We start from the raw sequence: 52,086 nt of genomic DNA, 5'->3' as shown, positions 1-52,086 counted from the left end.
CACAGCCTAAGCGATGAGAGTACGGATAGAGGGGAGTTTCCGAGGTGGCGGAGCGACGGCGGATGGTGATCCGATAAGTGCCAACTGACTGAAGAAAGGCTGTGAGATTGCTGTCGGCGTCAAAGAACGTCGAGAAGCGCTTGCCTTCGCTGCTCAGAGCTTTTTCCGCAGCTTTTCGATATGCTCCTCGCAAATTGCGCTTACCAAGTGCTGGAGCGGGTCCGTGCGTTCGACAAGCCAGATGAGGGCTTCCTCTGTGATCTTGAAATGCTCGGAATAACGGGATTTCACGTAGGCTTGGTTGATGATGTTGAACCAGGCTGTATAGCGTTGGCGATCTTGTGGCCAGATTTCTGCAAGCCGCTGATCGCGACCTTCGGCAAGCGTCTTCAGGTGGTTAAGGTTGTGCGAAGCAGGGCTATAGTTCGTCAATGTCAGTAGCATAGCTGAGTAGCTATGCTCGATCGCTTGATGAAGAAGAAAGGCGGCGTGTTTAAAGTGCCCTTTCTTCACAAAGAGATTGATGCCATCCATCAACGCCGTTGCAAAAGAATATCGTTCATCAAAATGTCCTTGTGCGGCACGAAGGGCATCGGCGGGTGTGAGGGGCTTTGGCTCGGCGAGTTCCTCATCGTCGAGTTCATAAAGAACGATTCCGTCGCGACGGATCTCGCTGAAGAAATATTTGCCCAACTTCAGTGCCGTGTTGACTTCGCGGAGCGAATGCACGTTCAGGCTGACTGGCGGCTTGACGATACGGGGAAAACGGTCGGCCGCCTTGCGCCAGTATGAGCCAAAGTCGGTAAGCTTACGATTGTTAACGATTACTAGCAGATCGTAGTCAGACTTATAGCCTTTGCTAGTATGTTCTTCATCTACCCAGTCCCCACGAGCATAGGAACCGAAGAGAATTATCTTGAGGATACGGCCCTTCTTCTTGAAATCGGCCGTGCCTTCCTTCAGCGCATCCTCGAATTCCTCATGCACGATTTCTACAATTCGCGATAATTCGAGCCGTTTACGTTCCGGTAGATGATCGAGGCTGAACTTCATGAAGAGCGGACCCTTTCTTATGATTCCAGTTGTAGGTACGATCCGGTTGCAATGCCAGTCCCATATCCAATTTATGCCAGCCGTATGGCGTGGCGGAGGCCTCAGCCCTTAGATCGAGCTTGGATTCGATGGCACCCACTCGATAACTTGCTTGGCATAGATTACTATAAACTCCACGCGTTCCCTTTATGTTCTTTATTGCGACTGAGAAGTCAAGCCTGACTTTAGGGCATTAAGGTTGGTGACTCATCTCATTACATGCCACCGATGGACACAGATCCCGAACGAGAAGATTGCGGTGCGCGACAAAGGGGCAATTTCTATATCTTTGCGAGGTGTGATTGGGAAAGAGAGGCCCGCCCAGCTCCAAGCATTTATACTCGCAGGCGGACCTTCTACGGAGGTGTATTGGGGTGTGTCGGCGTCAAGCGTTCATTCAATGAACGATCGCTAAATACTCATCTTCCAAACGTCGTGGCACCGCATGATCATGCACAATGTTTTCAGGTCGTCATCCTGCCTTAGCGAACCCAGTTGTTCCAGCGCTCCAATAGCTCTGAGGCATGCTCGTTGATCCATTTGGCATCGGGGATGACGATACTGTCGCGCACGTCTTCGGCGCTCGGCATCTGGTCGCGAACTGCTTGCGGCATCATCATAATCGCTGCGCTGCTTGGTGGCGTGCAAAGCAATGCCTCGCAAACCTTGGCCTGGATCTCTGGCGAGTCCAACCAGAAGGCGATGAGCTTCAGAGCATTGTCGCGATTGGGCGCCCCTTTGATAACCGTGAGACGATCGCCTACCAGAAATGCCGCCTTGTTCGACCAGGCGATTGAACGTCCTTCTGCCTTGAGCGCGCTGGCCCTCGTTAGCCAAATCTGTCCGATGCTGTAATCCTTCTCACGGAATCCCTGGACGCTCTGATCTCCGGTTTTCCACCAAAGCGAGATGGACGGCCGCAATGCGTCAAGTTTCTTGAGCGCACGATCGAGGTCGAGCGGAAAGAGGTTCTCGCGTTTGACACCATCTGCCAAAAGGGCAGCCGCCATGACGCGCCACGGATCGTCGAAATTCGGAAACGAGCGTCCGCCCGGAAACTTCGAAGTATCCCACATATCCGCCCAGGTCACGGGCTGGTTGCCTTTGAAGGCCTGCGGATCGTAGGCCATCAATGTGGCTGTCGAAAACAGCCGCACGCCGGCTGGGATGCAGGCATCGGGAACCAGATCCTGGCGATCCTTGAACTGTGTGCAAAAACTGTCAAGCGGTTCGGAAATCGCTAGATGATCCTCTGAACTCACCTGGATTTCTCCATCGGGGTAGAGATCCCAGCTGACATTGCCGGTTTTCACCATCGCGGTCGCCTTGGCGCGCATCTCGGCGTTGGTCGCCGCCACGGAAACGACCTGGATACCGGTCTTGGCGGTGAACGGCTTGAACCACCATTTGCGTAGCGCCGCATCATAGGCGCCGCCAGTCGTGGCGATCACCACCTGCTCGCTGGCAAGTGCTGGTTTGGGCGTTTCTCCCAGAAGAATGGCTGCGCAAAGCATAGCAATGCCGCTCCGCCGGATGGCTGCTCTTATTGTCATCAATGTTTCCCTCTTATGTCCCGCCTGCGGCGGGTGTTTTTGCCGCTATTGCTGCTCCCGGCGGCTGTTCAGGAGATGTATGGAACCCATCAAAAGCAGCGAAACGGCAACCACGATGACCGAGACGGCGGCAATGACAGGCGTCAGGTTGAAATCGATATCCTCGAACATTTTCCGGCTAATCGTCTTCCCGCCGGTATCAGAGATGAAGAATGCCACGGTCGCTTCATCGAAGGAGGTCAGGAAAGCAAAGACCGCGGCGGTCGCGACGGCCGGCGCCAGATTTGGAAGTGTCACGGCAAAGAAGGCTCTGAGCCGCCCCGCTCCGCAGCTCAAGGCTGCCAGTTCCAACAGCGGGTCCATTCTTTCCAGCGCTGCGGAAACGATGATGACGACAAAAGGCACCGCCAGCACCGAATGGGCAAGGACGAATCCCGTCAGATTCCCGGTGAGTTGCAAAGGTGAGAAGACCAGATAGAGCGCCACACCGAAGACAATTGCCGGCACGATCATCGGCCCAAGGCAGAGGGCCTGCAGCAGTGCCTTACCCGGTAGTTTGCCACGTACAAGAGCAACCGCCGCCATCGTCCCGATGACCGTCGCTACCACGGTGGTTAGTGCGGCGATCTGCAAGCTGAAAATGGTCGAGCGCAGCCAGTCGACATCGGACAGATACGCCTCGAACCAGCGTAGGGTCAGTCCCTGCGGTGGGAAGGTGATATAGGAGGCGTCGTTGAGTGCCAACGGTATCACCAGCAGCGTCGGAAGGATGAGAAAGAACAGCACCGCCGCGATCATCAGATTGGATGTACGTCGTGCCATCCATGGCCAGACCGAACGATACTGGCGGACCTCAGACGATGGTGTTGCCAATCGCTGCGTAAAGGATTCAGATTCAATGGACACTGTTCAAACCTTTGCTGAAAGAAAGCGCGCGGCGAAAGAGCAGCACCAGCAGCAACGTCGCGGTGAGCAGGATGACTGACAGGGCGGCCGCAAATGGCCAATCCAGAAGGACGATCGTCTGCTGACCGATCAGGGTCGCCATCATCAGCGCGCCGGGTCCACCGACAAGGGCGGGGGTGATGTAAAATCCGATGGCAAGAATGAAACAGATCACACAGCCGGCGAAGACGCCCGAGAGGCTGAGTGGAAAGGTCACGCGCCAGAAGGCGACGATCCGGCTGGCGCCGAGATTTCGTGCCGCTTGCTCATACGCGCTCGGCACCGAACGCAAGGCCGAATGGATCGGCAGGATCATGAAGGGCATCAGCACATGCGTCATCGCGAGAATGACAGCGCCCTCCGTATAGAGCATTTTCAGCGGCGTTGAGATAATACCGAGCTGGATCAGCCCGTCGTTGATGATGCCGTTGCGACCCAGCAGTACGATCCACGCATAGGAGCGGACAAGCACCGAAGTCCATAGCGGAATGAACAAGCATGCCGTTCCGAGCTTTACCCACTTGCCGCGCATGCGCGCGATCGCATAGGCGGTCGGATATCCGATTGCAAAACAGGCAACGGTTACGATCGCTGCGATGCGGAAGGTTCTGAGCAGGACCTGAATATAAAGTGGACTGTCGAACACACGTTGGTAGGGAGCAAGCGGGGCTTCCCCGGAAAGGCTGATGCCTATAAGCCTAAGCACCGGATAGACGAAGCCTCCTGCCAAGAGGAGGAGCAGTGGCAGGATCAGCAAGATGGCCAATAGTGGTGAATAATGCTGGCTCGATCCCGTGAGGATCCAACTGCGGAAAGTGCCGGTTGATTGTCTCGCGAAGGATGATGCCACGGATTAGACCTCCGCTTTTGCAAACAGCCGCAAGGCGTTCGCTTCTGGGATGACGTCAACCAAGTCTCCCTCATGAAGGCCTGCCGCTACATTTCCGACGGGCATCTGGATCTGGAGGAGGCGGTCATCGCTGTTCTGGGTTCGTACGAAGAAGAGGAAAAACGAACCGGCGAAAACAGTTGCATCTATGGTGCCCGTCAGAATGGCGCCGCGATCGCGACCATGAGGGGCTAGCGACAACCGTTCGGGGCGAACTGCGATACTGACAGCTTGGCGAGGGGCAAAGGGACTGGCCTCGTCTTCGGCAGCCGCCGTTGCAACGACATTGCCGCCTTTTGGCCGCACCATGTACTTCCCGTTATCTTGACCAAGATATTCGCCGTCGAGAAAGTTCATGCGACCTATGAAGTCTCCGACAAAGGCTGAGGCGGGCGAACGATAAAGATCGAGCGGCGATCCCACTTGAGCCAGCCGGCCTTCTGCCACCACCGCAATGCGATCAGACATGGTGAGTGCTTCCTCCTGATCATGCGTCACATAGACGACGGTCGCACCAAGGCGTTGCTGCAAGCTCTTGATTTCCAATTGCAGCGCCTCGCGCAGTTTCTTGTCGAGGGCGCCAAGGGGTTCGTCCATCAAGAGAACAGGTGGCTCGAAGACGATTGCCCGAGCGACGGCGACGCGTTGCTGCTGACCTCCAGAGAGTTGATGGGGATATCGATCGCCATAGCCATCGAGATGTACCTGCGCTAGTACCGCCTCCACCTTGCGGCTGATGAGATCTTTGTCCATTCGGCGCATGCGCAACGGAAAAGCGATGTTGGCCGCCACCGTCAAATGCGGAAAAAGCGCATAGCGCTGGAATACCATACCGATGTTGCGCCTGTTTGGTGCCACATAGGTAACGTCGCGCCGGCCGATCATGATCTGGCCGTTGCTCGGGCTCTCGAAGCCCGCAATCATCGTTAGTAGCGTCGTCTTGCCAGAGCCCGAAGGACCAAGAATCGACAGGAATTCACCTGCCCGGATGGCAAGCGAAATGCCATCCACGGCAAGCGACGTGTCATATCGCTTTTCAAGCCCTTGCAGGGTAAGTGCTTCACCAATCAAAGTCCCTCTCCTTATTTTTGTCCTTATGAACGTTGTCGTTTGCGCCGGCGCTGCAACTCACTCACCGATCGCTTGGCTTCTGGTCCGGCCCCCGAATTGAACTTTGGGAAGACGGAAATTTGCGAACGTGGTATGACTTTTAATGTCACATAATGTTTGCAAGCACGTCGCTTTTCATTTTTGTTGCAACAAAATGAACGTTTGTCAAAGGAAATTGGAGAAATTTTCAATGGAAATCGCCTCGGAAGACGAAGGATATCACCGACATCAGCCCAATCGCTTGGGCGAAATGGCGTATGGCAACATGAAGGAGCGACTGATCCGGGGTGCTTTTTCTCCCGGAGATAAGCTCACGATCCGTGCGGTTTCGGAAATGCTGGATGTCAGCACGACGCCCGCTCGTGATGCTATTAACCGCCTGGTGATCGATGGCGCGCTCATTTATTCCGGCCCGAAAACCGTTATCGTTCCTCACTTAAGATTGTCGGATCTCGAGGAGATCACGCAGATGCGCCTAGCCCTGGAAGGGCTTGCGGCGGCGCTGTCCGTCAAGGCTGCAAGCGAGGCGACGATCGAAGAACTGGAGCTACTTCAGGCGAAAATTGACGCCGCACTAGACGAAAAGCGTTATTTTGACGCCCTCTGGCATAATAAGGAGTTCCATTTTGCGATCTACCGTTTGAGCGGTATGCCCTATCTTTTGCAGACGATCGAGACCCTGTGGCTGCGGGTTGGTGCGTCATTTAATGGCCTCTACCCAGAATTTTCCGAGACCCGCCACGGTGCTCGCAACCATCGTGCCGCAATAGAGGCGCTCGTTGACAAGGATGCCGCGGCCGCCCGAGCCGCCATCGAGAACGACATTCGTGATGGATTTCGCCAGATGAAAAAAATCACCGCTGACCACGATCAAAGGAATCTCTCTCGTCGCTGAATAATTATGTTGCACTTTCCTTCTCTCCGTGTTTTTTTGTTGCAACAAAAATGTGAACGGGGTGCGAACGCGCATCTCGACATAGAGAGGGCAAGGCATGCTTCATCAGGATTTTCCATCATTTCGGCGCGCAGCGCTCAGATCGCGCTCGCAATATTTCTTCGAGCGAGGGCAGATCGTGTTTCCCGATGGAACCACGCGCGTCACCATCGAGCGCGATCCTCTGCCGACGTATATTTCCCGTGGTGAGGGTGCCTATCTGGTTGATGTGGACGGCAATCGGCTCCTTGACCTCAATAACAATTTCACAACGCTGATCCATGGTCACGGCTATTTACCCGTCGCCGACGCGATCGCAGATCTGCTGCAGAAAGGAACCTGTTTTTCCAATCCAACGGAGCACGAGCTGGGATTGGCGGAATTGCTCGTGCAGCGCATTCCCGCGATCGAGCAGATCCGCTTCGTCAATAGCGGCACCGAGGCCGTCATGTTCGCTATCAAGGCGGCCCGCGCCTTCACCGGGCGGTCGCGCATTGCCCGCGTCGAAGGAGCCTATCACGGTGCCTATGATTGGGCCGAGGTAAGCCAAGGCGCGTCGCCCGCATCCTGGGGCCCCGCGGACGCCCCCGCATCCACGACCTCTTATATCGGTGCGCCGCAAAGTGTTGCCGAAGAGGTCGATGTGATCCGTTTCAATGATGTCGAAGGACTGGAGCGAAGGATGGCCGCGTCTGGTGGCGACCTTGCTTGCATCCTGATGGATCCCATGCCGAGCAGGGCAGGTTTGCTCGCTCCTGAGCCAGCCTTCATCGAAGCCATTTCCGATCTGGCCCGACAATATGGCGTTCTCGTCGTAGCCGATGAAGTGCTGAATCTGCGTCAGGGATATCGCGGTGCATCGGCGCGTTTCGGGCTGGTGCCGGATCTTATCGCCGCCGGGAAGATTATCGGCGGCGGCTTCCCAGTCGGCGCGGTTGGTGGTCGCAAGGAGGTGATGGCGGTGTTCGCAAGCTCAGGCGCGAGGCCAGCGGTCCCACAGGGCGGTACCTTTTCGGCCAATCCGGTGTCAATGGTCGCAGGAAGGGTGGCGATGGAGGCACTGACCTCGGCAAGCTTCAAGCGTCTTGATGAAATGGGTGCGCGTGTGCGCGACGGTCTTTCTGCCGCGATCGCGCGTCACAACGCGCCATTTATCGTTACGGGTTCGGCTTCGCTTTTTCGCATCCACCCCAAGCGGCAGGTGCCCCGTGACTATCGGCAGGCTTTTCCGACACCAGAACAGAACAGTTGGATGACCAATCTAACAAGCCATTTCCGTCAGCTCGATATCCTCCTGCCCTTTGGGGCCGCCGCCTGCCTCTCCACGGCGATGACGGATACCGATCTTGATTTGATCGTCGAAGTCTTCGGCGATTTCCTCGAAACCTACGAAGCCGATTTTGCTGGAGCAACCGTATGACCTCGATGTCTATAGAAACTGTCGCCGAATGCCTGGCTCGCTCGCTGGTGCGCCACGACGTCACCCATATATTTGCCCAGAGCCTCCCATCAGCGCTCATCCTCGCTGCTGAAGCGGCAGGCATTCGTCAGGTCGCTTACCGGCAGGAAAATATGGGCGGCGCCATGGCCGATGGCTATGCGCGACGATCCGGGAAGATCGGCGTGGTGGCTGCCCAGAATGGTCCTGCTGCCACGCTGCTGGTTCCACCCATGGCCGAAGCGCTGAAGGCGAGCGTTCCGATCGTAGCACTTGTGCAGGAGGTCGAGCGTGATCAGATGGATCGGAACGCGTTCCAGGAGCTCGACCATATTGCGCTCTTCCAATCCTGCACGAAATGGGTGCGCAGGGTCATGGTCCCTGAGCGAATCGAGGACTATGTCGATGCCGCCTTCACTGCTGCTGCCTCGGGTCGACCCGGGCCGGTCGCTTTGCTGCTGCCTGCCGATCTGCTGCGTTCGGAGCTCACTGTCAAAACCCAATCACGATCTCTGAATCTTGGCCATTGGCCGCTTGATCGGTCGTCCCCTGATCGCGCGAGTTTGCAAAGGGCAGCGGAGTTGATCGCGAATGCCCGCAATCCCGTTGTAATCGCGGGCGGCGGTGTCCTCGGCAGCGATGCCTGCCATGAACTTGCCGCGCTGCAGGATCTGGCTGTACTCCCAATTTTGACCACCAACATGGGCAAGGGCGCGGTCAATGAGTATCATCCGCTTTCGGCAGGCGTGTTGGGATCACTCGTGGGTCCCAGGTCACTCGGGCACCATACGGCTGCTCTAGTCGGTGACGCAGACCTTGTCATTTTGATTGGAACCCGAACCAATCAGAATGGCACGGATAGCTGGCGGCAAATTCCTGCTGGTGCTCAGGTGATCCACATTGATGTCGATCCCCAGGAGATCGGGCGCAATTATCAAGCGCTGCGCCTGGTCGGGGATGCGCGCGAGACGCTCAGAGAGCTTGTTCATGCCCTGAACGGGCAAGATTTATCCCCACGTCGGGACCAACGGACTGCTATTAGTGACCGTATAGCCGAGTGCTGGCGGCGGTTCGATGAGGATCGGCATCAGCTCATGCATGCTACCGCCTCGCCGATCCGCCCGGAGCGCATCATGGCAGAACTGCAGGCGTCATTGACACCGCAGACGACCGTCGTTGCGGATGCAAGCTATTCATCGATGTGGGTCGTCGGCCAATTGCGATCGCTTACTTCAGGAATGCGGTTCCTGACGCCGCGCGGTCTTGCGGGACTGGGATGGGGCCTGCCTCTGGCTCTTGGCGCAAAGGCAGCGAGGCCCGAGCATCCGGTGGTCGCCATCATTGGCGACGGCGGGTTCGCCCATAGCTGGGCGGAGATGGAAACGATGGTTCGTTCCGATCTTCCCATAACCATCATCCTTCTCAACAACGGAATCCTCGGTTTCCAACGGGATGCCGAGATGGTGAAGTTCGGGCGCTTCACATCGGCGTGCCATTTCGCGCCTGTCGATCATGTGCAGATCGCTCAAGCCTGCGGATGCCAGGCAGTGCGCGTTGAGGATCCAGCCGAGCTCACGGCGCATCTGCAAGGTGGACTGGCAGGCAAGGGGCCGCTGTTTATCGAGGTCATGACAGATCCTGAGGCTCATCCGGCGTTGTCCTTGTTTGCCGGCTTGGATGAGGCTGCATGATGCCAGAGCCGTCTCGCATCGCCGTCGTGACAGGAGGGACGAGCGGTATCGGATTGGCGACGGCGCGAAAGTTATTGGCGGCGGGGCATTGCGTCGCCGTCTTCAGTCACAGCGCTAAAACTGTGACTGACGCAATTACCTTGCTATCCGCGGAGTTCGGATCTGGACGGATCTTGGGCCGAGTTGTCGATCTGTCTGATCCTGTGGCTGTTACCAATTTCTTCGAAGAGCTTTCATCCACCTGGGGAGATGCTGAAATTCTCGTCTGTAACGCCGGGATATCGCCGAAGGGCCTTGCTGGCGCTCGGCCGTTCGAGGATATCGGGCTGGAAGAATGGAACGAAGTGCTGGCCGTTAATCTGACCGGCGCCATGTTATGTTGTCAGGCAGTCCTCAGGGGAATGCGGCAGGCGGGGTTCGGACGCATCATTTTGATCGGATCGCTCGCCGGACGCACACGCCCTCGTATCGCCGGTGGCGCTTACGCCGCCAGCAAGGCAGCACTGGCCGGGCTGATGCGAGCGCTTGTCGGGTCGTGTGGTCCTTTCGGTATAACCGTTAATCTCGTGGCGCCTGGCAGGATCTTGACGCCCTTGACTGGCGATACCAATACGCCGGTCAATCGGGAGGCGATTACACGCATTCCTTCCGCCAGACTGGGAACGCCGGAGGACATCGCCGCTGCCATTGCCTTCCTGGCGTCGGAGGAGGCGGGTTTCGTGAATGGTGCCATCCTCGATATCAACGGTGGCGAATATGCGCCAGCCTAGAGCCGTACAACGGTCCAGCGGGTCCAACTTCAAGCGCTCCGATGCGGCAGTGAAGCTCGAAGTGGCGGCCTGCAACGAAGTCATTATCTGGACCTGCGATGCAGAGCTGTTCCTGCCGTTTAGCTATATCCTGAAGACGGAAGGCTTTGTTCCCTCTTTGGCTTGCAGCGCCGAGGATGTTCTGGCTTCCTGCGCGAACCGCTTACCGTGTGCAGTCCTTTTCGATTGCACTCAAGAAGCCAAGGATGCCGTTTCCATATGCGGCGAAATCAAACGATCCACAACATATGACAACCACGTCCGCCTGATTGCGCTCTTGCGAAGCGAAGCGCAGCCGCTTCACCTGGCCTTGCTGCAAGCCGGTGTTGATGACTGCCTGTTCAGACCGCTTTCTCCGGAGAAGTTGCTGACATCTCTCAGACAGGCGGCGGGACAGGCTATGGAAACGGCCAACTCAAAAGGGATTGCCTCGCTGGCTTCTGCCGACTTGGAAGTCGACGTCGACAGTCGCCGAATACATTGCAACGGTCGCGACCTTGCGCTGCCACCCATCGAGTTCAATATTCTACGTCATCTAATGAAGAGGGAAGGGCAGCTCTGCAGCCGTTTCGAACTGATTGCTTCGGCTTGGCCGGCTTCCGCCGAAGTCGCGCCGCGAACGGTGGATGTTCACGTTGGCCGCCTCCGCAAGGCACTCGGGGAGTTGCCCGGATGTAGTGCTGCCATTCGCACCGTCCATGCAGCTGGCTATGTGTTCAAGCCACGGGGCCCGCGAAAGAGCAATTCAAGCACATCAGCATAGCCGCTTTGTTTGCATCCGGATTTTATTGATTCTTTCAATACAGTTTGATTCGGCCGCTGAGATGGTCATTCACCGCGCTTGAAAGCTCCGTAGCTTCTCGAAAATCTCCGGCGCGATCTCAAATTGCCGGGCCTTGCCGCGCCCCATGGAATTCTTCACGAACGTCTCCGTCAGGATCCCACGTTTCACCAGTGGCTCGATCGTCTCCGTCACGCCCATGCGCGTGAGCTTTGTAATTTCGACTATATTCGAGATAGTTAGCGCCTGGTGAGCTTGGTTCATGATGTAGAGAACACTCATCATACCGACCTGTTTCAGCCGCGATTGCGGTGTCTCGTCCTCCTGCGGATTATCCATGATCTCATGCAGGATGAAGGCTGCGAACGAAAGACTGTGCCACTGCGTGGTTAGGGTACTTGTCATCTTTTTAACTGCATTATATAAATCACTATAAATTACGACCGACGTTAGATTCGTCGCCGGACGGATCGTTGAATATCGCCACATTGAAGGATCATGCTGATGAAACGCCTTCTGGTTGGAACAGTCTTCGCCCTTGCCGGCTGCATCCCTTTATACCTCATTTCCGAGCGGCATGCGCGCGCCGATGATTGGGGATGTCAGGTTATCCTGTGCCTTTCCAATCCAGGTGGGCCTACACAATATGCCGCCTGCCGTCCCCCGATCAACAAGCTCTGGCAGGAGCTTGCCAAGGGGCATTCCTTTCCCACTTGCAGCGGTGTCGGCTTCCGGGCATCGCGTCCTGGTTACGAACCCTATTTCTGCAGTGGCAACTATCGTTTGACGACACGCTATGGCGAGCGCGGTCAACAGGAGACCTGCGTTTCGCGAACCATTTCCAAAGTTGACGGCGGTTATTGCGCTTCCGGCCGTGATGGTAGCGCTAGAGACGACGGGCTGGTGATATCGGCACGCTGGCAGCGGGATGGCCGGAACGTACAGTGCATGGGCTATCCGACGGCGCGGCCGAATGTGCGATCCGAGCCCCATTATGTCGATGTGACCATCGACGGCGTTGGAAACCAGCGGGTGTGGTACTGATCATGGCCGTCTCCTTCACCGATCTTGCCCAGACCTGTGCGCCGGCGATTGCCATCGAAACGCTTGCAGCGGTTGTCAGTCTCGAAAGCCAGTTCCAGCCTTTTGATATTCGCGTGCGAGGAAGTTCATCTCTCCATGAACAGCCAAAGAACAAAGCCGAAGCGGTCGAAACCGCAACGGTGCTGATGGCGGAGCATAAAGATGTCCAGCTAGGGCTTGGCGGCATTGGCATCGCCGAATTGCGCAAATTTGATCTCAGTATCGCGGATGCCTTCGATCCGTGCCTCAACCTCAAGGCAACGGCGACACTGCTCGATGGTTATTATCGTTTGGCCGTGCGCGGCGGCGCGACATTGCAACAGGCTGAGCGCGTGATGCTGCAATCCTACTACGGGCGCTCCGATCCTTCGGTCGGAAAGATGGCTCAGTATGACGATCAGGTCCAAAGCGAGGCCAAGCGGCTCTCGAAGACCCTGTCCACCATAGCGATAGGGCAGAGTGCGCGGCGGCCGACGGTTCCCCAATTCCAGACCAATGATCCGTCCTTGAACGGTGAGGAAAGGTCTTTGCCCGAACGGTCGGTGAAACCACCGTCTTGGGATGTCTTCCATGTAGCGCGGCAATCACCCGCGCTGGTCTTCCAAAATGATCAACCGGAGCAGTCTGAATGATGTCGAGGATCAATATTCGTGCATTTAGTGCCACCGTTGCGATGGCAACTGTTCTTTCGATCGCCATGATCGAGCCAGCCTTCGCGCAGAGCGCCGGCGGGATCGAGACGGTTCTGCAGAATATCGTCACCTTGCTCACCGGCAACGTCGCCAAGCTCCTGGCAACGATCGCCGTCATCATCGTCGGTATCGCCTGGATGTTCGGCTATCTCGATCTTCGCAAGGCCGCCTATGTTGTGCTTGGTATCGGCATTCTCTTTGGCGCCTCGCAGATCGTCAGCACGATTTCCGGGGGCTGAAGGCAATGGTGGAGAGGGTTTTGCTTGAGGAAGATACCCTGTTCCTGGCCTGCACTCGGCCGGCGATGATCGCCGGGGTGACGATGGAGGCCATGGGCGTCAACATTATGCTGACGACAATCCTCTACATTGTAGCTGGCTCGATTGCCTATGGGCTTGTCGGTGTGGTCTTTCATTTCATTTTTCGCTCACTCGTCAAGCATGACCACAACATGTTCCGCATTCTGCTGGCCTGGATCGAAACCCGCGGTCGTTCGCGCAACGGCGCCTATTGGAGGGGTGCTTCGCTGACGCCGTTGAGGCTGGTGCGACACTATGACGAAAGGGACCTTGGCCATGCCTAATGTGTCCCGTCTCAAATCCCGTGAACTCGAGCCGGAAACCTTCATCCCCTATGTCCGGCACGTGGACGAGACCGTGATCGCGCTCGATTCCAGGGCTTTGCTAGCGATGATCGCCGTGGAGGGCGTATCGTTCGAGACAATCGATCCTATCGATTTGAACAGTCTGCAGCGCGATCTCAACACGCTCTACCGCAACATTGCGGACGAGCGTCTTGCAATCTGGACCCACCTCATCCGCCGCCGCGATAACACTTATCCCGACGGTGGATTCACCAATCCCTTCTCGGCAGCTCTGAATGACAAATATCGCGAGCGGATGGTGAGAGAAGACCTATTTCGCAACGATCTCTATCTCTCCCTGCTTTGGCATCCCGGACGCGATCCAGCCGAACGGCTTGCAAGTCTGTTGCCACGTCTTCGCAACGCCCAACGAGCTACTGTCGAGCTCGATGAGGGCAGCTTGAAGCATTTGCGGGACAAGGTAACCGATGTCACTGCCGGACTGAGACGCTTCGGCCCCCGCGTGCTGTCGCTCTACGATCAGAACGGCATCCTGTTTTCCGAACCGAGCGAGGTGCTGCATCAGTTGATCGGCGGCCGCCGAGAACCGATCCCATTGACGGAAGGCAGGGTCTCCTCGGCGATCTATTCCGATCGTGTGATCTTCGGGCGGGAGACCGTCGAGATCCGCGATGAAGGGACAAGCCGTTATGCGGGCATGTTCGGTTTCAAGGAATATCCGGCGAGAACCCGCGGCGGTATGCTGGACGGCATTCTGACGGCACCTTTCGAGCTGATCCTCACCCAGTCCTTCGCGTTCAGGTCCAAAACCGATGCACGCACTATCATGGGCCGCAAGCAGAACCAAATGGTGAGTGCGCTCGACAAGGCAGCCTCCCAAATTGAAGAGCTTGATGCGGCAATGGACGAGCTGGAATCGAACCGTTTCGTGCTCGGCGAACACCATCTGACCCTCGGAGTCTTCGCTTCATCTGTCAAAGACCTTGCTGACAATCTTGCGAAGGTGCGCTCGCATCTGACCAATGGTGGCGCTGTCGTGGCGCGTGAGGATCTAGGGCTGGAAGCTGCATGGTGGGCACAATTGCCCGGTAATTTTCGGTATCGGGCCCGTTCCGGTGCAATCACCTCGCGGAATTTTGCAGCACTTTCTCCGTTTCATTCCTATCCCATGGGCAGGAAGGACGGCAACGAATGGGGACCAGCCGTCGCCATGCTGAAGACGGCGTCGGGCTCGCCGTTCTATTTCAATTTCCACTATGGTGATCTCGGCAACACCTTCGTCTGCGGTCCGTCGGGTGCTGGCAAGACGGTACTTCTCAATTTCATGCTATCGCAACTCGAAAAGCATGACCCGCACATGGTCTTCTTCGACAAGGATCGTGGCGCCGACCTCTTCGTCCGGGCTGCCGGCGGTACTTATTTGCCGCTGAAGAACGGGCTTCCCACCGGATGTGCACCGCTGAAAGCCTTAGAGCTGACACCGGAGAATAAGATATTCCTGGCACGATTTATCGCTAAGCTAGCCGGAGCGGTGGCGCGTGATTTTGCGGTCAGCGATGTCAGCGATATCGCGCTGGCGATCGATGGTCTTGCTGATCTGCCGAAAGAGCAGCGCACGATCGGCGCTTTGCGCACCTTTCTCAACAATACCGATCCGGAAGGGATCGCGGCGCGCCTGCGTCGGTGGGAAAGAGGCGGGCCGCTTGGTTGGGTCTTCGACAACGAGGCCGATGAGATCGGTATCGGCGCCAAATTTCTCGGATACGACATGACCGATTTCCTCGACAATGAGGAAATCCGCAATCCCTTGATGGCTTATCTTTTCCATCGGGTCGAACAGTTGATCGATGGCCGACGGATCATCATTGTTATCGACGAGTTCTGGAAGGCGCTACAGGACGAGAGCTTTCTTGATCTTGCCCAGAATAAGCTCAAGACCATTCGCAAGCAGAACGGCTTGATGCTCTTTGCCACGCAAAGCCCGCGAGACGCCATCAACTCACCGATCGCGCATACGATCATTGAGCAGTGCCCAACCCAGGTTTTCCTACCGAATTCCCGCGGTGATCGAGACGATTATGTCAGTGGCTTCAAGCTCACCGAACGCGAATTCGAGTTGGTTGCCCGCGAGCTCTCCGCCGAAAGCCGGCGCTTTATCGTTAAACAGGGTCACAACAGCGTTGTCGCCGAGCTCAATCTCAACGGTTTTGGCGACGAGCTCGCAATCCTCTCCGGGCGAACGGCAAACGTGGAACTTGCCGAGGCGATCCGGGCAGAGCTTGGCGATGACCGGGACGAATGGTTGCGGATATTCCAACAGACAAGGAGTGCAAGCTGATGGCGCAGAGCAGAATGATTCCCATGACAGCGATAGTACTGTTCCTTTCTTCGTATGCCGCCGACGCACAGGGTATCCCTGTTATCGACCAGACCGCGATTGCCAAGCAGATCGAAAGCATAACCCAACTGAAATCGCAGCTCGATGCGCTGAACCAGCAACTCCAGCAGGCCCAGCAGCTCTACGGTTCGCTAAACAAGCTGACCAACATGGCCGACGTCGCCAGCCTGTTGAACGATCCGGCGATCCGCAAGGCGTTGCCAGGGGACTTTTCTGCCGTCGAAAGCCTGCTCAGGGGTGCAGGTTCAGGCACGCTTGGCGATGCCGCGTCAAAGTTGTTGACCGACAATTCGACCTACAAAACGAGCGCTAACGACTTTTATGCTCAAGAACTGTCGCGTCTTCAGAACAAGAATGCTGGGCAGATGGGCCTCGGCCAGCAAATTTACGATACCGCGACCAAGCGGATCGACGGGATTGATCAATTACGTCGGCAAATCTCTTCGGCGAGCGATGCCAAGGACATCGCCGATCTGCAGGCGCGGCTGCAGGCCGAAACGGCCTTTCTCCAGACCGATATGCTCAGGATGCAGGCGTTGCAGATGGTGCAGCAGGCCGAGGTTCAGGTCGATGAACAGCGCAAGGCCGAGGATTGGCGCAAGCGCATGGATACGATGGGAGCGGCCCTTCAATGAAGTTTCTTGTTCTCCTCACACTCGGTGTCTCTTTGTTCGGCTGCTCGAAGCCCGAACGTATCTATTCGGTCGACGAGCTGATGGCTAACCAGACGCTGCTGTCGGATCTCATCGCCAAATGCAAAAGCAATCCCGGCGAGTTGCGAGCCACGCCGAACTGCGTAAATGCCGAGGCGGCGGATTGGAAATCCAGCCTGGAACGCATGGGCAAAGCGCTTGGAGGCTGAGGTATGTATCAAATCTTTGCCTTCGTCGATGGGCAGTTCAAGGCGCCGTTGGAGAACTTCATATCGTCAGGTACGTCTAATATCGCCAGCTGGGTCACCGGCCCATTGACGGCGGCATTGACACTTTATGTCATCCTCTACGGCTTCCTGATCCTGCGCGGATCAGTCCACGAACCGATCATGGATTTTGCCTTTCGGGCAATGAAGCTTGCTATCATCCTGATGTTGATCACGAATGCTGGCGAGTACCAGACTTACGTCGGCAGTATTTTCTTCGACACCTTGCCCAAGGAGATCTCACAGGCGTTGAACTCCGGTACGATACCAAGTGCCTCGACCTTCGACAGCCTGCTGGATAAAGGCCAGAAATGCGCGAAAGAGATCTGGTCGCGCGCCTCATGGGGTGTCGATATCGTTACCGGTCTCGGTGGCATGCTGGTCATCTTGGCAAGCTTCGTGGTTGCCGCGATCGGTTATATCGTCTCGCTTTATGCCCGCCTGGCGCTGGCAATCGTGCTCGCTATCGGCCCGATTTTCGTAGCGCTCGCCATGTTCCGCTCGACACGCCGCTTCACCGAGGCCTGGATCGGGCAACTCGCCAATTTCGTGATCCTGCAGGTACTGGTTGTGGCGGTTGGATCTCTACTTATTACCTGTATCGATTCCACCTTCACAGTGATCGAGAGCTACAGCGACGTACTCATGCGACCTGTTGCGCTCGGGGCCATTTGCCTTGCCTCCCTCTACGTCTTTTACCAGCTTCCAGGCATCGCCTCGGCACTTGCTGCGGGCGGGGCGTCGCTCACCTACGGCTATGGCGCGGCACGCGACGCCCATGAAGGCACGCTTGCCCGAGGTGCTACCTACATGGCGCGAGCGACCGGCCGGGGTGCACGTGCCGTTGGCCGCAGCTTTCGTTCCCAAAGAACTGGCTGATTTGGGACTTCAATCAAATAACAAGATGGCTGGTTCACGATGATCCGAATATTCGTGCTTTTCTGTGTGGCATCAACGCTCGGCGGCTGCGCGTCCCATTCCTATCCCCTGCCTAAATGCGACGGCTATTCGCGCCGGCCGCTCAATCGCGCCATGTGGCAATGGGACGGCGATAGTCGGTCCTCACTACAACCTCCTCATTCTTCACCGGCACGGTCCGGTGGCAAGCCACCTGCCTACGTCGAGGAAAAGCCGGATATCGTTTCCGCCGCCTTCGCGCATTTTGATGTCGGCCACTCCTATCGCCGATGCGGAGGGCCGCGGTGATGGTGACGACGGACAGTCTCAAGGAGTACTTCGATAAGGCCCGGCGCTTCGATCAGGACCGCATGATCCAGATGGAACGTTCGGCTCGGATTGCCTGGTTCGTAGCCACCGGAGCCGGCATTCTTGCGGCGATTTCGACCGTCGCAATCGCAGGTTTGACACCGCTAAAGACGGTCGAGCCTTTTGTCGTGAGGGTCGACAATTCCACCGGTATTGTCGACGTCGTTTCGGCACTCACGTCGACTGCTGGCACTTACGACGAAGCGGTGACCAAATATTTTGCCGCCCGCTATGTTCGTGCCCGCGAGGGTTATGTCTGGAGCGAGGCGGAGGAGAATTTTCGCACGGTCTCGCTACTCTCAACGGCGCCGGAACAGACCCGCTTTGCCGCAATTTATCGCGGTGGCAATCCGGATTCCCCGCAAAATATCTACGGTCGCGGCGCCACGTCACGGATCAACATCGTTTCCATCTCGCTGATCAACGCCAATGTCCTGTCTGTTCGCTATATGCGTACCATCACCCGCGATGAGGAGACCCATACGACCCATTGGGTGGCAACGCTTACCTTCTCCTATGTGAATGCTCCAATGTCCTCGACCGACCGGCTGATAAATCCGCTCGGCTTCGCCGTCAGCGACTATCGATCCGATCCGGAGGCCATCAATTGAAACATCTGAAACATCATTGTTTGATTGCACTGCTTCTGACTGCTGGCTGGCCATCGGCAGCCCTTGCACTGGAAACGCCGCGCGGCGCATCCCAAGACAGTCGGATCCGTTTCGTCGACTATCAGCCTTACAATATCACCAGGATCGTGGGCTCGCTGCGTTCCTCCGTCCAGGTGGAGTTTGCCGCCGACGAGGAAATCGCCCATGTAGCGCTTGGTAATACGGTCGCATGGGAAGTGGCGCCGGCCGGCAATATACTCTTCCTGAAGGCGCGAGAGAACCAGCCCGTCACGAACATCTCCGTGGTCACGACACGTCGTGACGGTTCGACGCGCAGTTACCAGATGGAGTTGACGGTCCGAGACGGTCCGGTTGCCGCCGGCCAGGACACTTACTTCTATGTCAAATATCGCTATCCAGCCGATGATGCCGAGCGCCGTCGTCGGGAGGCACTCGCGCAAACCCAGGCAGCACAAGCTGGACAAGCCGATACAGTGCTGGCTTTGCATGAGCAATATGGACCACGCAATTGGCGTTATTCAGCGCAGGGATCAGGAGCGTTGGAGCCGAACGCTGTTTATGACAACGGCAAGATCACGACCATCGCCTTTACCGGCAATCAGGAAATCCCGGCAATCTATATGGAAAACTCCGACGGCACCGAGAGCCTGGTACCTAAGTCGGTTTCCGGTGACCTCGTGCTCGTTCATGCGATCAGTCGCAAATTTATCCTGAGGCGGGGACGAGACGTGCTCTGCATCTTCAACGAAGCCTACGATCCGACGGGCGTCGATCCGAACACCAATACAACATCACCTTCGGTGGAGCGCGTCATGAAAGCGCAGGCCCCAAGCGCTGCAACAGGAGGAGCCCATGGCGGATGAGGCGGAATACCCTATCCCAGGTGAGCGCGCCGAGACGGATGTCAACCAGCGAACTGAGGGCCGTCCATTCCTGAAGCGCGGTGGCGTGGTTCTAGCTATGGTCGCCTTTGTTGCGTTTTCGCTGTGGTCGATGCGTGACCGGCAAAAGGCTGAGACGAAAGAGCCCGACCATGTCGTCATTCGCCAGACGGCTGACTTCGAGCCGGCGAAGGAAGAGGTAAAGCCGGCCACACCCCTTCCTGAGGTGTTGCTACCGACGCCTGCATCAAAGGAGCAGGTCACACCCGCTGAGGACACCTTGTTGGACTCCGCCCGGCGTGCGCCCGTCATGGCCTATAATGGACAGCAGTCATCATCGCAACGCCGCGACACAGCAGCCGCGATGTCGCAAGACCCCGGCTCCAATTACCTGCCCGTTCCTGGCAGCCTTGGGGGCGCCCAACCTGAAACCGAGGACCAGCGGTTCAACAGGATGTTGACGCCGACTCATCTGGAAGGATCACGCGCCGGCACGCTCGGCAACCGCGACTTCATTGTCGCTATGGGAACTTCCATTCCATGCGTGCTCGAGACGGCGCTCGCTTCCGATCAGCCGGGCTTCGCCAGCTGCGTCATCAATCGCGATGTTCTTTCCGACAACGGCCGCGTGGTCCTGATGGAGAAAGGAACTCAGATCGTCGGAGAATATCGAGGCGGCTTGAACCGGGGCCAGAAGCGCCTGTTCGTGCTTTGGAATCGCGCAAAGACGCCAAAAGGTGTGATTATTACACTCGCCTCGCCTGCGACCGACGCACTCGGGCGGGCGGGCATGGATGGCTATGTTGACACGCATTGGTGGGAGCGCTTCGGCAGTGCCATACTGCTCTCCATCGTCGGGGACGCGACGACCTATGCCGGCAGCCGGCTGCAGGATAGTGACGTTCAAGCGCAGAATACGGCGACGGCTGGCCAGCAGGCGGCAGCGATCGCCGTCGAGCAATCCATCAATATTGTGCCGACATTGACAAAGCATCAAGGCGAACTCGTCTCGATTTTTGTCGCCCGCGATCTCGATTTTTCCGACGTCTATAGCCTGCGTGTCACCGAACCCCGCAACAGGATCCTCGATCGCGCGGTATCGGGGGATTTCGGGCCTCGATCAACGCTCGTGACCAAGTAGGGCGGAAGATGGCGGAAGCTTCAGATGCTCGTGTGGTGCGTGAATTGCTTTTGCCATTGTCTCGCTTCCTGAAGGACACGTCGCTGTATGAGATCGTCGTTAACCGCCCAGGTGAAGTCCTGACCGAGGGAACGGAGGGATGGCGACGCCATGCGCTGCCGGATCTTAGCTTCGAGAAGCTCATGCGTCTGGCCCGGGCCATTGCAAGCTATTCGAACCAGGCAATCGACGAGGCCCGGCCAATCCTGTCGGCCACCTTGCCAGATGAAGAGCGGATTCAGATTGTTGTTCCGCCGGCAACGAGCAAGGGCACGGTCAGCGTCACGATCAGAAAGCCGTCGTCGGTGACGCTGACGTTGGATGATCTCGAAAGGGGTGAATTATTTTCCAATGTCTCCTCGTCGAACCGTCATAGCGAATCCTCAGATGCGAGATTGGACAAGATCCTCAAGGCAGGCGATTACGCGACGTTTCTGCGTGCGGCGGTTCTTGCGCGCAAGAACATTATCATCTCGGGGGCGACCGGATCGGGCAAGACCACCCTGTCGAAGGCATTGATCCGGCATATCCCGGAGCATGAGCGGATAATCTCGATCGAGGATACGCCGGAGCTAGTCATCTCGCAGCCCAATCACGTCAAGCTTTTCTATTCGAAAGGAGGGCAGGGGCTGGCGAAAATCAGCGCGAAAGATCTGCTCGAATCGTGCCTCAGGATGCGACCCGATCGCATTCTTCTACAGGAGCTGCGCGACGGCTCGGCCTTCTACTACATCCGCAATGTCAATTCAGGACATCCTGGATCGATCACAACGGTGCATGCCGATTCTGCGGCGCTGGCACTTGAGCAACTGACGTTGCTCGTAAAAGAGTCGGAGGGAGGTCGTGACCTTGAGCGCGGCGATATTCATGGTTTGCTGAAGGTCGCGGTCGATATCATTGTCCAGTGCAGGCGGATCGACGGGAAGTTTCGGGTGAGCGAGATTTACTTTGAGCCGTGATCGAGCGGAGAAATGACTAGTTCCTGCATTTTGGTTTGTTCGCTTCAGCCGAGGTTCCTTGTAAACGGAAAACAGGCCTAACCGATTTTCTAGAGCTTTCCTTTTCTTCGGGTTCAAGCGAACCGCCTCGCTCATCGGAAAACTGAGCTGAAAAATGGCCGATGTGAATGCGAATTCGGGTACGTGAGCGCTCTCCAGGGCCACACGCCGTCTTTCGTCGCGCAGCCTCGTAGTTGCCCGCAGGTTATCCGAAAAATATCGAGAGCATTGGCGTGCAAATACTTTAATTTCGCGGTGGCGAGCCGGTCGGTCGCAGCATCATCGACTTGGCAATGACGCTTTTAGTGTGTTGTTGAGCGAAAAGGCGATTTCGTCAGTCGCTTTGGGATTCTAATTAATTTTCTATAACGGCCTCCGTTATTAATCGATTTTCGATAAAAACTTACGGTTTCGATGAGGCTTATGCCCACTGTTAATCAATTTTCGATATGATTAATCGTATATAAGCGTTTTTCGATGCGAATAACTGATTTCCGATGTAAGCGATTTTCGATATTATGCCTCTAAAATAATCATCTTTCGATGGTGTAACTTGTTTTTCGATGAGGAAGGAAGTCGGCATGACAGCCAATCCCGCAAATCCAACGGTCTTCCAAGAACGTATTGTGCCAATGGATACGGTCCCCGTTGGGTATGCAGCTCTCGTTCAGAAATACGGAATTGCAGCCCCTGTTCGTCACCCCTCATGCGTCGCGAAGGGCTTCGTCTATGGCTCGAGGAGAGCACATGAGGATTGGACGATCTTCGACAAGCGCTTCGCTCCAGAGGACAGCTTGCTTGGACATCTATCTTTCGCATTGAGGCACGAGACGATCGATCTGTTGATCCTAAAAAAGCTATTTCACATCGTCCCCGCAAGTGAGATCGCAGCGCTGATCGAAGCCGAACCGACGAGCAGTGCGACGCGCAGGATCTGGTTTTTCTATGAATGGCTGACAGGTACGCGCCTTGACATTCCGGACGCGGAACGGGGGAACTATGTTGAAGCGCTTGACACCGCGAGCTACTTCACATCGTCCCCCGTGAATTCGCCCCGTCACCGCGTGCGAGACAATCTCCTTGGCACACCAGCATTCTGCCCCGTATTAAGGCGTACCGAATATCTCGTCGACACGGTCGCCCACCGCTGGGACGCTGAAGCCAAAGAGCTCATCGGAAAGATCGGAAAGGGGATCGTTACGCGCGCGGCAAGCTTTCTGCTTCTGTCGGATAGCCAGGCATCCTACCAGATCGAAGGCGAACGCCCGCCGCGAAGCCGCCTCGAGCGTTGGATGAGGGCTGTTGCTCAAGCGGGAAAGCGGCCGATCACAGTGGACGAACTCGTGCGCCTCCAGCACATTGTGATCGAGGAGAGCCGGTTCATCAAGCGCGGGCTGCGAGACGCCGGCGGCTTTATTGGCGATCGCGACTGGAACGACGATCCTCTCCCCGAATTCATTTCAGCCCGGCACGAAGACATTAGCGATCTGCTCGGAGGGATCATAGCCGCAGGAAGCAGGATGGCGGAGAGTGGGGTCGATGCCGTACTTCAAGCCTCGGTCATGGCCTTCGCCTTCGTCTTCGTCCATCCCTTCGAAGATGGAAACGGTCGCCTGCATCGGTACCTCATACACCATGTTCTGTCTGAGCGCGGATATACGCCCGCTGGCATGATTTTTCCCATTTCTTCCGTACTTCTTGAACGCCAGGAGGAGTATGGCGAGCGCCTGCGCGGTTACACCGGACCGCTGTTGCCCTTTATCGAATGGGTGCCGACACCGGAGAAAAACGTGAGTGTCCTCAACGACACTGCCGATCTCTACAGGTTCGGGGATTATACGAAGTTGACGGAATTTCTCTATGCTTGCGTCGTACAGACGATCAGGCATGACCTGCCAAATGAGATCGATCACCTCGCGCGCTTCGATGAAGCGAAGGGACGCATTCAGGATTTCCTTGAGATGCCGGACGGGATGATCTCCAGTCTCATCAATTTCATCCGTCAGAACGAGGGTACGCTTTCCAAGAAGCGGCGCAGTCGTGAATTCGAAAAGATGACGGACGAGGAGGTAACGTCAGCGGAAGCGGTGGTTCGCGACGCCTTCGACATCAGCCTATCGAATGAGGATGGCGCGCCCAAAGGCCCGCTCGGCTAGGCTCAGCCTTTCCAATAGGGCCAGCACGTCGATCGACGGTTCAAGCGGTAATGGGGGGCGGCACGAAGGCGCGCACGATTCGCCCGCTATAGGGGTCTCGACGAAGCGGCCTAGCCGAAGGTTAGAAGCTGAAACGGACATGTCCAATTACGAGAGTGCAGTGTTATTTAAGCAATTGGCTCCTGGCTTAAATAGGGGCTGAGCTAAGTTAAGCGCCCTTAAATGGCGGAGCGATACCATTTTGGGCGGGTAGCTGTGTCAGCGAATGGCTTCTTCGGGCTCAGCGGACGATGCTCAACCACCGATATGGAGGAAGGTATTCGATCGGCGTTTACAAGGTCTGCTAGACATCACCGCTTTGGCAGAGGGTGCATTTTCGGAACCGAATACTTCCTGCATGCGCAGGACGCGGATTTGTCGGGAACGATCCTGGCCCGATACGACATAGATCGAACGTTTTGTCGCCAATCGCGAAGAAGGGTGATCTCAAGGCGCTGAGTTTGCTTGTGATGAAATGTTGCCTAGATCATCCAACGATGAACTTGAATTCCGCCTCGCGTCAAAAACGACTTCTCGCCGGCAGCGTTCGAACTTTTCCACCACCAAACGCGCTAGTTTCTACGCTTTTCACGCGGGGGCCATCAGTCGCTCTTCGTGCGTCGTAGCTCGGCGGGTATGGACGGCTTTGGAGGCCTCGGTGCCCGACCTGAGAGATAGGTGACGAATTGTACCGGAGATATGGGTGGTAACACTTTCGGCTTTTTGGCGGGAGGTGTTGATGCCGTGGAGAGAGCCTTCGGTGATCGAGGAACCTCTACGCTCTGTCGCCCGGCTGCTGGAGGCGAAGGCATGAGCGATGTGTGCCGGGAGTTCGGGATCTCGCCCAAGGCCGACTACAAGGTTTTCAACCGCTACAAGGACGATGGCCTGGAGGCGCTGACGGATCGGTCACGGCGGCCTGTGCGCTATGCCAACCAGCTACCCGAAGCAGTCGTGCAACTATCATGCTCACGCTCTCACGGCCGCTTCTTGCCGTTCCCCTTTAGAGATCGTCAAATACTCCCCCTTCAGCCGCATGTGACACCAGCAGGCGAAGGCGGAGCTTGCGAAGGCCAGGCTTTCGCCGATCGCCAGGCGGTTGTTGGAGTTGCTGAGGAGCGTCAATGAGAAAAAGAAAAGGCAGGCGATATAGGCGTGCCATGCGGCGCGCGGAATAATGCCGGCCGTGCGGGCGCGCCAGACGGCGCGGATGAAGGTGGCGAGCATAAAGCCCATGATTGCCGCACCGAACAGGCCGTAACGTACTAGGATTTCCAGATAGCCGTTGTGCAGCAGCGTGTACTGAACATGCGAGTAGCGCGTCTCGGCCCAGCGTTCGAGCCACCGATTGCCCCAGCCGAAGATCGGCGCCGATGAAAAGACTTCCCAGCTGTTCGACCAGAGCTGCAGGCGTTCGTCCATCGACACCGGTGTATTGCTGGAGCTGATGGCGTTTGAAACCACGCCGCCCATCTCATGGCCATTGGCCACATTTTCGACCATGGAAAGGGCTGCCGATACAGTTGGGCCGGCCGTTTTGTCCAGATTGTGCCTGACGCCATAGATCCCTGCGATCAACAGGGCCGCGACGGCGATAATAATGATGGCACCGCTCCTCAGGCGCAGGTAGGTCAGCGTAATGAGCGCAAGGACAGGCAGTGTGATGCCGAGTGCCAGCCAGACGCCTTTCGACTTGGCACCGTAAATGGCGATGAAACAGAGCGCGAAGATGAAGGGCGACGCGATATAGGCGAAGCGGGCGATCCGGCGGTCGCTCGATTTGTTCGTTAGGTAATGCAACAGCCAGAATAGGGTGAAGATCACGATCATGCCGCAGGCGACGGCGCCGTGGATCTGGTTGTTCATAATCAGCGGGCGGATGGTTTCGCCGGCAAAGACCTCGCGCAGATGCTGAGTGGCGACCAGCATGACGAGCACCACGGCGAAATAGGCCGCGACGATCTTTTCCATCAGCTCTTCGTAGAGCAGGAAGGCGACGCCCATGATGGGGAAGAAGAAGGGGAAGGCATAGAGCCAATCCGAAGCGCCGATATCGTGCTGCGGCGTCAGCCAGAAGGTGATGAAGAAACGCGCCATGACATAGAAGGCCCAGCCCATGCAGAGCCAGCCGATCCAATCGGTGCGCGGCCGTATCGGCGCCTTCATATAGTAGTAGAGGGCGATCAGAGAGAGGAGCGCGGTGGCATACCGGTAGGCGTCGCTCTCGACGACGGTCGGCGAAGCGACAAGCAGCCAGAGAATGCCGCCGATGATGGCGAGCGGCTTCGTCATGTTGCTTCCTGCCTTCGTGACGCCGATCGGTTCGGCTGCAAGATCAGCATGCGGTTTGTTGATGCGCGAGTCGTCCAATGTCGTCATCCGCCTTTGTCCAGAATCGGTTCACCATCCGGCATTCCTCGCCCCGTCACGGGCCGTATGGTCGCAAAGGGGCAGGAATACGGCAATTTTCCCGCGCCGTTGTGTCACTGATGCCGATTTCGCTGATTGTTTGTCAATGAGCAACTCCGTCGCGCCGGACCACTTTCAATACCGTCAGGAAAATGATCTTCAGATCGAAAAGAAAGGAGCGTCGGTGCAGATAGTCCTCGTCCAGCGCCACCTTCTCGGGGATCGGCAGCTCGTCGCGGCCGTTGACCTGCGCCCAACCGGTCAAGCCCGGTAGCAAAGCGTCGACGCCACGTTCTGTGCGCAGTGCGACGAGATCGTGCTGGTTGAATAGCGCCGGGCGCGGGCCGACGATGCTCATCTCGCCTCTCAGGATGCACCAAAGCTGCGGCAACTCGTCGAGGCTCGACTTGCGCAGGAAGGAGCCGATCGGCGTCAGATAGATCTTGGGGTCCTTCAACAGATGGGTCGCAACCGCCGGCGTATCCGTACGCATGCTTCGAAATTTCGGCATGCGGAAGATCTTATTTTTCCGGCCGACCCGATCCGACCAATAGAGGATCGGACCAGGTGAGGTCAGACGCACTGCAAGTGCGACGATCAGGATCGGGATGAAAAAAACGATGGTCGCGGCTAGAGCGGCGAGAAAATCGAAAAGGCGCTTGGCGATCGTATAAAACATCGTCTCTTGTCGTTGCATCACCCTCTGTTCTGAGGGTGATCAAGGTCGTCAGTGTTCCGTCCATCTCATATCGCGATTTCAAGCACAACCAGTCCCGGCAAGATTCCCCGCCCTTGTTCTAAGCAGACATCCCGTGCAAAGCATGTCCTAATTAATCATGGTGCGGAAAAGTGGAGGCAGCTGGCGGATGATCCTGGTGACGGGTGCGACGGGTTTTGTCGGACAAGCTCTGTGCACGGAGCTTTCCCGCCGGCGAATGGAGTATCGGCCGGTCAGCCGCAACTTCCGCCCAGGCTTCGTCGCCATCGGGACGATGGATCGTGATACGGATTGGACCGATGCGCTTGCCGGCGTCGATGTCGTCATGCATCTGGCGGCCCGCGTCCATGTCATGAACGAGAGCGCCGCCGATCCCTTGGCTGCGTTCCGAGCCGTCAATGTCGATGCGACCGTCAACCTGGCGCGACAAGCCGCGGCCGCGAGCGTAAAACGCTTCGTCTTCCTGAGCTCGATCAAGGTCAATGGCGAGGAGACGGCGGAGGGGGAGCCTTTCAAGGCTTCCGATATACCGAATCCGGAAGATGCCTACGGCCGCTCGAAACTGGAGGCGGAGGAGGCCTTGCTCGCGATATCAGCGGAAACGGGCATGGAGGTCGTCATCATCCGGCCGCCGCTCGTCTATGGTCCCGGCGTTAAGGCGAATTTCGCAAGCTTGATGAGGTGGGCTGCGCGGCCGTTTCCCTGGCCGTTTGGGGCGGTTCGAAACCGCAGGTCGCTCGTTTATATCGGCAATCTCGTCGATTTCATGCTGCTCTGCGCCAGCCACTCTGCCGTCAGTAATCGTGTATTCCTGGTCAGCGATGGCGAAGATCTTTCGATTGGCCAGCTGATCTCCAAACTATCTCTGGCTGCAGGGCGCAAGGCTTGGATACTACCGCTGCCGCCTGCGCTGCTTGAGGGACTTGCCGCAATTCTGGCACGTCGAGCCGCCGCGCGGCGATTGCTTAGCTCGCTTCAGGTCGATATTGGCGAGACGCGGGCGCTCACCGGCTGGTCGCCGCCTTACTCCGTCGAAGAAGGGTTGGCGGCAACGGTCGCCGGCGGGGATAAAGGCGCGCTGAGCTAGCGTTTCAGCCTTACAGACTCCAGACTGAGTGACCTTCCAGCAGAGGATTACTCCGATCGAGAGCTGCCTTCACGTCGACGACGACGCCGTTCTCGCTCAAGAGATCGAGGATAGTGGCTGCACCTTCCGCCAGATAGGATTTATGGGGAACGGCAAGCACGACGGCATCAAGCTTGCCGAAATCCTTCAGCTCCATCAGGCGAATGCCGTATTCCTCCTCGGCTTCCGCATGGCTCGCCATCGGATCGTGCACCAGCGGCTCCAGTCCGAACTGATGCAGTTCGCTTATAATGTCGGGAACGCGGCTGTTGCGCAGGTCAGGCACATTTTCCTTGAAGGTCAGACCGAATATGCCGATGCGCGCGCCATTGATCGGCTTTTTCGCCGCAACCAGCATCTTGATGAGCTTCTGGGCAATGAAGGCGCCCATTCCGTCATTGATGCGGCGGCCGGAGAGGATGACTTCGGGATGATAGCCGAGCTCTTCTGCCTTGGCAGTCAGATAATAGGGGTCGACGCCGATGCAGTGGCCGCCGACCAGGCCGGGAGTAAAGGGCAGGAAGTTCCATTTCGTCCGTGCCGCCTTTAAAACATCGGCGGTGCGGATATCCATTTTCTCGAAAATGATCGAAAGCTCGTTCATCAGTGCGATGTTGACGTCGCGCTGGGTGTTTTCGATCACCTTGGCGGCCTCGGCCACCTTAATACTCGGGGCGCGATGAATGCCCGCCTCGACCACGGCACCATAGATGGCGGCGATCTTTTCCAAGGTTTCCGCATCATCGCCGGCGACGACCTTCACGATGCGCTCAAAGGTGTGTTCCTTGTCGCCAGGGTTGATTCGTTCCGGCGAATAGCCGACATGGAAATCCTCGCCCTGGCGCAGCCCGGAAACTTCCGCCAGCACCGGGCCGCAGACCTCTTCGGTAACGCCGGGATAGACGGTCGATTCATAGACAACGATCGAACCCTTGCGCAGGACTTTGCCGACGGTGCGCGAGGCGGAAATCATGGGCCGCAGGTCGGGCTGGCGGTTCCGATCGATCGGCGTCGGCACGGCAACGATGAAGATATCGCGATCCTTGAGATCCTCGATCTCGCTGCTGATGTGCAGTCCGCTCGACCGCAGCCGTTCAGAAGAAATCTCCCGGGTATCGTCCTTGCCCGCCTGCAGCGCAGTGACGCGAGAGGCTTTGATGTCGAAGCCGACCACATCATGGAATTTTTCGGCAAGCGCAATCGCGACAGGTAGGCCAACATAACCGAGGCCAATGACGGCAATTTTTTCGTTCAACACAACATACCTCGAACACTCCGCCTGAATTAGCCCGAATTTGAAGCTGATGTCAGCGCCTAATATTTGCCCTCGGGATCATTTCAGCCGCAGTCGCATGAATGTGATGACCGGTCGGTCACTTTGAAACAAGTGTGAAACGGCGGCATTGCGGCATTTCGTGACAAGAGTTTCAGGTGGGTGATGGGACGTCTATCGAAACTTTCTGATTTCGAACCTATTTATTGGGAGTGACTTCATTTCTTTGAAAGCGTATTCGCAATGCGAAACAGCTATCTCAAACATCTGCGCACACAGCGCGAGCAGCTTGAAGCCAAGCTTGAGCTGCACATTGCCCGCTATTGTTTTGGCGAAGGCGAGGTGGACGACGGTACCGAGGCGGAGCTCCGTCAACGCATCGCGGAAATCTCCGACGAGATTGCCGCTCTCGAGGCCGAACGCGCGGAGTAAGATTTGCGCGCGCCACCTCACTTTATCGTCATGCTAGGTCCTTGCTTTCCGAATTCGTCATGCGTGCATCGGCGCGGAACGCTTCCATACCAATCTTGTGTAGATGGCGGTATTGCGCGGTATCAGGCGGGATCCGGCTCGCCTCGATCAAGGCGCCGAGCAGGAACGCACGATCGGCCTTTCGCAAGCCAGCCTTGATGATCAATCCGCCGAAGATCATCTTTTCGCGCGTTTCGCGCTTGCGATCTTTTATCATGTCACGCTGCTGCCTGCGTTCGAGAAGCATAATCCGCTGATCTAGCCTCTTAAGTGGATGCGCCCGTTTTCCTTTTTTCACCGTCGCGAAATCGCGCTGTGATTTCGGCGAGAACCTCATTGAGCTCGGCGTCGGAAATGTCCAGTTCCGCGAGACCTGCCCTCCGTGCCGCGCTAGCGAAACGTTCATTGGCCTTGGCGACCATCCTCTTGCGCTTCTCCCTGAGCAGCTCGATCTGCGTGTCCATCTCGGAAGCCGTGCTTCTTGCACGCATGCCCTGTCCTTTCTTTCATCGGGATCAAATCTAATGGAATCTTTTATACTGCATTAAATGCAGTAGTCAAATGGACTGAAATAATATAGGAAAGTGGAATTCATCCTAGAAAACCGGCCTATTATGGGCCTTTTCGCCAGGTCTCTCGATATCTATGCGGTACCGATGTGCTGGAAAAGGAAGAGTCAAATTTGGCTATTATGTTTTTGAGAGCGAAAATGATCAGCCGCGGAGCGGGACAGAGCGTTGTCTCGGCTGCTGCCTATCGGCATCGTACCAAGATGACGGATGAGCAGGTGGGGACCAAGTTCCGCTACTCCGCAGGCGCGGCCGAACTCATATACGAGGAACTCGCTCTTCCTGATGATACGCCGGCATGGTTGCGAGTTTTGATCGACGGACGATCGGTTGCCGGCGCCAGTGAAGCGCTCTGGAATGTTGTCGATCGTTTCGAGACCCGGTGCGATGCACGGCTTGCGCGCGAGATCATCCTTGCCCTTCCAAACGAGCTCAGCAGGACGGAGAATATTGCGCTGGTGCGCGACTTCGTTCGCGAGAACCTCCTGTCGTGCGGAATGGTTGCAGACTGGGTCTATCACGATAAGAAGGGAAATCCGCACGTCCACGTTATGACCACACTGCGTCCGCTGACCGCGGAAGGGTTTGGGCCGAAGCAGATCGCTATCGTCGACGACACCGGCGAGCCTCTGCGCCTCAAAAGCCCAGATAGGCCGAAAGGAACAATCATTTACCGTCCGTGGGCAGGCAACAAGGAAACGATGGAGGAGTGGAAGCTTGCCTGGGCTCAAACGCTAACGCGCCATCTGGCACTTGCCGGTCACGATATCCGCATAGACGGCCGCTCCTACGAGGAGCAGGGATTGCGGGGAATGGGGCGGCGCCATATCGGTCCTGCCCGTACGGCGCTTCTACGCAAAGGTGCCAATGTCTATTTCGCGCCGGCGGCATTGGCACAGCGTTACGAGACGGCGGAACGCCTCACTGCCGACCCCGGGCTACTGCTTAGGCAACTCAGCAATGAGCGCTCGACCTTCGATGAAACCGAGATTGCCCGCGCCCTGCACCGCCATGTTGATGATCCAATCGTCTTTGCCAATATCCGCGCGAAACTGATGGCGTCTGAGGAATTGGTAATGCTGCGGCCGCAGAAGGTGAGTGCGGAAACTGGTGCGGTCGAGCTGCCGGCAGTCTTCACGACGCGCGCGACGATCAGAACCGAATTCCACATGGCGCGGTCGGCATTCAATCTCTCGAACATGGGTGGTTTCGCGGTATCGTCATCCCAAGTTGATGCCGCCATAGGTGAGATTGAGGCGGCTCCCGACAGGGTCATCCGCCTTGACGCTGAGCAGCTCGATGCGGTTCGGCATATCACGGCCGATAGCGGCATTGCCGCGGTCGTCGGGATTGCGGGCGCTGGCAAATCGACATTGCTGAGTGTGGCACGTCTCGCCTGGGAACGAGACGGCAGGCGCGTCCTCGGAGCAGCGCTCGCCGGCAAGGCGGCGGAGGCATTGACTGGCAGTTCCGGGATCCGTTCGCGTACGATTGCCGCTTGGGAGCTTGCCTGGAAAAACGATCATGACCTACTTCAGAAGGGCGATGTCTTGGTCCTAGACGAAGCTGGCATGGTATCGTCGCAACAGATGGCACGTCTCCTCAAACGCGTCGAGGATGCCGGGGCGAAAGCGGTTCTTGTCGGCGACGCGATGCAACTTCAGCCGATCCAGGCGGGGGCTGCCTTCCGTGCCGTCGTCGAGCGCATCGGCTTTGCCGAATTGGTCGGCGTTCGCCGCCAGAGACACGAATGGGCGCGAGAGGCGTCTCGTCTATTTGCCCGTGGAAATGTCGAGGAAGCCTTGAGTGCCTATAGCGCCCATGGCCATCTCCTTGAAAGTGACACGCGCAATGATGCGGTTCAACGCATCGTCTCCGACTGGGTCAGCGCTCGCCTTGATGCCATTGCCAAGGTGGAGGCCGAAGGTCGTAAATTGCGTGGCGACGAGTTGATGGTTCTCGCCCACTCTAACAGCGATGTGAGACGCCTCAACGACGCGATCCGTGCGGTCATGTTGCAACAGGATGCGCTTGGGGAAAGCAGGTCGTTTCGTACAGAGCGCGGCATACGTGAGTTTAGTAAGGGAGACCGGATCATCTTCCTCGAAAATGCACGTTTCGTCGAACCGAAAGCCCCTCACTTAACTGTTCAGCACGTCAAGAACGGCATGTTTGGAACGGTCATATCGACAGCGGGTCGAGGCGGGGTACCATTCCTTTTCGTTCGGTTGGACAGTGGTCGCGATGTCATGTTCTCCGAAGACACTTATCGCAATGTCGACCATGGCTATGCCGCAACGATTCACAAGACCCAAGGATCGACCTTCGACCGCACTTTCGTGCTGGCAACCGGAATGATGGACCGGCACCTGACATATGTTGCCATGACGCGTCATCGCGAGCGTGTCGATCTTTATGCGGCAGGGGAAGATTTTCAGCCAAGGTTCGAACGGGCCAAGACGGCGCGTGTCGAGCATGCGGCTGGCATTACCGGCGAGCTTGTTGAAATCGGACTTGCGAAGTTTCACAAGCAGGACGACTCCGGTCCTTCTCCTTATGTTGACGTCAGAACGAACGATGGAACCACGCATCGCCTTTGGGGCGTCAATCTGCCCAAGGCGCTTGAGGAGGCCGGCGTCGGGGTCGGGGATACTGTGACCATGCGCAAGGAGGGGACTGAAAAAGTTACCGTTAAAGCGCCTGTTGTTGATGAGGAAATGGGTGCGAGGCACTTTGAGGATCGTGTTGTCGAACGCAATATTTGGACGGCCTATCCCATTGGCAAGGCCGAGGCTCGGACGGAGCAACCTGCCGCAGACAATCACCGACCAACGTTCTTTGCGCAACTGATTGAACGGCTGTCGCGCCCCGGCGAAAAGACCACAACGCTCGATTTCCAAAATGAGCCGTCTTATCAATCCGTGGCTTTCGATTTCGCAAAGCGGCGCGGCATCGACACCATCGCGGACCATAGTCACGCAGTCACCGCACGCGTTGAGCGTCTATCCAATTGGCTCATTGCCCAGGGTGATCATGTGGCGCGGCTCTGGCAACGGCCGAACGTGCCCTTCGGGGTCGCAGTCGAAACTTCAGGGCGAAATGCTGCTATTCACGCAACACACGACAAAGACGCCTTGCCCGTTCCAACGGCGGATGCTTCCGATCTATTACCCGCGGTGAACTCCCTAACCCGATCGTTTGCAGAAGAGGCGCGTCTCGCCCAACTCGCATCGCCTGCGATGTTGCCGGCGGTCACGAAATTCAATGTAAGCCTCGACGAGGAGGCTCGAACACGCGTAATCGAGACTGAGCATTACAAACAGGCGAGAGCAGCACTCACCGCGACGGGGTCCGTGATCTGGCGCGATCCCGCAGCCGCCGTGGCGATGATCGAAGATCTGGTGCAAAAGCAGATCGACCCTGAGCGTATTGTGCGTGCCGTCACCACAGAGCCAACTGCCTATGGCCCTTTGCGCGGTAGCGGCAGAATGATGGATAGGCTGCTCGCCGGTGGTCGCGAGCGTAGGGAAGCTCTGCGGGCGGTTGAAGCAGTTGGTGCTAATGTACGCTCTCTGGGGCGATTTTACTTAAGCGCTTTTGAGAACGAAAAAGCGGCGGTCATGATAGAGCGGGAACGGATGGCAATACCTATTCCCGCGTTGACGAGAACCGCTCAGACAGCGCTGCGACACATTTCGTCCGAGACGGAGAAGAAGCCGCGCGAACTGGCACGATTGGTCCGGTCGTTGTCGGCAGATGTCCGTCAGGAATTTTCTCTCGTTAGCAAGGCACTTGATGCTCGCTTCGGACCCGGTGTCATTTTGCGCAATGAAGCTGATGCTGCCAAGATGGTGTCAAAGTCTCAGCAGACGGACTTCAAGGCCATCCTGGGCCAATTGCGCGTGGTTCAACGTGTCGTCGCTACAGATAGGGCAGAAGAGATTATCGCCGAGCGCCAACTTCGAACGATCAACCATGCCCGTGGCGTTGATCGCTGAGAGCATCCGGAGATTTTAGAGGGAACGATAGGCTTATATCCGGACCGACCGGCGCCGCACGGCGATGCTTCGCTTCTCCAGCGCGCAAACGTCTCGACATCGGAGGTCATTCGGCGCGATAAGGTCGGAGACGATCGAAGCGAGCGAGAAAGCAATGAAGCCGAGCCTGCCCACCCTTCTGAGCATCAATGGCGGCTATGTCGATACCGCGGGGTTTCTTGCCCTGCATGGCCTGTTCACGGCGCATGTCACGGGCAATTTCGTCACGCTCGGTGCTTCCCTGGCGCTTGGAACGTCGGGCGCTCTCGCCAAGCTTCTGGCGTTGCCGGTTTTCTGCGTCGTCGTCATTCTCGCCCGTCTCCTTGGCGGCGATCTCTCGCGGCGCAATCTGCCGACGCTGCAGATCATCCTCTCGCTGAAATTGCTGCTATTAGCGTTCGCGGCGATCCTCGCTTTGCGCTTCGGTCCGTTTGGCGATGGAGACGGCTGGCAGCCGCTTCTGACGGGCATGACCCTTGTCGCCGCCATGGCTATCCAGACGACGGCGCATCGCATTCACCTCGGCTCGACACCACCGACGACCATGATGACGGGCACGACGACGCAGATCATGATCGACATCGCCGATCTGCTCCATGGTGCCAAGCCAGAAGAAAAGGCGGCGATGCAGGCGCGGCTTCGCCGCATGGGAGCGGCCGTCGGCGGCTTTGCCTTCGGCTGCGCGCTGGCGGCGGCGCTTTTCCTGATCGTCGGCATGGCTTGTTTCCTGCTGCCGCCGGTTCTGGCGCTTGCGGGAATTCTCATGCATAGCGGTAAGGCGGAGGTGAAGCCGGCTTAGCTTTTTCGCCTACGTCCATTCTTGAGACTACCAATCTTGCTCCTTTCTCCCGCCTTGCAAGTCGGCTACAGCTCTCTAAGTGTACGCGTCGGATCGAACCGGTCCGCCGCGTTCGAGGCGGCAAATCCTTGTGAGTTAAGAAGGGATGGTCATGGCAGGAGAAACGGTGCTTGTGGTCGGCGGAGCCGGATATATCGGTTCGCACACTTGTCTGGATCTGGCGAATAAGGGGTTCAAACCCGTCGTCTACGACAATTTCTCCAATGGGCATCGCGAATTCGTCAAATGGGGTCCGGCCGAGGAAGGCGATATCCGCGATCGGGCGCGCCTCGACGAGGTGCTGGCCAAGCACAAGCCTGCCGCTATCCTGCATTTCGCCGCACTGATCGAGGTCGGCGAGTCGGTCAAGGATCCCGTCGCCTTCTACGAAAACAATGTCATCGGCACGCTGACGCTGCTGTCCGCAGCGCAGGCGGCCGGTGTGAAGGCTTTCGTCTTCTCCTCGACCTGCGCAACATACGGTCTGCCGCAGAGCGTGCCGCTGGACGAGAGCCACCAGCAGGTGCCGATCAATCCTTATGGCCGCACGAAATATATCGTCGAGCAGGCGCTGGCGGATTATGACCAATACAAGGGGCTGCGCTCCGTGGTTCTGCGCTATTTCAATGCTGCCGGCGCCGATTTCGAGGGGCGCATCGGCGAATGGCATACGCCGGAAACCCATGCGATCCCGCTCGCCATCGATGCCGCCCTTGGTCGCCGTCAGGGCTTCAAGGTCTTCGGCAGCGACTATGACACGCGCGACGGCACCTGCGTGCGCGATTACATCCATGTGCTAGACCTCGCCGACGCTCATGTGCGAGCCGTGCAATATTTGCTTGATGGCGGCGATTCCGTCGCGCTCAACCTTGGTACCGGCACGGGAACGACGGTGAAGGAATTGCTCGGAACGATCGAGACCGTGTCAAACCGGCCGTTTCCGGTCGAGTATGTCGGCCGCCGCGAGGGCGATTCGACGACGCTTGTCGCGAATAACGACAAGGCTCGCGATATTCTTGGCTGGTCGCCGCAATATGACCTGACCGAGATCATCCAATCCGCCTGGAATTGGCATGCCAAATCCAACCAGCACTAAACGGCGTTCTGTCGCTGGCGTTGAGGGCAAACGCCCGAATGTCCTGCTGATTTCAGCCGACCAGTGGCGGGGAGATTGTCTCTCCGCCGTCGGGCATGAATGTGTGAAGACGCCGAATGTCGATGCGCTCGCGCGGGAAGGCGTGCTCTTCCGGCGGCATTATGCCGGAACAGCCCCCTGTTCGCCGGCGCGCGCAACGCTTTACACCGGCCTTTACCAAATGAACCATCGCGTTTGCCGCAATGGTTCGCCGCTGGATGCTCGTTTCGATAATATCGCGCTTGCCGCACGCCGGGCAGGCTACGATCCGACGCTGTTCGGCTATACGGACACGGCGCCTGATCCACGCGGCCGCGATCCCCATGATCCTCATCTGACGACCTATGAGGGCGTACTGCCGGGCTTTACGGCGCGGCAGCTTCTGCCTGAACATGAGAAACAATGGCTCTCCTGGCTGCGGTCGCGCGGCCATGCCGATGCCGGCAGCCGCGATATCCATATTCCCGCCGGCGCCGAGCCCGGCGAGATTTCCAGCAATGCGCCTTCTTATTCCAAGGACGAGACGCAGACGGCTTTTCTGGCGGGCGAGTTCATCCGCTGGCTTGGAGAGCAGGATCAGCCCTGGTTTGCGCATGTTTCCTTCCTGAGGCCGCACCCGCCCTTTTCGGTGCCGGAGCCTTATAACCGCATGTTTTCGGCCGCCGATGGCCCGGCATTTGCGCGCGCGGCCGATCGCGAGACGGAGATGGCCTCGCATCCGCTGCTCGCCTTCAGCCTGCCGCTGATCGACAAGGGAAGTTTCATACATGGCGGCAAAGGCTCCATCGCCGAATGGACGTCCGAGGATTTTGCGGCCATCCGGGCGATTTACTACGGCATGATTGCCGAGGTCGACGCGCAGCTCGGCCGGATCTGGAAGGCATTGAAGGATGCCGGCGCCTGGGACGATACCGTCATCGTCTTCACATCGGACCATGCCGAGATGATGGGCGACCACTGGATGCTCGGCAAGGGTGGCTTCTTCGAAGGCAGCTATCATGTGCCGCTCGTCATTCGCGATCCCGGTCAGCGCGCCACATACGGTCGGCAGGTGGAGCGTTTCACCAGTGCTGCGGATATTTTCCCAAGCCTCTGCGACCGGCTCTGCATCGAACCTGCAAATCATGTCGATGGCGACAGCCTGCTGCCGTTCCTCGCAGGGTCCGAGCCGGAAAACTGGCGCGACGCGGCTTTCTGGGAGTTCGATTTCCGCGATATTGCCGAGGGTGTCCCCGAGCAGCATTTCGGCTTGCGGTCCAATGCCTGCAATCTGGCGGTCGTTCGCGACGAGCGCTTCAAATATGTCCATTGCGCCGGGCTGCCGCCGCTGCTTTTCGATCTTGAGAAGGATCCGGCAGAGCTTTCGAATGTCGCCCATGACAGCGCCTATGCGGCCATCAGGCTTGCCTATGCCGAAAAGCTGCTCTGCCTTCGCGCGGAGCAGCTGGACCAGACGCTCGCTTATACGGAACTGACGGAAAAAGGGCCGGTTTCGCTCCGGCCCTGAATCAGTTTAGCCAAGTGCACCGAGATAATTCATCTTGCCCACCGCCAGGCCGCGGCTGCGCAGGATGTCGTGCGCCGTGGTGACGTGGAAGAAGAAGTTCGGCAGCGCGAATTTCGCCAGGTAATCTTCGCCCTTGAAGGTGATCTTGTTGCCTCCCGGCGTGATCGTCACTTCCCGCGTTTCGCTGCCTTCCATGGTGGCCGGCGTGATCGTCGCCAAAAAATCCTGCGTCTTCTTCAGACGCTCCCGCAAGTCTGCGACGGTCGTCTCGTTATCTTCGAAACGCGGCGCATCGATCCCGGCGAGACGGGAAATGGTGAGCTTCGCCGTATCCGAGGCGCGCTGGTACTGGCCGGAGAGCGGCAGCATGTCGTCGATCAGGCGCGCGGAAACGAGTTCCTCTGCCGCAATGCCTTTTTCCGTGGCATAGGCTTCGATCTTGTCGAGATAGGCCGAAAGGTTTTGCAGGCCGCGTTGAAAGATGGGGACTGAGAAACTGTACATCGAGGGCATGCGTTTTCTCCATTGCGGGCCGCGGCGCGGCTGGTGGGTTTGCCGACATTCTATTCCGTTTCCATCTCGATGGAATAATCGTTCTACGGTATCGGCGCTCATATGTAGGGTTAGACCGCCTATTCTTGCACCAGCGGACACGAGAAAACTCGTCGTCGTGAGGTCCCGTTTCGGGGACTAGAATTTGCTGTTGACCTTTCCCTTGAAAAATGGAATGAATATTCCGGATAGAGAATTTTACGGTTTGTTTGTTCCGTTTTTCGATGTGGTCGCCATGGGAGTGGCGGCTGAATTGACTAGAGGCCCCGCAGTCGAAACTGGGGGCTCCGGCATTTAGGAGGGGTGTGGCCGGGCACCTTATCTGGGAGGAAAACATGAAGAAATTTATCCTTGGCTCCGCGATGGCTCTTCTGCTGTCGACCGCTGCCCACGCCCAAACCATCGGCGTTTCGATGGCGCTCTTCGACGACAACTTCCTGACCGTTCTGCGCAACGGCATGCAGGACTACGCCAAGGACAAGGGCGTGACCCTGCAGGTCGAAGACGCCCAGAACGACATCGCCAAGCAGCAGAGCCAGATCCAGAACTTCATCGCCAGTAAGGTCGATGCCATCATCGTGAACCCGGTCGATACCGACGCGACGGCTGCGATTTCCAAGCTCGCCGCCGACGCAAAGATCCCGCTCGTCTACGTCAACCGCGAGCCGGCAAACGTCGACAGCCTTCCGGACAAACAGGCTTTCGTCGCCTCGAACGAGCAGGAATCCGGTACGCTGGAAGCCAAGGAAGTCTGCCGGCTGCTGGGCGGGAAGGGTAAGGCCGTCATCATGATGGGCGAGCTTTCCAACCAGGCTGCCCGCATGCGCACCAAGGACGTCCATGATGTCGTGGCGACCGACGAGTGCAAGGGCATTAAGATCGTTCAGGAGCAGACCGCCAACTGGCAGCGCACCCAGGGTGCCGACCTGATGACCAACTGGCTCTCCAGCGGCATCGAATTCGATGCCGTCATCTCCAACAATGATGAAATGGCGATCGGCGCTATCCAGGCACTAAAAGCTTCCGGCAAGTCGCTGGACAAGATCGTCGTTGCGGGCGTCGACGCCACGCAGGACGCGCTTGCCGCCATGCAGGCTGGCGACCTGAAGGTCACCGTGTTCCAGGATGCCGCCGGCCAGGGCAAGGGTGCAGTCGATGCCGCACTCAAGCTTGCCAAGGGCGATAAGGTCGAGAAGAAGGTCTATATCCCCTTCCAGCTCGTCACGCCGGCTAACGTCAAGGACTTCGTCAAGAAGAACTGAGGACGAGAGTGATCGACGGATACGGGCTTAAAAAGCCCGTATCCTTTGAAATCCGATCTGCCCGGGAGGGAAAAATGGTTGTGAGCCCATCCACCATGGCGGCGGTGCGCGCCAGCGGCGTTGTTCCCAATGCCGCCTATCTGTTGAGCGCCGAAGGCATCCGCAAGGAATTTCCCGGCGTGCTCGCCCTCGATGACGTTTCCTTCCGCCTGAAGCGTGGAACGGTGCATGCGCTGATGGGCGAAAACGGCGCGGGCAAGTCGACGCTGATGAAGATCCTTGCCGGTATCTATATCCCCGATCAGGGCGAGGTACGCCTCAAGGGCGTCGAAATCCGGCTGAAGTCACCGCTCGACGCACTGGAAAACGGTATCGCCATGATTCATCAGGAATTGAACCTGATGCCATTCATGACGGTTTCGGAGAATATATGGATCCGCCGCGAGCCGAAGAACCGTTTTGGCCTCGTCGACCATGCGGAGATGAGCCGCAAGACCGAGGAGCTCTTCCAGCGCCTCAACATTTCCATCGATCCTGAAATCCAGGTCCGCGAGCTTTCTGTCGCAAGCCGCCAGATGGTCGAAATCGCCAAGGCGGTCTCCTATAATTCCGACGTGCTGATCATGGATGAGCCGACCTCGGCGCTCACCGAGCGCGAGGTGGCGCATCTATTCCAGATTATCCGCGACCTGCGCGCCCAGGGCATCGGCATCGTCTACATCACCCACAAGATGAACGAGCTGTTCGAGATCGCCGACGAGTTTTCGGTGTTCCGCGACGGCAAATATATCGGCACGCATGCCTCCACCGATGTGACGCGCGACGACATCATCCGCATGATGGTCGGCCGCGAGATCACGCAGATGTTCCCGAAGGAGGAAGTGCCAATCGGCGAGACCGTGCTGTCGGTCAAGGATTTGAGCCTCGACGGCGTCTTCTCTAATGTGTCCTTCGATGTGAGGGCCGGCGAGATCCTCGGCGTGGCCGGGCTTGTCGGATCGGGTCGGTCGAATGTTGCCGAGACCATCTTCGGCGTGACGCCTGCTACGTCCGGCACGATCGAGCTTTTTGGCAAGAAGGCCGAGATTTCCTCGCCGGCGGCGGCAATCCGCCACGGGATGGCCTTCCTGACGGAGGACCGCAAGGATACCGGCTGTCTTCTCATCTTGAGCGTGCTCGAGAACATGCAGGTGGCCGTGCTGCACGACAAGTTCGTGCGAGGCGGCTTCGTGCAGGAGGGCGCGATCGAAGAGGCCTGCGAGGAGATGGCACGCAAGCTGCGCGTCAAGACGCCGAACCTCGACGAACGCATCGAAAATCTGTCCGGCGGCAATCAGCAGAAGGCCCTGATCGGCCGGTGGATGCTCACCAATCCGCGCATTCTGATCCTGGACGAGCCGACGCGCGGCATCGATGTCGGCGCCAAGGCCGAGATCCATCGTCTCGTTACCGAGATGGCGCGCAACGGCGTCGCCGTCATCATGATCTCGTCGGAAATGCCCGAGGTGCTTGGCATGAGCGACCGCATTATGGTCATGCATGAAGGACGGGTCACGGGATTCCTGGATCGTGCGGACGCAACTCAAGTGAAGGTGATGGAGCTGGCCGCGCAGTGACGCCGCCAATCATCGCAAGGGAGGATTGAACCATGGTTAGCAAAGTTGCAGAGGCGACCGCCCCGGCGGTCACACGGCCAAGACGTCGCCGCGTGCCGCCCGAACTCGGCATCTTCCTGGTGCTGATCGGCATCGCGCTCCTCTGCGAGGTCCTCGGCTGGATCTTCGTCGGCCAGAGCTTCCTGATGAACCTGCAGCGCCTGAAGATCATGATCCTGCAGGTCTCGGTCATCGGCATCATCTCGGTCGGCGTGACGCAGGTCATCATCACAGGCGGTATTGACCTCTCGTCCGGCTCCGTCGTCGGCTTGACGGCCATGGTCGCTGCAAGCTTTGCCCAGTCGTCGACATGGGCAAGGGCCGTCTATCCCGCACTGACCGACATGCCATTCTTCGTGCCGATCGGCATTGGCTTGCTGATCGGCCTGCTTGCCGGCTACATCAACGGTCAGTTGATCACGAAAACGAAGATCCCGCCCTTCATCGCGACGCTCGGCATGATGGTTTCGGCCCGCGGCCTGTCGAAGCTTTATACCAAGGGCCAGCCGATCTCAGGCCTGACCGACCAGTTCAATTTCATCGGGTCGGGAATTTGGCCGGTCGTCGTCTTCCTCATCATCGCGGTCCTCTTCCATGTCGTGCTGCGCTACACGCGCTATGGCAAGTTCACCTATGCGATCGGCGCCAATGTGCAGGCGGCGCGCGTATCGGGCATCAATGTCGAGGCGCATCTGGTCAAGGTCTATGCGATTGCCGGGCTTCTGGCCGGCCTTGCCGGCATCATCACGGCCGCCCGCGTGCAGACGGCGCAGGCCGGCATGGGTGTGAACTACGAGCTGGATGCGATCGCGGCTGCGGTCATTGGCGGCACGTCGCTGACCGGCGGCGTCGGTCGCATCGCCGGCACGGTGATCGGCACGGTCATCCTCGGTGTCATGATCTCCGGCTTCACCTTCCTCAATGTCGATGCCTATTACCAGGAAATCGCCAAGGGGTTCATCATCGTCGCGGCTGTTGCCATCGACGTCTACCGCCAGAAGAAGCGGGCCAAGCGCTGAAATGCCCGACACATCGTCAGCGTTCTAACATGCTCTCAAGGCGGGGTTTTTACCCCGCCTTTTCCATTTGACGATGCCATTCCATGCAAATGCAAATTTTTTTCATTTGGGTATGGCGAATCCTGTCAGCTTTTCTATTCTGGCCGCTTTCCATTCGCTCACTCGAGCGCTTCATCCGGGATAGACAATGCAAGCCGTATTCGATGGTCATAACGACGTTCTCCTGAGGCTCTGGCATCACGCGCGCGACGGCGCCGACCCGATCGCCGAATTCCGGGACGGGACGTCGAGCGGTCACATCGATGCTCCGCGGGCCAAGGCCGGCGGTTTGGCCGGGGGGCTGTGCGCCATCTATATTCCCTCGGGCGATCTCGTTTTCGCCGATCCTGATAGCAATGGCCATTATGCCACGCCTTTGGCGGCTCCGCTGGAGCGCGCGCCCTCTCTCGACATCGCGCTGGACATGGCCGCGATCGCGCTGAGACTCGACCGCGCCGGCGCCTGGAAGCTCTGCCGGTCCACGGCCGACATTCGCGACTGCATGGAGAAAGGCATTTTCGCTGCTGTTATGCACATGGAAGGCTGCGAGGCGATCGATGCCAATCTCGTCGCGCTCGAAACCTTCTATGCCGCCGGTCTGCGCTCGCTCGGCCCCGTCTGGAGCCGCAACAATGTCTTTGCCCATGGCGTGCCTTTCGCCTATCCGAGTTCGCCGGATACAGGACCTGGCCTCACCGAGGCTGGTTTCGCGCTGGTGCGCGCCTGCAACCAGCTCGGCATCCTCGTCGATCTCGCCCATATAACCGAAAAGGGTTTCTGGGATGTGGCGAAGACGTCGGACCAGCCGCTGGTTGCAAGCCACTCCAATGCGCATGCGCTGACGCCGGTCGCGCGCAACCTCACCGACAAGCAGCTCGACGCCATCAAGGAGAGCCGCGGCATCGTCGGCCTCAACTATGCGACCGCGATGCTGCGCGACGACGCGCGCTCGGATGCCGACACGCCAATCGAGGCGATGGTTCGGCATGTCGATCATCTCGTCGGGCGTCTCGGCATCGATTGCGTCGGCCTCGGATCGGACTTCGACGGTGCGACGATTCCGGCTGAAATTGCCGATGCGGCAGGCAACCAGAAGCTGATTGAAGCCCTTCGCAACGCTGGTTATGGTGAGGCCGATCTTGTAAAGCTGTGCAGGGAGAACTGGCTTCGGGTCCTGGCGTCCGCCTGGAAGGAAGGTAGCCGGTGAAGTGCGTGCCGATATTGCGTAAAGTTTGTTAAGAGGGGAATGAAAACAATGATGATGACCAAGATGAACCGCGGTTTGCGCGCACTGTCTGCCGGCGCGGCTCTCTCGCTTCTGCTGATGGCGGCGCCGAATGCATATGCCGCCACGCCCAAGGACACGCTGGTCGAGGGTTTTGCTTTCGACGATATTCTCAGCATGGATCCGGCCGAAGCCTATGAGCTGTCGGCTGCCGAAATCACCGGCAACACCTATAGCCTGCTCGTCCGTCTCGACATTAACGATACGTCCAAGATCAAGGGTGACCTTGCAGAGAGCTGGTCGGTCTCCGACGATCACCTGACCTATACGTTCAAGCTGAAGCCCGGCCTGAAGTTTGCGTCCGGCAATCCGATCACCGCCGAAGACGTTGCATGGTCCTTCGAGCGCGTCGTCAAGCTCAACAAGAGCCCGGCCTTCATTCTTACCCAATTCGGCCTGACCGGCGACAATGTAACGGAGAAGGCTAAGGCAACCGATGCGAACACCTTCACCTTCACCGTCGACAAGCCCTATGCGCCGAGCTTCGTGTTGAACTGCCTGACGGCGACCGTCGCCGAAGTGGTCGACAAGAAACTGGTCCTGCAGCATGTGAAGCCGGCAACACCGACCGCCGACTATAAGTACGACAACGACTTCGGCAACAGCTGGCTGAAGACCGGCTTTGCCGGTTCCGGCCCGTTTAAGCTGCGTGAATGGCGCGCCAACGAGGCCGTCGTGCTGGAGCGCAACGACAACTATTATGGCGAAAAGACGAAGCTGAACCGCGTCATCTATCGCTTCATGAAGGAAAGCTCGGCACAGCGCCTGGCGCTGGAGAACGGCGATATCGATATCGCCCGCAACCTGTCGCCGACCGATCTCGAGGCCGTCGAGAAGAACCCGCAGCTTGCTTCGACCAGTGCGCCGAAGGGCACCATCTACTACATGAGCCTCAACCAGAAGAACGCCAATCTGGCCAAGCCAGAAGTGCAGCAGGCGTTCAAATATCTGGTCGATTACGATGCCATCGGCAAGACGCTGATCAAGGGCATCGGCGAGATCCACCAGACGTTCGAACCGAAGGGCATGCTCGGCTCGCTGGATGAGAATCCGTTCAAGCTCGACGTCGCCAAGGCCAAGGAATTGCTGGCCAAGGCAGGCCTGCCCAATGGCTTCTCGATCACCATGGACGTGCGCAGCATCGAGCCGGATACGGGTATCGCGACCGCCATCCAGCAGACGCTCGGCCAGGCCGGCATCAAGGTGGAAATCATCCCGGGCGACGGCAAGCAGAAGCTGACGAAATATCGTGCCCGTAATCACGATATCTACTTCGGCAACTGGGGCCCGGACTATTGGGATCCCCATTCCAATGCCGATACCTTCACCACCAACGACGACAATTCCGATACCAGCAGCAACAAGACGCTCGTGTGGCGCAACACCTGGACCGCTCCCGAACTGGAGAAGCAGGCCAAGGCGGCGCTCTTCGAGGGCGATGCTAGCAAGCGCGGCGCAATGTATCAGGACATCCAGAAGAAATTCCTGGAAGCAAGCCCCTTCATCATCCTCTATCAGCAGACGGAAGTCGCCGGCTATCGCAAGGACGTGAAGGACTTCAAGCTTGGTCCGAGCTTCGACAACAACTTCGTCTGGCCGATCTCCAAGTGATGATCCGGCAGGACTAGGTCTTTGAGCACTGTCGAACGGAAAATGCAGGTGCGGCCCAAAAAGGGCCGTGCCGCTCCCTTTTTCATGGGGCTGCTGCGATTTCTCGTCGTCGCCGTCACCACCTATCTCGGCCTTCTGGCCGTCACCTTCTTCATCGGGCGCGTCATCCCGATCGATCCGGCGCTGGCGATCGCCGGCGATCACGCGCCGCAGCAGATATTGGAACGTCTGCGGCGCGAGATGCATCTCGACGAGCCGCTTTATCTGCAGTTCTATTATTATCTCGTCAGCGCTCTAAGCGGCGATTTCGGCACGTCGGTTCTGACGACGAATCCGGTCATGGATGACATCAGGCGCGTCTTCCCAGCGACAATGGAGCTCGCGACGGTCGGCACGATCATTGGCGCCATCTTCGGGGTTCCATTCGGTGTGCTCGCCGCGGTGCGCCGCAACAGCATCATAGACCAGATCGTCCGCGTGATTGGCCTCGTCGGCTATTCCGTGCCGGTCTTCTGGCTGGCCATGGTTTCGCTCGTCATCTTCTATGCGAAGCTGAACTGGGTCGCCTATCCCGGCCGCATCGACATCGCCTATGAATATACTTTCACGCCGGTCACCGGGTTCTTCCTGCTAGACAGCGCTATGCAGGGGCAATGGGACGTCTTCTGGGACGTGTTCCGCCACATCATCCTTCCGGCGTCGCTGCTCGGCTATTTCTCGCTTGCCTATATCAGCCGCATGACCCGCAGCTTCATGCTGAACGAACTAGGCCAGGAATATATCGTTGCGGCCCGCGCCAAGGGCCTTTCCGAGACGCGGGTGATCTGGGGGCATGCCCTGCGCAGTGCCGCCGTGCCGCTGATCACGGTGATCGCGCTTTCCTATGCCGGGCTGCTCGAGGGATCCGTGCTGACCGAGATCGTCTTCTCCTGGCCGGGCATCGGCTTCTATATCACCAGTTCGCTGCGCAATGCCGACATGAATGCCGTTCTCGGCGGCACCATCGTCGTCGGCACGGTGTTCATCGGCATCAATCTGATTTCCGATCTTCTGTATCGGACGCTCGACCCAAGGACCCGACGTAAATGACTGTCGAGACCACTCAACCCAGCTTGAGGGACTGGCTGCTCTCCGACCGGCCGCAGTCGCGCCGGCAGGCGAGATTGGGACGTGCCTACGTCACCTGGCGGCAGTTTTCCGCCAATCGCCTGGCCGTCATCGGGCTCGCGATCATCATCGCGCTCGTGCTCGTGGCGGCGCTCGCCGATGTCATCGCTCCGCATTCGCCCGTCATCGGCGACTTGACGAATGCCTATCTGAAACCACCGGGCACGCCGGGCTATCTTCTCGGCACCGACGATCTCGGCCGCGATATCCTTTCGCGCCTCATCTACGGTTCGCGCTGGACACTCTACATCGTCATTCTGGTCGCGATCATCTCGGCGCCGATCGGGCTGATCATCGGCATGGTGTCAGGCTATCTGGGCGGCTGGGTCGATGTGATCCTGATGCGCATCACCGATATCTTCCTTGCCTTTCCGAAGCTTGTGCTGGCCCTTGCCTTCGCCGGCGCCCTCGGCGCAGGCATCGAAAATGCCGTCATCGCGATTGCTATCACCTCCTGGCCGCCCTATGCGCGGCTGGCGCGCGCTGAAACAATGACGGTGCGGCGTTCGGACTATATCGCCGCCGTGCAGCTCATGGGTGCCTCGCCGCTGCGCATCATCTTCCGCCATGTCATGCCGCTCTGCATCTCCTCGGTGATCGTCCGTGTGACGCTCGACATGGCCGGCGTGATCCTGACGGCCGCCGGTCTCGGCTTCCTGGGGCTCGGCGCGCAGCCGCCGCTGCCGGAATGGGGCGTCATGATCGCGAGCGGCTTCAAATACTATCTCGATCAATGGTGGGTGGCGGCCATGCCCGGCATCGCGATCCTCATCGTCAGCCTCGGCTTCAACCTGCTCGGCGACGGCCTGCGCGATGCGCTCGATCCGAAGGAGAGCGGGCAATGACGGCACTTCTGACCGTGGAAAACCTTAAGGTTCGCTATCCGACCCGTACCGGCGTCATCGACGCCGTGCGCGGCGTCTCTTTCACGCTGGGTCGCGAGCGGCTTGGCATCGTCGGCGAGAGCGGTTCCGGCAAATCGCAGACCGGCCGCGCCATCATGGGACTGACGCCGCCGCACGGCATCGTCACAGCCGACAAGCTCGATTTCAGCGGCATTGACTTGCTGTCGATCTCGGCCAAAGAGCGCCGGTCACTGCGCGGCAAACGCGTCGCCATGGTGTTGCAGGATCCGAAATACTCGCTCGATCCTGTCATGACCATCGGCAAGCAGATCACCGAGACGCTGCGCACCCATGAGAAGGTGAGCAAGGCCGAGGCTCGCGATCGCGCCCTTGCCATGCTGGAAGCGGTGCAGATCCGCGATCCCGCCCGTGTCTACGACCTGCATCCGCACGAGGTTTCGGGCGGCATGGGCCAGCGCGTCATGATCGCCATGATGCTGATCGCCGGGCCGGAGCTGCTGATTGCCGACGAGCCGACTTCGGCGCTCGACGTCACCGTTCAGCTCGATGTCCTCAAAATCATGGACAAGCTCGTCTCCGAGCGTGGCATGGGGCTGATTTTCGTCTCGCACGACCTGCGGCTGGTGTCGTCCTTCTGCGACCGCGTAATCGTCATGTATGCGGGTAAGGTGGTGGAAGAACTCAAAGCTGCCGAATTGAACAATGCCCGGCATCCCTATACGCGCGGCCTGCAGAACTGCATGCCGGTCATTGGCGAAAACAGGCATCCGCTGCCGGTGCTCGACCGCAAGCCGGAGTGGGCGGCATGACGACAGCACTCGCAGTTGATGGCCTCAGTGTGGTCTATGATGGCTATTATGCGCTCGACGCCGTCGGCATCGACGTGAACAAGGGCGAATCCTTCGGTCTGGTCGGCGAGTCTGGCTCCGGCAAATCGACGCTGCTGCGCGCCGTTGCGGGCCTTGCGCCCGTCACCGACGGCACGATCCACGTCGGCGGCGAACAGCTGAAGGGCGCCCGGCGCAGCAAGACCTTCTATCGCCAGGTACAGATGGTGTTTCAGGATCCCTACGGTTCCCTGCATCCGCGCCAGACGATCGACCGGTTGCTGCTTGAGCCTTTGTCGATTCATGGGATCGGCGACACGGAGACCCGGATCGCCAGGGCGCTGGATGAAGTCGGCCTCGGAAAGGGCTTCCGCTTCCGCTATCCGCACCAGCTCTCCGGCGGCCAGCGCCAGCGCGTCGCCATTGCGCGCGCGCTGATCGTGGAGCCGTCGATCCTGTTGCTCGACGAGCCGACTTCGGCGCTCGATGCCTCGGTGCAGGCCGAAGTGCTCAACCTACTTGAGCAGGTTCGCAGGGATCGCCATCTGACCTTCGTTATGGTCAGCCACGATCTCGGCGTCATCACCCATATGTGCGAGCGTCTGGCCGTCATGCGCAACGGCGCAGTCGTCGAGAGGCTGACCGCGAAGGAACTGGCTGTCGGCGATGTGAAGGAAGATTACACGCGCAATCTCATGGTCGCCAGCAAGGGGTTCGTCCGCGCCTGAGCGGGCGGCTTGTGCCTCAGCGGCGCGTTAACGAACTGGCGCGTAAACACGACCAATCGTATAGACTATTGACACCTGCCGCAATTCTGTCATGATCTCGTTAATGGCAGTTAACTTTCGTGATCCCGACAAGGGGTCAGACGTTAAGTGGAGGCAGACATGTTTTTCATGGGTGGCATGACCATGGGCTATCTTCATCCGCCGGTTCCGGCGAAACGGGAAGGTGCACGGTCCGCTACTCTTGCTGACGAAAACTGCCGCCGCCAGGCCGGACCTGCCGAAGAGCAGACGGCCGATACCAGCGCCATCGAGCGCAGCTTGATTTGGGCCCGCCGCATTCTTTGCTGAATTGGCATTGCCGATCTTTCGGGTCCTCGACTTCAGATGGTTTAATTTTTCTCGGCTCGCGTTCTGGACGGAAATTCATCTCTACCTAATTGATAGGAAATGTATGAATATCCGTCCCGGGCTTGGCCTGAGAGACATATAAGAAACGAACGGAGGCAACACATGGCGAATTTGGGTATTTCGAATGCGCATGTGAATCAGTTCGATGGTTCCAAGCGCGCCGCCAAGACGCGGCAGAAGATTCAAACAGTGATTCATGTCGTACTGTTTTCGGCTGCATTCCTGTTTGTCGCGGCCATTGTTTGTGGGCTTGTCGTCTAAGGCGACGTTTGGCCGGTGGCGGCTTTGTTCCGCCGCTGATGTGGGGCCGATGCGGCCCATCTCTTGAAAATCGGGAAGTTTGCGGGTCCGGTCAATCACGACTGGTCGTTTTTCTCCTTGTGCAGCTTCCGATCTCGTTTCATCGGCAGAGTTTCGCCGGGCAAGGAAAATTTGCTCGGCCGATGGAATGTGCCGTGTGAAACAGTAAACTTTATCTCAAAATATGGCGCGGCGAGAAGGCGATGAATGCCGTGCTCGACCAGCTGGTGGATGACGAAAACCGCATCATCCGGCTGTTCACGCCGCCCTTTGCCAAGTCGGCGCGTGATCCGGGTTACATCAAGTCCTATCCGCCTGGTGTGGGCGAGAATGGCGGCCAGTATACCCATGCGGCCACCTGGGTCGTCATGGCGCTGGCCGAGATGGATCGCGGTGACGATGCCTGGCATTGCTTCGATATGCTGAACCCGATCAACCATGCACGCGATCGTGATCAGGCCGATACCTATCGTGTAGAGCCCTATGTGGTTGCTGCTGATATCTACGGCGAAGGACAATTGACGGGCCGTGGCGGCTGGACCTGGTACACGGGCTCCGCCGGCTGGCTGTATCGCGTCGCTGTCGAAGGCATTCTCGGTATCCGCGTGAAAAACGGACGACTTTTCGTCAAACCGGCATTGCCCTCGAACTGGGATGGCTTTACGGCGGATATCGAGCTGCCGGGCGGAAATTACCGTATTTCCGTCTCAAAAGCGCCCGATGTGGCGGGATACTCCGTCACTATCAATGACAGGGCGGTCGCCCATCCCGAAGAGGGCTATCCGGTCGGACAGTAGCGTTTCTGCACTGTTTCGCTTCGACGATCGGGGCCAAAGGGGGAACTCTTTGGCCCCGATTGCATTTGAGTGTCGGAACAGGAGAGTTTTATGAATTCGAGGGCGAATATGAGCTCGGTGTCGGCACAACGAGTGAGTTTGCCGAAGCCGGTCTCCCAGAGGGATACCCGACTGGATGTTCTCAGAGCCCTGGCTCTGATCATGATTTTCATCAACCATGTGCCGGGGCAGATCTTCGAGGATTTCACTTCGAAGAATTTCGGCTTCTCCGATGGTGCCGAAGCCTTTGTGCTGATCTCCGGCATATCGGTCGGCCTTGCCTATGGAACGAGATTTCTTCCGGGCAATCGGCTGAACATGGCATGGAAGGCGATCAAACGTGCCTTCACGCTTTATACCGCGCATATGATCACGACCTTCGTGACGCTGGTGCTCTTCATTTCTGGCGCGTGGCTTTTCCACCAGAAGGGCTTGCTCTGCGAAGTGAATATCCTTGCCCTGCTGATGGACCCGGCGCGCGGCATTCCCGCGCTGCTGACGCTCGGGCACCAGATCGGCTACAACAACATTCTACCCATGTACGGTGCCTTGTTCCTGATGCTGCCGCTGATCATGCTGCTGGAAGCAAGAAGCCCCCTACTTCTGCTCGCAATTTCGGTTGGCGTCTGGCTGGTGTCCGGCATCTATTACATCGCGCCGCATACGACATTGCTTGAGGGCTTCTGGTTCCTCAATCCGCTATCCTGGCAGCTGCTTTTCGTCATCGGCTTCGTCGCCAGCATGCATGTCAAGCGCGGCGGGCACATCCCTGCCCATCCGGTTCTGATCGGGCTGGCCTGCGCCTATGTGCTCGTGTCTTTCATCTGGGTGACCGACAAGCTGTGGATACTCGGCGACTACCTCGCCATGCTCGGTCTGCCGACCGTCGTCACCGGCTTCGACAAGACTTTCCTGTCGCTGCCGCGGCTGCTGCATGTTCTGGCGCTTGCCTATCTGATCGTCAGCATCCCCGCCATTTCGGCGTTCCTGCGCCGCTCGGCCAATCACCCGCTGACGATCCTCGGGCGGCATTCGCTGAACATCTTCGTTGCCGGCACCATCCTCGCCATGGCTGGTCAGGTCCTTCTCTACGTGACCAACAAGAGCCCCGTCGTCGGCGCCATCTATGTCGTCTTCGGCATCGCTGCCCAGTTCCTCTATGCCTATCATCTCGAGCACAAGCGGCTTCAGCTTGCCGGCCAGCGCGCGGCGAAGAAGCCTGCCGCACCGACTGCAATGCCTGCGCATTTCGGAAAGCCTCACTGAAGGTTGCTGCCGCGCTGCGTGCCTGTGCTGTTCGGTGCATCGATCTTCGTGCGATTGCCGAGAAAAGTAGGCCCTACCGTCAAAATTTACCT

49 protein-coding genes and 2 pseudogenes are annotated in these 52,086 nt (G+C 58.0%); 39 read left to right on the top strand and 12 right to left on the bottom strand.

What is annotated here, in order from left to right; translation table 11 throughout:
- Positions 1-153 precede the first annotated feature (153 nt).
- From AC13RC_RS32610 to AC13RC_RS32590, 5 genes are all read right to left on the bottom strand, one after another.
- Positions 154-1,053, bottom strand: a complete 900-nt coding sequence (locus AC13RC_RS32610; RefSeq protein WP_488559649.1) for a nucleotidyltransferase and HEPN domain-containing protein — start codon at positions 1,051-1,053, stop codon at positions 154-156.
- Between the two features lie 521 nt (positions 1,054-1,574).
- Positions 1,575-2,606 (bottom strand): ABC transporter substrate-binding protein, encoded by a 1,032-nt coding sequence (locus AC13RC_RS32605; protein WP_488559650.1) that lies wholly within the window; start codon positions 2,604-2,606, stop codon positions 1,575-1,577.
- Between the two features lie 84 nt (positions 2,607-2,690).
- Complete coding sequence (locus AC13RC_RS32600) at positions 2,691-3,467, bottom strand: ABC transporter permease (RefSeq protein WP_113389743.1); 777 nt, start codon at positions 3,465-3,467, stop codon at positions 2,691-2,693.
- Positions 3,468-3,540: 73 nt separating this feature from the next.
- Entirely contained in the window at positions 3,541-4,440 is a 900-nt protein-coding gene (locus AC13RC_RS32595; RefSeq protein ID WP_488559648.1) for an ABC transporter permease, read from the bottom strand.
- A gap of 3 nt (positions 4,441-4,443) precedes the next feature.
- Positions 4,444-5,550, bottom strand: a complete 1,107-nt coding sequence (locus AC13RC_RS32590; protein ID WP_488559647.1) for an ABC transporter ATP-binding protein — start codon at positions 5,548-5,550, stop codon at positions 4,444-4,446.
- Positions 5,551-5,779: 229 nt separating this feature from the next.
- Between AC13RC_RS32590 and AC13RC_RS32585 the strand changes: the two genes are divergently transcribed.
- The 5 genes from AC13RC_RS32585 to AC13RC_RS32565 all read left to right on the top strand — a co-directional run bounded on the left by AC13RC_RS32585 (position 5,780) and on the right by AC13RC_RS32565 (position 11,224).
- Positions 5,780-6,484, top strand: coding sequence for a GntR family transcriptional regulator (locus AC13RC_RS32585; protein WP_069611473.1), 705 nt, complete (start codon positions 5,780-5,782; stop codon positions 6,482-6,484).
- 97 nt (positions 6,485-6,581) lie between these two features.
- Complete coding sequence (locus AC13RC_RS32580) at positions 6,582-7,943, top strand: aspartate aminotransferase family protein (RefSeq protein ID WP_488559646.1); 1,362 nt, start codon at positions 6,582-6,584, stop codon at positions 7,941-7,943.
- Entirely contained in the window at positions 7,940-9,652 is a 1,713-nt protein-coding gene (locus AC13RC_RS32575) for an acetolactate synthase catalytic subunit (protein ID WP_488559645.1), read from the top strand. Before AC13RC_RS32580 ends, AC13RC_RS32575 begins: the two co-directional genes overlap by 4 nt.
- Complete coding sequence (fabG, locus tag AC13RC_RS32570; RefSeq protein WP_488559644.1) at positions 9,649-10,422, top strand: 3-oxoacyl-ACP reductase FabG; 774 nt, start codon at positions 9,649-9,651, stop codon at positions 10,420-10,422. The genes AC13RC_RS32575 and fabG overlap by 4 nt, the downstream gene beginning before the upstream one ends.
- Before the next feature lie 49 nt (positions 10,423-10,471).
- Positions 10,472-11,224 carry a winged helix-turn-helix transcriptional regulator gene (locus AC13RC_RS32565; protein WP_488559643.1) on the top strand — a complete coding sequence of 251 codons (753 nt, stop codon included), beginning with the start codon at positions 10,472-10,474 and terminating at the stop codon, positions 11,222-11,224.
- 69 nt (positions 11,225-11,293) lie between these two features.
- Here the strand turns inward: AC13RC_RS32565 and AC13RC_RS32560 are convergent, their stop codons facing one another.
- A complete protein-coding gene (locus AC13RC_RS32560) occupies positions 11,294-11,647 on the bottom strand; it encodes a helix-turn-helix domain-containing protein (RefSeq protein ID WP_095436095.1) in 354 nt (117 codons plus the stop codon).
- Positions 11,648-11,746: 99 nt separating this feature from the next.
- On the opposite strand from AC13RC_RS32560, the gene AC13RC_RS32555 reads away from it, so the two are divergent.
- From AC13RC_RS32555 to AC13RC_RS32485, 15 genes and pseudogenes are all read left to right on the top strand, one after another.
- Positions 11,747-12,286 carry a hypothetical protein gene (locus AC13RC_RS32555; RefSeq protein ID WP_488559642.1) on the top strand — a complete coding sequence of 180 codons (540 nt, stop codon included), beginning with the start codon at positions 11,747-11,749 and terminating at the stop codon, positions 12,284-12,286.
- A 2-nt stretch (positions 12,287-12,288) separates the two neighbouring features.
- Positions 12,289-12,957 (top strand): lytic transglycosylase domain-containing protein, encoded by a 669-nt coding sequence (locus AC13RC_RS32550; protein ID WP_145321870.1) that lies wholly within the window; start codon positions 12,289-12,291, stop codon positions 12,955-12,957.
- Positions 12,954-13,256: a TrbC/VirB2 family type IV secretion system protein gene (locus AC13RC_RS32545; protein ID WP_145321873.1), complete on the top strand. Its 303-nt coding sequence runs from the start codon at positions 12,954-12,956 to the stop codon at positions 13,254-13,256. The genes AC13RC_RS32550 and AC13RC_RS32545 overlap by 4 nt, the downstream gene beginning before the upstream one ends.
- A 5-nt stretch (positions 13,257-13,261) precedes the next feature.
- On the top strand, positions 13,262-13,600 hold the full coding sequence (locus AC13RC_RS32540; protein WP_113367162.1) for a VirB3 family type IV secretion system protein: 339 nt from the start codon (positions 13,262-13,264) through the stop codon (positions 13,598-13,600).
- Positions 13,593-15,959 (top strand): VirB4 family type IV secretion/conjugal transfer ATPase, encoded by a 2,367-nt coding sequence (locus AC13RC_RS32535; RefSeq protein WP_488559641.1) that lies wholly within the window; start codon positions 13,593-13,595, stop codon positions 15,957-15,959. Before AC13RC_RS32540 ends, AC13RC_RS32535 begins: the two co-directional genes overlap by 8 nt.
- Positions 15,959-16,654 carry a P-type DNA transfer protein VirB5 gene (virB5, locus tag AC13RC_RS32530; RefSeq protein WP_488559640.1) on the top strand — a complete coding sequence of 232 codons (696 nt, stop codon included), beginning with the start codon at positions 15,959-15,961 and terminating at the stop codon, positions 16,652-16,654. Before AC13RC_RS32535 ends, virB5 begins: the two co-directional genes overlap by 1 nt.
- Entirely contained in the window at positions 16,651-16,881 is a 231-nt protein-coding gene (locus tag AC13RC_RS32525; protein WP_488559639.1) for an EexN family lipoprotein, read from the top strand. The genes virB5 and AC13RC_RS32525 overlap by 4 nt, the downstream gene beginning before the upstream one ends.
- Positions 16,882-16,884: 3 nt before the next feature.
- Entirely contained in the window at positions 16,885-17,817 is a 933-nt protein-coding gene (locus AC13RC_RS32520; protein ID WP_183809536.1) for a type IV secretion system protein, read from the top strand.
- Positions 17,818-17,856: 39 nt separating this feature from the next.
- Positions 17,857-18,144 carry a hypothetical protein gene (locus AC13RC_RS32515; RefSeq protein ID WP_113389755.1) on the top strand — a complete coding sequence of 96 codons (288 nt, stop codon included), beginning with the start codon at positions 17,857-17,859 and terminating at the stop codon, positions 18,142-18,144.
- On the top strand, positions 18,144-18,815 hold the full coding sequence (locus AC13RC_RS32510) for a VirB8 family type IV secretion system protein (protein ID WP_152095833.1): 672 nt from the start codon (positions 18,144-18,146) through the stop codon (positions 18,813-18,815). The genes AC13RC_RS32515 and AC13RC_RS32510 overlap by 1 nt, the downstream gene beginning before the upstream one ends.
- 5 nt (positions 18,816-18,820) lie before the next feature.
- Positions 18,821-19,699: a P-type conjugative transfer protein VirB9 gene (virB9, locus tag AC13RC_RS32505; RefSeq protein WP_472517190.1), complete on the top strand. Its 879-nt coding sequence runs from the start codon at positions 18,821-18,823 to the stop codon at positions 19,697-19,699.
- Complete coding sequence (gene virB10 / locus AC13RC_RS32500) at positions 19,689-20,858, top strand: type IV secretion system protein VirB10 (protein WP_113389758.1); 1,170 nt, start codon at positions 19,689-19,691, stop codon at positions 20,856-20,858. Before virB9 ends, virB10 begins: the two co-directional genes overlap by 11 nt.
- 8 nt (positions 20,859-20,866) lie before the next feature.
- Complete coding sequence (gene virB11, locus AC13RC_RS32495; protein WP_113352757.1) at positions 20,867-21,856, top strand: P-type DNA transfer ATPase VirB11; 990 nt, start codon at positions 20,867-20,869, stop codon at positions 21,854-21,856.
- A 620-nt stretch (positions 21,857-22,476) separates the two neighbouring features.
- Positions 22,477-24,051 (top strand): Fic family protein, encoded by a 1,575-nt coding sequence (locus AC13RC_RS32490; protein ID WP_113367170.1) that lies wholly within the window; start codon positions 22,477-22,479, stop codon positions 24,049-24,051.
- 778 nt (positions 24,052-24,829) lie between these two features.
- Positions 24,830-25,044: pseudogene (locus AC13RC_RS32485) on the top strand (helix-turn-helix domain-containing protein); the annotation flags it as partial.
- Positions 25,045-25,059: 15 nt separating this feature from the next.
- Here the strand turns inward: AC13RC_RS32485 and AC13RC_RS32480 are convergent.
- Both AC13RC_RS32480 and AC13RC_RS32475 read right to left on the bottom strand, forming a co-directional pair.
- Positions 25,060-26,469, bottom strand: a complete 1,410-nt coding sequence (locus AC13RC_RS32480) for an O-antigen ligase family protein (protein WP_113352756.1) — start codon at positions 26,467-26,469, stop codon at positions 25,060-25,062.
- Between the two features lie 133 nt (positions 26,470-26,602).
- On the bottom strand, positions 26,603-27,178 hold the full coding sequence (locus AC13RC_RS32475; protein WP_113352755.1) for a sugar transferase: 576 nt from the start codon (positions 27,176-27,178) through the stop codon (positions 26,603-26,605).
- A gap of 187 nt (positions 27,179-27,365) precedes the next feature.
- Between AC13RC_RS32475 and AC13RC_RS32470 the strand changes: the two genes are divergently transcribed.
- Complete coding sequence (locus tag AC13RC_RS32470) at positions 27,366-28,304, top strand: UDP-glucose 4-epimerase family protein (protein WP_488559638.1); 939 nt, start codon at positions 27,366-27,368, stop codon at positions 28,302-28,304.
- A 10-nt stretch (positions 28,305-28,314) separates the two neighbouring features.
- On the opposite strand, the gene AC13RC_RS32465 is transcribed toward AC13RC_RS32470, so the two are convergent.
- A complete protein-coding gene (locus tag AC13RC_RS32465) occupies positions 28,315-29,601 on the bottom strand; it encodes a nucleotide sugar dehydrogenase (protein ID WP_113352753.1) in 1,287 nt (428 codons plus the stop codon).
- A 258-nt stretch (positions 29,602-29,859) separates the two neighbouring features.
- Here AC13RC_RS32465 and AC13RC_RS32460 point away from each other — a divergent pair, with 258 nt between their 5' ends.
- Positions 29,860-30,048, top strand: coding sequence for a hypothetical protein (locus AC13RC_RS32460; protein ID WP_113352752.1), 189 nt, complete (start codon positions 29,860-29,862; stop codon positions 30,046-30,048).
- Between the two features lie 28 nt (positions 30,049-30,076).
- On the opposite strand, the gene AC13RC_RS32455 is transcribed toward AC13RC_RS32460, so the two are convergent.
- Together AC13RC_RS32455 and AC13RC_RS32450 are read right to left on the bottom strand one after the other, a co-directional pair.
- Positions 30,077-30,304 (bottom strand): conjugal transfer protein TraD, encoded by a 228-nt coding sequence (locus AC13RC_RS32455; protein ID WP_113352898.1) that lies wholly within the window; start codon positions 30,302-30,304, stop codon positions 30,077-30,079.
- Positions 30,305-30,353: 49 nt separating this feature from the next.
- Positions 30,354-30,578 (bottom strand): TraC family protein, encoded by a 225-nt coding sequence (locus AC13RC_RS32450; RefSeq protein ID WP_113352751.1) that lies wholly within the window; start codon positions 30,576-30,578, stop codon positions 30,354-30,356.
- A 191-nt stretch (positions 30,579-30,769) separates the two neighbouring features.
- On the opposite strand from AC13RC_RS32450, the gene traA reads away from it, so the two are divergent.
- From traA to AC13RC_RS32430, 4 genes are all read left to right on the top strand, one after another.
- The gene (gene traA, locus AC13RC_RS32445; protein ID WP_488559637.1) at positions 30,770-34,654 is read left to right on the top strand and encodes a Ti-type conjugative transfer relaxase TraA; all 3,885 of its coding nucleotides are present in this window, start codon (positions 30,770-30,772) and stop codon (positions 34,652-34,654) included.
- A gap of 154 nt (positions 34,655-34,808) precedes the next feature.
- The gene (locus tag AC13RC_RS32440) at positions 34,809-35,492 is read left to right on the top strand and encodes a YoaK family protein (protein WP_113331396.1); all 684 of its coding nucleotides are present in this window, start codon (positions 34,809-34,811) and stop codon (positions 35,490-35,492) included.
- Between the two features lie 151 nt (positions 35,493-35,643).
- Positions 35,644-36,627: a UDP-glucose 4-epimerase GalE gene (galE, locus tag AC13RC_RS32435; RefSeq protein WP_069611643.1), complete on the top strand. Its 984-nt coding sequence runs from the start codon at positions 35,644-35,646 to the stop codon at positions 36,625-36,627.
- Positions 36,605-38,173: an alkaline phosphatase family protein gene (locus AC13RC_RS32430; RefSeq protein WP_488559636.1), complete on the top strand. Its 1,569-nt coding sequence runs from the start codon at positions 36,605-36,607 to the stop codon at positions 38,171-38,173. Before galE ends, AC13RC_RS32430 begins: the two co-directional genes overlap by 23 nt.
- Before the next feature lie 6 nt (positions 38,174-38,179).
- On the opposite strand, the gene AC13RC_RS32425 is transcribed toward AC13RC_RS32430, so the two are convergent.
- Positions 38,180-38,686, bottom strand: a complete 507-nt coding sequence (locus tag AC13RC_RS32425; RefSeq protein ID WP_113396415.1) for a DUF1993 domain-containing protein — start codon at positions 38,684-38,686, stop codon at positions 38,180-38,182.
- A 374-nt stretch (positions 38,687-39,060) separates the two neighbouring features.
- Here AC13RC_RS32425 and AC13RC_RS32420 point away from each other — a divergent pair, with 374 nt between their 5' ends.
- The 13 genes and pseudogenes from AC13RC_RS32420 to AC13RC_RS32360 all read left to right on the top strand — a co-directional run bounded on the left by AC13RC_RS32420 (position 39,061) and on the right by AC13RC_RS32360 (position 51,994).
- On the top strand, positions 39,061-39,987 hold the full coding sequence (locus AC13RC_RS32420) for a sugar ABC transporter substrate-binding protein (protein WP_113396414.1): 927 nt from the start codon (positions 39,061-39,063) through the stop codon (positions 39,985-39,987).
- A gap of 74 nt (positions 39,988-40,061) precedes the next feature.
- A complete protein-coding gene (locus AC13RC_RS32415; protein ID WP_113352746.1) occupies positions 40,062-41,603 on the top strand; it encodes a sugar ABC transporter ATP-binding protein in 1,542 nt (513 codons plus the stop codon).
- A gap of 32 nt (positions 41,604-41,635) precedes the next feature.
- Positions 41,636-42,661 (top strand): ABC transporter permease, encoded by a 1,026-nt coding sequence (locus AC13RC_RS32410; protein WP_113331408.1) that lies wholly within the window; start codon positions 41,636-41,638, stop codon positions 42,659-42,661.
- Between the two features lie 187 nt (positions 42,662-42,848).
- Positions 42,849-43,907, top strand: coding sequence for a dipeptidase (locus AC13RC_RS32405; protein WP_113352745.1), 1,059 nt, complete (start codon positions 42,849-42,851; stop codon positions 43,905-43,907).
- Between the two features lie 48 nt (positions 43,908-43,955).
- Positions 43,956-45,596, top strand: a complete 1,641-nt coding sequence (locus tag AC13RC_RS32400) for an ABC transporter substrate-binding protein (protein ID WP_113352744.1) — start codon at positions 43,956-43,958, stop codon at positions 45,594-45,596.
- A gap of 21 nt (positions 45,597-45,617) precedes the next feature.
- Entirely contained in the window at positions 45,618-46,685 is a 1,068-nt protein-coding gene (locus AC13RC_RS32395) for an ABC transporter permease (RefSeq protein ID WP_113352743.1), read from the top strand.
- Positions 46,682-47,608, top strand: a complete 927-nt coding sequence (locus tag AC13RC_RS32390) for an ABC transporter permease (protein WP_069611510.1) — start codon at positions 46,682-46,684, stop codon at positions 47,606-47,608. The genes AC13RC_RS32395 and AC13RC_RS32390 overlap by 4 nt, the downstream gene beginning before the upstream one ends.
- Complete coding sequence (locus AC13RC_RS32385; RefSeq protein ID WP_488559635.1) at positions 47,605-48,438, top strand: ABC transporter ATP-binding protein; 834 nt, start codon at positions 47,605-47,607, stop codon at positions 48,436-48,438. Before AC13RC_RS32390 ends, AC13RC_RS32385 begins: the two co-directional genes overlap by 4 nt.
- Positions 48,435-49,184: an ABC transporter ATP-binding protein gene (locus AC13RC_RS32380; protein ID WP_113396412.1), complete on the top strand. Its 750-nt coding sequence runs from the start codon at positions 48,435-48,437 to the stop codon at positions 49,182-49,184. The genes AC13RC_RS32385 and AC13RC_RS32380 overlap by 4 nt, the downstream gene beginning before the upstream one ends.
- Positions 49,185-49,343: 159 nt before the next feature.
- Positions 49,344-49,532 (top strand): hypothetical protein, encoded by a 189-nt coding sequence (locus AC13RC_RS32375; RefSeq protein ID WP_113352740.1) that lies wholly within the window; start codon positions 49,344-49,346, stop codon positions 49,530-49,532.
- A gap of 162 nt (positions 49,533-49,694) precedes the next feature.
- On the top strand, positions 49,695-49,853 hold the full coding sequence (locus AC13RC_RS32370) for a hypothetical protein (RefSeq protein WP_173004597.1): 159 nt from the start codon (positions 49,695-49,697) through the stop codon (positions 49,851-49,853).
- A gap of 227 nt (positions 49,854-50,080) precedes the next feature.
- Positions 50,081-50,689 (top strand): annotated as a pseudogene (locus tag AC13RC_RS32365) (GH36-type glycosyl hydrolase domain-containing protein); the annotation flags it as partial.
- A 108-nt stretch (positions 50,690-50,797) separates the two neighbouring features.
- A complete protein-coding gene (locus AC13RC_RS32360; protein WP_233790107.1) occupies positions 50,798-51,994 on the top strand; it encodes an OpgC family protein in 1,197 nt (398 codons plus the stop codon).
- Positions 51,995-52,086: the final 92 nt, after the last annotated feature.

Source organism: Martinezella sp. CNPSo 3890 (assembly GCF_057784455.1).
This window is presented reverse-complemented; position numbering and strand designations above follow the sequence as displayed.

What these genes read in the sequence shown, in the direction of transcription:
- AC13RC_RS32550 (WP_145321870.1), top strand. Translation starts at nt 12,289, where the DNA reads ATGGCCGTCTCCTTCACCGATCTTGCCCAGACCTGTGCGCCGGCGATT.
- AC13RC_RS32470 (WP_488559638.1), top strand. Translation starts at nt 27,366, where the DNA reads ATGATCCTGGTGACGGGTGCGACGGGTTTTGTCGGACAAGCTCTGTGC.
- AC13RC_RS32510 (WP_152095833.1), top strand. Translation starts at nt 18,144, where the DNA reads ATGGTGACGACGGACAGTCTCAAGGAGTACTTCGATAAGGCCCGGCGC.
- galE (WP_069611643.1), top strand. Translation starts at nt 35,644, where the DNA reads ATGGCAGGAGAAACGGTGCTTGTGGTCGGCGGAGCCGGATATATCGGT.
- AC13RC_RS32410 (WP_113331408.1), top strand. Translation starts at nt 41,636, where the DNA reads ATGGTTAGCAAAGTTGCAGAGGCGACCGCCCCGGCGGTCACACGGCCA.
- AC13RC_RS32525 (WP_488559639.1), top strand. Translation starts at nt 16,651, where the DNA reads ATGAAGTTTCTTGTTCTCCTCACACTCGGTGTCTCTTTGTTCGGCTGC.
- AC13RC_RS32390 (WP_069611510.1), top strand. Translation starts at nt 46,682, where the DNA reads ATGACTGTCGAGACCACTCAACCCAGCTTGAGGGACTGGCTGCTCTCC.
- AC13RC_RS32585 (WP_069611473.1), top strand. Translation starts at nt 5,780, where the DNA reads ATGGAAATCGCCTCGGAAGACGAAGGATATCACCGACATCAGCCCAAT.
- AC13RC_RS32455 (WP_113352898.1), bottom strand. Translation starts at nt 30,304, where the DNA reads ATGATAAAAGATCGCAAGCGCGAAACGCGCGAAAAGATGATCTTCGGC.
- AC13RC_RS32430 (WP_488559636.1), top strand. Translation starts at nt 36,605, where the DNA reads ATGCCAAATCCAACCAGCACTAAACGGCGTTCTGTCGCTGGCGTTGAG.
- virB10 (WP_113389758.1), top strand. Translation starts at nt 19,689, where the DNA reads ATGGCGGATGAGGCGGAATACCCTATCCCAGGTGAGCGCGCCGAGACG.
- AC13RC_RS32515 (WP_113389755.1), top strand. Translation starts at nt 17,857, where the DNA reads ATGATCCGAATATTCGTGCTTTTCTGTGTGGCATCAACGCTCGGCGGC.
- AC13RC_RS32540 (WP_113367162.1), top strand. Translation starts at nt 13,262, where the DNA reads ATGGTGGAGAGGGTTTTGCTTGAGGAAGATACCCTGTTCCTGGCCTGC.
- AC13RC_RS32580 (WP_488559646.1), top strand. Translation starts at nt 6,582, where the DNA reads ATGCTTCATCAGGATTTTCCATCATTTCGGCGCGCAGCGCTCAGATCG.
- AC13RC_RS32575 (WP_488559645.1), top strand. Translation starts at nt 7,940, where the DNA reads ATGACCTCGATGTCTATAGAAACTGTCGCCGAATGCCTGGCTCGCTCG.
- AC13RC_RS32385 (WP_488559635.1), top strand. Translation starts at nt 47,605, where the DNA reads ATGACGGCACTTCTGACCGTGGAAAACCTTAAGGTTCGCTATCCGACC.
- AC13RC_RS32545 (WP_145321873.1), top strand. Translation starts at nt 12,954, where the DNA reads ATGATGTCGAGGATCAATATTCGTGCATTTAGTGCCACCGTTGCGATG.
- AC13RC_RS32460 (WP_113352752.1), top strand. Translation starts at nt 29,860, where the DNA reads ATGCGAAACAGCTATCTCAAACATCTGCGCACACAGCGCGAGCAGCTT.
- AC13RC_RS32490 (WP_113367170.1), top strand. Translation starts at nt 22,477, where the DNA reads ATGACAGCCAATCCCGCAAATCCAACGGTCTTCCAAGAACGTATTGTG.
- AC13RC_RS32600 (WP_113389743.1), bottom strand. Translation starts at nt 3,467, where the DNA reads ATGGCACGACGTACATCCAATCTGATGATCGCGGCGGTGCTGTTCTTT.
- AC13RC_RS32420 (WP_113396414.1), top strand. Translation starts at nt 39,061, where the DNA reads ATGAAGAAATTTATCCTTGGCTCCGCGATGGCTCTTCTGCTGTCGACC.
- AC13RC_RS32440 (WP_113331396.1), top strand. Translation starts at nt 34,809, where the DNA reads ATGAAGCCGAGCCTGCCCACCCTTCTGAGCATCAATGGCGGCTATGTC.
- AC13RC_RS32535 (WP_488559641.1), top strand. Translation starts at nt 13,593, where the DNA reads ATGCCTAATGTGTCCCGTCTCAAATCCCGTGAACTCGAGCCGGAAACC.
- AC13RC_RS32450 (WP_113352751.1), bottom strand. Translation starts at nt 30,578, where the DNA reads ATGCGTGCAAGAAGCACGGCTTCCGAGATGGACACGCAGATCGAGCTG.
- AC13RC_RS32560 (WP_095436095.1), bottom strand. Translation starts at nt 11,647, where the DNA reads ATGACAAGTACCCTAACCACGCAGTGGCACAGTCTTTCGTTCGCAGCC.
- AC13RC_RS32605 (WP_488559650.1), bottom strand. Translation starts at nt 2,606, where the DNA reads ATGCTTTGCGCAGCCATTCTTCTGGGAGAAACGCCCAAACCAGCACTT.
- AC13RC_RS32475 (WP_113352755.1), bottom strand. Translation starts at nt 27,178, where the DNA reads ATGTTTTATACGATCGCCAAGCGCCTTTTCGATTTTCTCGCCGCTCTA.
- AC13RC_RS32520 (WP_183809536.1), top strand. Translation starts at nt 16,885, where the DNA reads ATGTATCAAATCTTTGCCTTCGTCGATGGGCAGTTCAAGGCGCCGTTG.
- AC13RC_RS32480 (WP_113352756.1), bottom strand. Translation starts at nt 26,469, where the DNA reads ATGACGACATTGGACGACTCGCGCATCAACAAACCGCATGCTGATCTT.
- AC13RC_RS32400 (WP_113352744.1), top strand. Translation starts at nt 43,956, where the DNA reads ATGATGATGACCAAGATGAACCGCGGTTTGCGCGCACTGTCTGCCGGC.
- fabG (WP_488559644.1), top strand. Translation starts at nt 9,649, where the DNA reads ATGATGCCAGAGCCGTCTCGCATCGCCGTCGTGACAGGAGGGACGAGC.
- AC13RC_RS32610 (WP_488559649.1), bottom strand. Translation starts at nt 1,053, where the DNA reads ATGAAGTTCAGCCTCGATCATCTACCGGAACGTAAACGGCTCGAATTA.
- AC13RC_RS32360 (WP_233790107.1), top strand. Translation starts at nt 50,798, where the DNA reads ATGAGCTCGGTGTCGGCACAACGAGTGAGTTTGCCGAAGCCGGTCTCC.
- AC13RC_RS32375 (WP_113352740.1), top strand. Translation starts at nt 49,344, where the DNA reads ATGTTTTTCATGGGTGGCATGACCATGGGCTATCTTCATCCGCCGGTT.
- virB5 (WP_488559640.1), top strand. Translation starts at nt 15,959, where the DNA reads ATGGCGCAGAGCAGAATGATTCCCATGACAGCGATAGTACTGTTCCTT.
- virB11 (WP_113352757.1), top strand. Translation starts at nt 20,867, where the DNA reads ATGGCGGAAGCTTCAGATGCTCGTGTGGTGCGTGAATTGCTTTTGCCA.
- AC13RC_RS32555 (WP_488559642.1), top strand. Translation starts at nt 11,747, where the DNA reads ATGAAACGCCTTCTGGTTGGAACAGTCTTCGCCCTTGCCGGCTGCATC.
- AC13RC_RS32380 (WP_113396412.1), top strand. Translation starts at nt 48,435, where the DNA reads ATGACGACAGCACTCGCAGTTGATGGCCTCAGTGTGGTCTATGATGGC.
- AC13RC_RS32425 (WP_113396415.1), bottom strand. Translation starts at nt 38,686, where the DNA reads ATGCCCTCGATGTACAGTTTCTCAGTCCCCATCTTTCAACGCGGCCTG.
- AC13RC_RS32415 (WP_113352746.1), top strand. Translation starts at nt 40,062, where the DNA reads ATGGTTGTGAGCCCATCCACCATGGCGGCGGTGCGCGCCAGCGGCGTT.
- AC13RC_RS32405 (WP_113352745.1), top strand. Translation starts at nt 42,849, where the DNA reads ATGCAAGCCGTATTCGATGGTCATAACGACGTTCTCCTGAGGCTCTGG.
- AC13RC_RS32370 (WP_173004597.1), top strand. Translation starts at nt 49,695, where the DNA reads ATGGCGAATTTGGGTATTTCGAATGCGCATGTGAATCAGTTCGATGGT.